This window comes from Thermosynechococcus sp. GLH187 (assembly GCF_031583395.1).
In the GTDB taxonomy this organism is placed as follows: Bacteria; Cyanobacteriota; Cyanobacteriia; order Thermosynechococcales; family Thermosynechococcaceae; genus Thermosynechococcus.
On record NZ_CP134175.1, the window covers coordinates 1 to 56,041 of the forward strand.

Annotated in this window: 57 protein-coding genes and 1 pseudogene (1 of these 58 cut by a window edge); 30 read left to right on the top strand and 28 right to left on the bottom strand. The window is 51.4% G+C overall.

All coding sequences use genetic code 11. The features are described from left to right. Both dnaA and ispD read left to right on the top strand, forming a co-directional pair. Positions 1-1,362, top strand: coding sequence for a chromosomal replication initiator protein DnaA (gene dnaA / locus RHI63_RS00005; RefSeq protein ID WP_206200529.1), 1,362 nt, complete (start codon positions 1-3; stop codon positions 1,360-1,362). 51 nt (positions 1,363-1,413) lie between these two features. Next, the gene (gene ispD, locus RHI63_RS00010; protein WP_310744653.1) at positions 1,414-2,121 is read left to right on the top strand and encodes a 2-C-methyl-D-erythritol 4-phosphate cytidylyltransferase; all 708 of its coding nucleotides are present in this window, start codon (positions 1,414-1,416) and stop codon (positions 2,119-2,121) included. Here ispD and RHI63_RS00015 read toward each other — a convergent pair. Further along, the gene (locus RHI63_RS00015) at positions 2,118-2,507 is read right to left on the bottom strand and encodes a hypothetical protein (protein ID WP_302678510.1); all 390 of its coding nucleotides are present in this window, start codon (positions 2,505-2,507) and stop codon (positions 2,118-2,120) included. The two genes, ispD and RHI63_RS00015, sit on opposite strands and share 4 nt — an antisense overlap. A gap of 99 nt (positions 2,508-2,606) precedes the next feature. Then, positions 2,607-3,788 carry an aldo/keto reductase gene (locus RHI63_RS00020; protein WP_315863433.1) on the bottom strand — a complete coding sequence of 394 codons (1,182 nt, stop codon included), beginning with the start codon at positions 3,786-3,788 and terminating at the stop codon, positions 2,607-2,609. Positions 3,789-3,943: 155 nt separating this feature from the next. Between RHI63_RS00020 and RHI63_RS00025 the strand changes: the two genes are divergently transcribed. From RHI63_RS00025 to lipA, 5 genes are all read left to right on the top strand, one after another. Further along, positions 3,944-4,978, top strand: a complete 1,035-nt coding sequence (locus tag RHI63_RS00025) for a PstS family phosphate ABC transporter substrate-binding protein (RefSeq protein ID WP_310437769.1) — start codon at positions 3,944-3,946, stop codon at positions 4,976-4,978. 95 nt (positions 4,979-5,073) lie between these two features. After that, positions 5,074-5,778 carry a helix-turn-helix domain-containing protein gene (locus RHI63_RS00030; protein ID WP_206200533.1) on the top strand — a complete coding sequence of 235 codons (705 nt, stop codon included), beginning with the start codon at positions 5,074-5,076 and terminating at the stop codon, positions 5,776-5,778. A gap of 167 nt (positions 5,779-5,945) precedes the next feature. Continuing rightward, positions 5,946-7,091 carry a sugar phosphate nucleotidyltransferase gene (locus RHI63_RS00035; RefSeq protein WP_206200534.1) on the top strand — a complete coding sequence of 382 codons (1,146 nt, stop codon included), beginning with the start codon at positions 5,946-5,948 and terminating at the stop codon, positions 7,089-7,091. A 16-nt stretch (positions 7,092-7,107) separates the two neighbouring features. Continuing rightward, complete coding sequence (locus tag RHI63_RS00040) at positions 7,108-8,112, top strand: permease (RefSeq protein WP_310743166.1); 1,005 nt, start codon at positions 7,108-7,110, stop codon at positions 8,110-8,112. Between the two features lie 2 nt (positions 8,113-8,114). Further along, positions 8,115-9,011, top strand: coding sequence for a lipoyl synthase (lipA, locus tag RHI63_RS00045; RefSeq protein ID WP_206201546.1), 897 nt, complete (start codon positions 8,115-8,117; stop codon positions 9,009-9,011). 136 nt (positions 9,012-9,147) lie between these two features. Here the strand turns inward: lipA and RHI63_RS00050 are convergent, their stop codons facing one another. Further along, positions 9,148-9,678, bottom strand: coding sequence for a Dps family protein (locus RHI63_RS00050; protein ID WP_206200536.1), 531 nt, complete (start codon positions 9,676-9,678; stop codon positions 9,148-9,150). A 105-nt stretch (positions 9,679-9,783) separates the two neighbouring features. Between RHI63_RS00050 and RHI63_RS00055 the strand changes: the two genes are divergently transcribed. Next, positions 9,784-10,050: an Asr1405/Asl0597 family protein gene (locus RHI63_RS00055; protein WP_206200537.1), complete on the top strand. Its 267-nt coding sequence runs from the start codon at positions 9,784-9,786 to the stop codon at positions 10,048-10,050. On the opposite strand, the gene RHI63_RS00060 is transcribed toward RHI63_RS00055, so the two are convergent. The 7 genes from RHI63_RS00060 to RHI63_RS00090 all read right to left on the bottom strand — a co-directional run bounded on the left by RHI63_RS00060 (position 10,047) and on the right by RHI63_RS00090 (position 17,849). After that, positions 10,047-12,314 (bottom strand): right-handed parallel beta-helix repeat-containing protein, encoded by a 2,268-nt coding sequence (locus tag RHI63_RS00060; protein WP_310821679.1) that lies wholly within the window; start codon positions 12,312-12,314, stop codon positions 10,047-10,049. The genes RHI63_RS00055 and RHI63_RS00060 overlap by 4 nt on opposite strands. A 98-nt stretch (positions 12,315-12,412) precedes the next feature. Further along, entirely contained in the window at positions 12,413-12,706 is a 294-nt protein-coding gene (locus RHI63_RS00065) for a hypothetical protein (protein WP_310821680.1), read from the bottom strand. 116 nt (positions 12,707-12,822) lie between these two features. Then, entirely contained in the window at positions 12,823-13,983 is a 1,161-nt protein-coding gene (locus RHI63_RS00070; RefSeq protein WP_206201547.1) for a PQQ-dependent sugar dehydrogenase, read from the bottom strand. A gap of 28 nt (positions 13,984-14,011) precedes the next feature. Further along, positions 14,012-14,347, bottom strand: coding sequence for a hypothetical protein (locus RHI63_RS00075; RefSeq protein WP_206200539.1), 336 nt, complete (start codon positions 14,345-14,347; stop codon positions 14,012-14,014). 10 nt (positions 14,348-14,357) lie between these two features. Continuing rightward, entirely contained in the window at positions 14,358-15,527 is a 1,170-nt protein-coding gene (rpoD, locus tag RHI63_RS00080) for an RNA polymerase sigma factor RpoD (protein WP_310821681.1), read from the bottom strand. 486 nt (positions 15,528-16,013) lie between these two features. Beyond that, entirely contained in the window at positions 16,014-16,787 is a 774-nt protein-coding gene (locus RHI63_RS00085; protein WP_310437773.1) for a PH domain-containing protein, read from the bottom strand. A gap of 9 nt (positions 16,788-16,796) precedes the next feature. Then, positions 16,797-17,849 carry a PstS family phosphate ABC transporter substrate-binding protein gene (locus RHI63_RS00090; protein ID WP_399373003.1) on the bottom strand — a complete coding sequence of 351 codons (1,053 nt, stop codon included), beginning with the start codon at positions 17,847-17,849 and terminating at the stop codon, positions 16,797-16,799. A gap of 749 nt (positions 17,850-18,598) precedes the next feature. On the opposite strand from RHI63_RS00090, the gene pstS reads away from it, so the two are divergent. The 4 genes from pstS to pstB all read left to right on the top strand — a co-directional run bounded on the left by pstS (position 18,599) and on the right by pstB (position 22,438). After that, on the top strand, positions 18,599-19,645 hold the full coding sequence (gene pstS, locus RHI63_RS00095) for a phosphate ABC transporter substrate-binding protein PstS (RefSeq protein WP_225901600.1): 1,047 nt from the start codon (positions 18,599-18,601) through the stop codon (positions 19,643-19,645). A 105-nt stretch (positions 19,646-19,750) separates the two neighbouring features. Beyond that, the gene (pstC, locus tag RHI63_RS00100) at positions 19,751-20,719 is read left to right on the top strand and encodes a phosphate ABC transporter permease subunit PstC (protein WP_206200544.1); all 969 of its coding nucleotides are present in this window, start codon (positions 19,751-19,753) and stop codon (positions 20,717-20,719) included. 8 nt (positions 20,720-20,727) lie between these two features. After that, the gene (pstA, locus tag RHI63_RS00105; RefSeq protein WP_302678519.1) at positions 20,728-21,615 is read left to right on the top strand and encodes a phosphate ABC transporter permease PstA; all 888 of its coding nucleotides are present in this window, start codon (positions 20,728-20,730) and stop codon (positions 21,613-21,615) included. Positions 21,616-21,637: 22 nt separating this feature from the next. Next, entirely contained in the window at positions 21,638-22,438 is an 801-nt protein-coding gene (pstB, locus tag RHI63_RS00110; RefSeq protein ID WP_206200546.1) for a phosphate ABC transporter ATP-binding protein PstB, read from the top strand. Between the two features lie 3 nt (positions 22,439-22,441). On the opposite strand, the gene gatA is transcribed toward pstB, so the two are convergent. Then, a complete protein-coding gene (gene gatA, locus RHI63_RS00115) occupies positions 22,442-23,890 on the bottom strand; it encodes an Asp-tRNA(Asn)/Glu-tRNA(Gln) amidotransferase subunit GatA (protein WP_310821682.1) in 1,449 nt (482 codons plus the stop codon). 203 nt (positions 23,891-24,093) lie between these two features. Between gatA and RHI63_RS00120 the strand changes: the two genes are divergently transcribed. The 4 genes from RHI63_RS00120 to RHI63_RS00135 all read left to right on the top strand — a co-directional run bounded on the left by RHI63_RS00120 (position 24,094) and on the right by RHI63_RS00135 (position 28,364). Further along, positions 24,094-24,477, top strand: coding sequence for a hypothetical protein (locus tag RHI63_RS00120; RefSeq protein ID WP_206200548.1), 384 nt, complete (start codon positions 24,094-24,096; stop codon positions 24,475-24,477). Continuing rightward, entirely contained in the window at positions 24,474-26,024 is a 1,551-nt protein-coding gene (locus RHI63_RS00125; protein ID WP_206200549.1) for a DUF697 domain-containing protein, read from the top strand. The genes RHI63_RS00120 and RHI63_RS00125 overlap by 4 nt, the downstream gene beginning before the upstream one ends. 79 nt (positions 26,025-26,103) lie before the next feature. Next, on the top strand, positions 26,104-27,579 hold the full coding sequence (locus RHI63_RS00130) for a hypothetical protein (RefSeq protein WP_206200550.1): 1,476 nt from the start codon (positions 26,104-26,106) through the stop codon (positions 27,577-27,579). A gap of 41 nt (positions 27,580-27,620) precedes the next feature. After that, a complete protein-coding gene (locus RHI63_RS00135; RefSeq protein ID WP_310743172.1) occupies positions 27,621-28,364 on the top strand; it encodes a hypothetical protein in 744 nt (247 codons plus the stop codon). Here RHI63_RS00135 and RHI63_RS00140 read toward each other — a convergent pair. From RHI63_RS00140 to RHI63_RS00155, 4 genes are all read right to left on the bottom strand, one after another. Then, entirely contained in the window at positions 28,361-29,503 is a 1,143-nt protein-coding gene (locus tag RHI63_RS00140) for a GNAT family N-acetyltransferase (protein WP_206200552.1), read from the bottom strand. The genes RHI63_RS00135 and RHI63_RS00140 overlap by 4 nt on opposite strands. Positions 29,504-29,608: 105 nt before the next feature. Then, the gene (gene petF1 / locus RHI63_RS00145; RefSeq protein ID WP_011056851.1) at positions 29,609-29,905 is read right to left on the bottom strand and encodes a ferredoxin PetF1; all 297 of its coding nucleotides are present in this window, start codon (positions 29,903-29,905) and stop codon (positions 29,609-29,611) included. A 198-nt stretch (positions 29,906-30,103) separates the two neighbouring features. Further along, positions 30,104-33,487, bottom strand: a complete 3,384-nt coding sequence (locus tag RHI63_RS00150; RefSeq protein WP_206200553.1) for a glycosyltransferase — start codon at positions 33,485-33,487, stop codon at positions 30,104-30,106. A 101-nt stretch (positions 33,488-33,588) separates the two neighbouring features. Next, positions 33,589-34,050, bottom strand: a complete 462-nt coding sequence (locus RHI63_RS00155) for a type IV pilin-like G/H family protein (RefSeq protein ID WP_310821683.1) — start codon at positions 34,048-34,050, stop codon at positions 33,589-33,591. Positions 34,051-34,285: 235 nt separating this feature from the next. Here RHI63_RS00155 and RHI63_RS00160 point away from each other — a divergent pair, with 235 nt between their 5' ends. Continuing rightward, positions 34,286-34,564, top strand: a complete 279-nt coding sequence (locus tag RHI63_RS00160) for a hypothetical protein (protein ID WP_310743175.1) — start codon at positions 34,286-34,288, stop codon at positions 34,562-34,564. 106 nt (positions 34,565-34,670) lie between these two features. Here RHI63_RS00160 and psaC read toward each other — a convergent pair whose 3' ends face one another. Then, entirely contained in the window at positions 34,671-34,916 is a 246-nt protein-coding gene (psaC, locus tag RHI63_RS00165) for a photosystem I iron-sulfur center protein PsaC (protein WP_011056855.1), read from the bottom strand. A 314-nt stretch (positions 34,917-35,230) separates the two neighbouring features. On the opposite strand from psaC, the gene RHI63_RS00170 reads away from it, so the two are divergent. The 3 genes from RHI63_RS00170 to RHI63_RS00180 are packed head-to-tail and all read left to right on the top strand — an operon-like array spanning position 35,231 to position 37,369. Further along, positions 35,231-35,650, top strand: coding sequence for a DUF4168 domain-containing protein (locus tag RHI63_RS00170; RefSeq protein ID WP_206200556.1), 420 nt, complete (start codon positions 35,231-35,233; stop codon positions 35,648-35,650). 4 nt (positions 35,651-35,654) lie between these two features. After that, complete coding sequence (locus RHI63_RS00175; RefSeq protein WP_310821684.1) at positions 35,655-36,422, top strand: glycosyltransferase; 768 nt, start codon at positions 35,655-35,657, stop codon at positions 36,420-36,422. Then, the gene (locus RHI63_RS00180; protein ID WP_310821685.1) at positions 36,377-37,369 is read left to right on the top strand and encodes a glycosyltransferase family A protein; all 993 of its coding nucleotides are present in this window, start codon (positions 36,377-36,379) and stop codon (positions 37,367-37,369) included. The genes RHI63_RS00175 and RHI63_RS00180 overlap by 46 nt, the downstream gene beginning before the upstream one ends. Here RHI63_RS00180 and RHI63_RS00185 read toward each other — a convergent pair. The 3 genes from RHI63_RS00185 to RHI63_RS00195 all read right to left on the bottom strand — a co-directional run bounded on the left by RHI63_RS00185 (position 37,361) and on the right by RHI63_RS00195 (position 39,045). Beyond that, on the bottom strand, positions 37,361-38,362 hold the full coding sequence (locus RHI63_RS00185; protein WP_310801216.1) for a permease: 1,002 nt from the start codon (positions 38,360-38,362) through the stop codon (positions 37,361-37,363). The genes RHI63_RS00180 and RHI63_RS00185 overlap by 9 nt on opposite strands. Positions 38,363-38,463: 101 nt before the next feature. After that, a complete protein-coding gene (locus RHI63_RS00190) occupies positions 38,464-38,703 on the bottom strand; it encodes a thioredoxin family protein (protein ID WP_190278283.1) in 240 nt (79 codons plus the stop codon). A gap of 174 nt (positions 38,704-38,877) precedes the next feature. Next, a complete protein-coding gene (locus RHI63_RS00195) occupies positions 38,878-39,045 on the bottom strand; it encodes a metallothionein (RefSeq protein WP_206200560.1) in 168 nt (55 codons plus the stop codon). Positions 39,046-39,163: 118 nt separating this feature from the next. Here RHI63_RS00195 and RHI63_RS00200 point away from each other — a divergent pair, with 118 nt between their 5' ends. Then, a complete protein-coding gene (locus tag RHI63_RS00200; protein ID WP_286626074.1) occupies positions 39,164-39,556 on the top strand; it encodes a helix-turn-helix transcriptional regulator in 393 nt (130 codons plus the stop codon). On the opposite strand, the gene RHI63_RS00205 is transcribed toward RHI63_RS00200, so the two are convergent. Both RHI63_RS00205 and RHI63_RS00210 read right to left on the bottom strand, forming a co-directional pair. After that, positions 39,530-40,003, bottom strand: a complete 474-nt coding sequence (locus tag RHI63_RS00205) for a type IV pilin-like G/H family protein (RefSeq protein ID WP_302678533.1) — start codon at positions 40,001-40,003, stop codon at positions 39,530-39,532. The genes RHI63_RS00200 and RHI63_RS00205 overlap by 27 nt on opposite strands. 76 nt (positions 40,004-40,079) lie before the next feature. Next, a complete protein-coding gene (locus RHI63_RS00210) occupies positions 40,080-43,409 on the bottom strand; it encodes a tubulin-like doman-containing protein (protein ID WP_310821686.1) in 3,330 nt (1,109 codons plus the stop codon). Positions 43,410-43,683: 274 nt separating this feature from the next. Here RHI63_RS00210 and RHI63_RS00215 point away from each other — a divergent pair, with 274 nt between their 5' ends. Next, complete coding sequence (locus RHI63_RS00215; RefSeq protein WP_310743179.1) at positions 43,684-45,027, top strand: MotA/TolQ/ExbB proton channel family protein; 1,344 nt, start codon at positions 43,684-43,686, stop codon at positions 45,025-45,027. 4 nt (positions 45,028-45,031) lie between these two features. On the opposite strand, the gene RHI63_RS00220 is transcribed toward RHI63_RS00215, so the two are convergent. From RHI63_RS00220 to RHI63_RS13125, 4 genes and pseudogenes are all read right to left on the bottom strand, one after another. Continuing rightward, positions 45,032-45,376: a histidine triad nucleotide-binding protein gene (locus RHI63_RS00220; RefSeq protein ID WP_149817064.1), complete on the bottom strand. Its 345-nt coding sequence runs from the start codon at positions 45,374-45,376 to the stop codon at positions 45,032-45,034. Between the two features lie 29 nt (positions 45,377-45,405). Further along, positions 45,406-46,614, bottom strand: a complete 1,209-nt coding sequence (gene ispG / locus RHI63_RS00225) for a (E)-4-hydroxy-3-methylbut-2-enyl-diphosphate synthase (RefSeq protein ID WP_206200565.1) — start codon at positions 46,612-46,614, stop codon at positions 45,406-45,408. A gap of 121 nt (positions 46,615-46,735) precedes the next feature. Next, complete coding sequence (locus RHI63_RS13120) at positions 46,736-46,975, bottom strand: hypothetical protein (protein WP_310801219.1); 240 nt, start codon at positions 46,973-46,975, stop codon at positions 46,736-46,738. Between the two features lie 6 nt (positions 46,976-46,981). Further along, positions 46,982-47,167, bottom strand: a pseudogene (locus RHI63_RS13125) (hypothetical protein); the annotation flags it as partial. Positions 47,168-47,265: 98 nt separating this feature from the next. Between RHI63_RS13125 and RHI63_RS13130 the strand changes: the two are divergent. From RHI63_RS13130 to RHI63_RS00250, 5 genes are all read left to right on the top strand, one after another. After that, entirely contained in the window at positions 47,266-47,481 is a 216-nt protein-coding gene (locus RHI63_RS13130; protein ID WP_149817070.1) for a helix-turn-helix domain-containing protein, read from the top strand. Between the two features lie 144 nt (positions 47,482-47,625). Continuing rightward, positions 47,626-48,615, top strand: coding sequence for a GGDEF domain-containing protein (locus RHI63_RS00235; protein WP_310821687.1), 990 nt, complete (start codon positions 47,626-47,628; stop codon positions 48,613-48,615). 79 nt (positions 48,616-48,694) lie between these two features. Next, positions 48,695-48,892: a hypothetical protein gene (locus RHI63_RS00240; protein WP_225901602.1), complete on the top strand. Its 198-nt coding sequence runs from the start codon at positions 48,695-48,697 to the stop codon at positions 48,890-48,892. A 15-nt stretch (positions 48,893-48,907) separates the two neighbouring features. Further along, a complete protein-coding gene (gene argH, locus RHI63_RS00245; RefSeq protein WP_310821688.1) occupies positions 48,908-50,299 on the top strand; it encodes an argininosuccinate lyase in 1,392 nt (463 codons plus the stop codon). A 98-nt stretch (positions 50,300-50,397) separates the two neighbouring features. Further along, positions 50,398-51,114, top strand: a complete 717-nt coding sequence (locus RHI63_RS00250; protein WP_310743905.1) for a heme oxygenase (biliverdin-producing) — start codon at positions 50,398-50,400, stop codon at positions 51,112-51,114. 1 nt (position 51,115) lies between these two features. On the opposite strand, the gene RHI63_RS00255 is transcribed toward RHI63_RS00250, so the two are convergent. Further along, the gene (locus RHI63_RS00255; protein ID WP_399382248.1) at positions 51,116-52,438 is read right to left on the bottom strand and encodes a TldD/PmbA family protein; all 1,323 of its coding nucleotides are present in this window, start codon (positions 52,436-52,438) and stop codon (positions 51,116-51,118) included. A gap of 149 nt (positions 52,439-52,587) precedes the next feature. On the opposite strand from RHI63_RS00255, the gene RHI63_RS00260 reads away from it, so the two are divergent. Next, positions 52,588-53,460 (top strand): SDR family oxidoreductase, encoded by an 873-nt coding sequence (locus RHI63_RS00260; RefSeq protein ID WP_302676930.1) that lies wholly within the window; start codon positions 52,588-52,590, stop codon positions 53,458-53,460. On the opposite strand, the gene RHI63_RS00265 is transcribed toward RHI63_RS00260, so the two are convergent. Continuing rightward, the gene (locus RHI63_RS00265) at positions 53,457-54,323 is read right to left on the bottom strand and encodes a peptidoglycan recognition family protein (protein WP_310743183.1); all 867 of its coding nucleotides are present in this window, start codon (positions 54,321-54,323) and stop codon (positions 53,457-53,459) included. The two genes, RHI63_RS00260 and RHI63_RS00265, sit on opposite strands and share 4 nt — an antisense overlap. Before the next feature lie 69 nt (positions 54,324-54,392). On the opposite strand from RHI63_RS00265, the gene aroF reads away from it, so the two are divergent. After that, positions 54,393-55,424: a 3-deoxy-7-phosphoheptulonate synthase gene (gene aroF / locus RHI63_RS00270; RefSeq protein WP_206200571.1), complete on the top strand. Its 1,032-nt coding sequence runs from the start codon at positions 54,393-54,395 to the stop codon at positions 55,422-55,424. A gap of 9 nt (positions 55,425-55,433) precedes the next feature. Then, entirely contained in the window at positions 55,434-55,934 is a 501-nt protein-coding gene (locus RHI63_RS00275; RefSeq protein ID WP_302676933.1) for a GNAT family N-acetyltransferase, read from the top strand. Here the strand turns inward: RHI63_RS00275 and RHI63_RS00280 are convergent. Continuing rightward, on the bottom strand, positions 55,915-56,041 hold the 3' end of the coding sequence (locus RHI63_RS00280; RefSeq protein WP_206200573.1) for a hypothetical protein. The gene runs 200 nt beyond the window's last position; the window shows 127 of its 327 coding nt (coding positions 201-327); the start codon falls outside the window, past its right edge — the gene reads right to left on this strand; it ends in the stop codon at positions 55,915-55,917. The genes RHI63_RS00275 and RHI63_RS00280 overlap by 20 nt on opposite strands.

Here is a 56,041-nt window from a genome sequence, read left to right on the forward strand (position 1 = left end):
GTGATTAGCTCTGCCGAAGATCTCTGGCACCAAATTTTGGAGCGGTTGCAACTGTTGCTCAGTCGCCCGACGTTTGAAACTTGGATTAAGACAGCAACGGTGCAGTCCTTTGATGGCCAGACCCTGACGATTTGCACCCCCAATCCCTTTGCCCGCAATTGGCTGCAAAAGTACTATTTGAAAACCATTGCCGATGTGGCACGGGAAATTGTCGGTGAGGCGGTGGAGATTGAGCTGGCGATCGCCCAAGGGGCAGAGCATGACACCAGCATTCGCCCCACCAGTCGTGCTGAAGTAGAGGCTACCACCCCGCCCGCTCGTCATCGCGGCAGTGAACTGAATCCCAAGTATGTCTTTTCCCGCTATGTCGTTGGCCCCAATAATCGCATGGCCCATGCGGCCTGCTTGGCAGTGGCGGAATCACCGGGGCGGGAGTTTAATCCTCTCTTTCTCTGTGGCGGCGTTGGCTTGGGCAAGACCCATCTCATGCAGGCGATCGGTCACTATCGCTTGGAAATTGATCCCAATGCCAAGATTTTCTATGTCTCGACCGAGCAGTTTACGAATGATTTGATTGCCGCCATCCGCAAAGACAGTATGCAGAGCTTTCGCGAGCACTATCGGGCGGTGGATGTCATGCTCGTGGATGATATTCAATTTATTGAGGGCAAGGAATACACCCAAGAGGAGTTTTTTCACACCTTCAATACACTGCACGAGGCCGGTAAGCAGGTGGTTTTGGCCAGCGATCGTCCCCCCAGTCAAATTCCCCGCCTGCAAGAGCGCCTCTGCTCCCGCTTTTCCATGGGGCTGATCGCCGATATTCAACCCCCGGACTTGGAAACCCGCATGGCCATTCTCCAGAAAAAAGCGGAGTACGAAAATATCCGCCTGCCCCGCGATGTGATTGAGTATATTGCCGCCAGCTACACTTCCAATATTCGGGAACTAGAGGGGGCACTGATTCGAGCGGTGGCCTACATTTCCATTTCTGGGTTGCCGATGACGGTGGAAAATATTGCCCCCGTTCTGAGTCCAGCCATCCGCAAAATTGAGACCTCCCCAGAGGTGATCCTGAATGTGGTCTCTGAAGCCCTGAATGTGTCTATTAGTGATCTCAAGGGCAACTCCCGCCGTCGCGAAATTAGCATGGCGCGTCAAGTGGGTATGTATCTGATGCGCCAATACACGGGCTTGAGTCTGCCGAAAATTGGTGAAGAGTTTGGCGGCAAGGATCACACCACCGTCATGTATAGCTGTGACAAGGTGGCCGAACTGCAACGTACCGATCCAGAAATGGGCAGCCTGCTGCGACAACTCAGCGATCGCATTAACTTGGCCAGCCGTCCCACAGAGCCATAGTGCGCAGAGCCTTCCTATGCCAAGATAAAAACAGTCTTGAAAGGGGTATGAATGCACATCCTCATTCCCGCCGCCGGCATGGGTAAACGCATGGGGGCAGGCCACAATAAACTGCGCTTGCAACTCTTGGGTAAACCCCTGTTGGCATGGACATTGGCAGCGGTGGCTGCTGCGGAAGCGATTGAATGGATTGGCGTTATTGGCCAGCCAGAGGATTTTCCCACTTGGGAAGCACTCCTTGGGGACTTGAACCTACGGCAGCCCGTCCAGCTCATCGAAGGGGGTGAGACCCGTCAAGCCTCCGTTTTTAATGGGTTACAGGCACTTCCCGAAAGGGCTGAGCAGGTGCTGATCCACGATGGTGCCCGCTGCCTTGCCACCCCCGATCTGATCAACCGCTGTGCCCAAGCCCTAGAGACCTATGCCGGACTCATTGCCGCCGTGCCGGTCAAAGATACGATTAAAATTGTCAACCATGAAGGGGTTGTTGTCCAAACCCCAGAGCGGGACTCCCTGTGGGCCGCTCAAACTCCCCAAGGCTTTCGCGTCGAGCCGTTGCGTATTGCCCATGAAATGGCGGTGGTCAAAGGCTGGGAAGTTACAGATGATGCTGCCCTCTTTGAACGCCTAGGCTATGCCGTGCACATTGTTCTAGGCGAAGAAACCAATCTCAAGATCACCACTCCCAGCGATCTCCCCCTTGCAGAACGAATCTTGCAGCATCGCCAAGAGCAAGGCCAAAGGGACACGATGCCCTAGGCCAAGGTTTCGGGACAGTAGCCCAAGCCTTGAATGAACTGCTTGCGAAACGCTTCAATGTCGTCGTAGTTGGGGTAGCCATGGGAGACAATCGCCACTTGATAACGGCGCATCACCTCCACCATTGACTGTCCGGTTTCCAGTGCCCACAGTGCCATTTTCAGCGAAATCCCCGGTGTGTAGGGGAATCCCAATTCGTTCAAGAAGGCGCGGAAATTCCCTGCTTGTTCGTTGGAGAGGGGCGAATGCATTTTAATGCGAATCACCCACCCATCCACTTGATGAATGACTGTAACAAACTGTATTGGCAGCTTGGCGTATTCATGCAAGAATTGCACAACCCGCAGGGTAAGGCTGGCATTGCTGAGGTGATAGATGAAATCCATGGTGTTGACCTCTTACCCTTGATACTTTTATTGTCGGTGGCACCTAGAGCGATCGCCTAGGGGAATTGTCCGCGATTTGCTGGGGGAACCCCCCTATCCTCAAGATTGAGATAATCGCTGCTGCGGCGTGCCACTGAGCAGATCATGGGCTGCCTGCAAAATCCTTGGAATCTTCTGCCGATGGGGACTCTTTTGCAAACAGGGGTCTAAATCCAAGTGCTTGACTTGGGCTGCATTGGCTCCAGGAAACCAGTGGCCGCCGTTGCCAAGCAAGTTATAGCGCATCCGCGCATAGTCCAGCAAATCGTAGGCCTGCACCAGATTCCACAGCCAGAGAATGGTGGGGATATTCACCTCACCGGGGGTGTGGCGATAGTCGGGCAATCCCTGATGCCAAGTGTGGTACCAGTCTTCCCCCAACCGCTCAATGGCGGCTTGCTCCAGTCGCGCCAAGATCGGCGGCAAAATTTCAGCGGCCTGATCCAACAGATCGAGCACCTTGAGATGCTCATCAAAATCACTGGGGCGAGCAGCACCGACACTCAGGGTATGCACTTGGGGATGGGAGAGGCAAAACAGATCGTTAAAGACCATTGGGCTTAAGGGGGCACACAGTTCCACTAGGCGTTGGGGTGGTTTGTAGAGCATCCCCCCCTTATCCGCAGGGCTAATGATAAAGACGCCCATATCCCGCGCTTGGGCATCGAGGATGGCGGGCCAATTCTGCTGATTGATGTAGTACCAGTGCAGATTGACGTAGTCAAAGGCATCGCTGGCGATCGCCCGGCGGATCACCTCCAGACTGCCGTGGGTAGAAAAGCCAATGAAGCGGATCTTTCCTGCCGCTTGCCAGTCCCGTGCCACCTCTAGGCATCCCCCCGGTCGCAGCACCTGTTCCAGATGCTCTGGCAAATTAAGGCCATGAATTGCCAGCAAATCGATGTAGTCCAGCCGCAGATTACGCAGCGAGGTTTCCAAGGTGGCGCGAAATTCCTTGGCGGTGGGTCGCGGCCCCACTTTGGTTTGCACAATCAGCTTTTCGCGAGGCAGCCGCGGCAGAATTTTGCCCAACTGCACTTCTGAGGTGCCATAGCCACGGGCGGTTTCAATATGATTAATGCCTAGCTCGACGGCTCGGCAAATCGTCGCCTCTAAATTGCGTTGATTTTCTTCTGGAATCGTACTCGGGCTGACATCCTGCCATGAAAACTGATAGCGCATGCCGCCACAGGAAAAGACAGGCATTGGTAATTGGGTACGACCAAAGCGACGGTAGCGCATGTTGAACTCAATGAACGTTTCTTCATCATTGTCGCGGAATTCCCGATCCTTCGCTAACGGGGGCATGAGGGGCTGAGGCAGCGGCACTGAAGAGAGTATCCCCAACATCCCTTGGTTTGGGCTAGGCTGGAAAAAAATGACAGCAATTATTTTGTATGTTCCAAGGGAAAAGCAATTCTCTCCTGCCTCTACTCCTTTCCTTGCTGGCCACCCTCGGCCTTTTGGGCATTGGTGCAGGGCTGGTGCTTCGCCTCATCAATAACGGCGAAATCATTGGCAATGGTGGTCTCAATCTCGGAACCAAGGGTCAATCCACGTTTACCCAAGTCAAGAATGTCCCCAGTGGTCTTTTTAATTATGGCGGTAGCACCACTTGGGCACCCATTCGCCGCGATGTGGATCCGCTGCTGCAAGCGGCTTGGCCCAATTTTCAACTGCGCTATGTGGATCCGCCCACAGGAACGCCGGGGTCGGGCAGTGGGATCCGCATGTTACTGAATCATCAATTGTCTTTCTCCCAATCTTCCCGTTCCCTCAAGGACGAAGAGCTAGCCAAGGCAGCGGCTCAGGGTATTAAATTAACTGCCATTCCTGTTGCTATTGATGGGCTGGCGATCGCTGTCAATCCGAGGCTAGAAATTCCCGGACTGACGGTGCAACAAGTGGTGGATATTTACACCGGCAAAGTAACCAATTGGCAGCAGGTGGGCGGCCCCAACCAAAAGATTACCCCCTTCTCTCGCCGTCCGGAAGATGGTGGTACCGTTGAATACTTTATTCAGGAAGTGCTAGGGAAGCAGCCTTTTGGTCGCAATGTGGTCATGGTTCGCGATACCACCGATGGCCTACGGCGCGTCGCCGCGACACTGGGGGGTATTTATTATGCCTCTGCGCCCGAGGTCGTGGGTCAGTGCAGCATCCACCCGCTTCCCCTCGGCCGCCAAGCCAATGAGTACGTGCCTCCCTATCAAGACCCCTATGTTCCCCCTGAGCAGTGTCCCCAACAGCGCAACCAACTGAATCAGCGTGCATTTCAAGAGGGGACGTATCCCATCACCCGCCGCCTATTTGTCATTACCAAGGAGGACAATAGCCTCGATGCCCAAGCAGGACGTGCCTACGCTGCACTCTTGCTCACGGATCAAGGGCAAGCCGCCATTGAAAAGGCAGGATTTGTGCGCCTGCGCTAGCGATCGCCCACTGAACAGGGTTTTGGCTGAAATCAATATTCTGGCACCGCCACCCCAGATAATAGATCTGGCCACCTGCTTCTTAATCTGAATCCATGACCTACAAGCGACTCAGTGACAGCGAACGCCAGCGTGTCTTTCAACAGTACACCGCCGGACAAACGATCAAAGCTCTAGCAGCGGAATTTGGTGTGAGTGAAAACACCATTCGGCGTGTGATCAAACAAATGGAAGAAGAAGCGGCTGCCCCTGAAGCTCCCCTATTGGCGGTGGCTGCAACGGATGACATGCCAGAGGAAGAGGATTTAGAAGATGTAGAGACGGCAGAGGCCGTTGTCCTCGATGAGGATGACTACAGTGATGCAGAGGATGACGATCTCGAAGATGACGATGACGAGGAACTTGAGGGGGATATTCCCTTACCGGATCTCGCCGATGTAGAAGTGGTGCAGTCGGTGGAGGTCATTCCCCTTGCAGAAGCAGTGCTGCCCCGTCCTTGTTATGTTGTTGTGGATCGGCGGGCGGAACTGCTCACCCGTCCCCTAGAAGCCTTTCGCGGTTTAGGTGCCCTCTCCAGTGAAGAAGCGCAACAAAGTACCCTACCCATTTTCGATAGCCGCCCCGTGGCTCTACGCTATTCCCAGCAAAATCAACGCCTCTATAAGGCCAGTGATGTCCAGTGGCGCAAGACCGTTGTTAAGGTACCCGACGGCGAAATGCTGCGGAAAGTGCGCAGCTATCTTCAGTCCAAAGGGATTACCCGCTTGCTCTACCATGGACGAGTGTATGCCCTGGATTGAGGTAAGCTAGGGGGGGACAGCCCTTTTCTAAAACGTGGGGTTCCTCAAGGAGTAGTGATCAACCATAGCTTTGGCTCTTTCCAGAGTCTTGCGTACCTTGTGAAAAGGGCTGTTATCACGAGTGGGGGTGTCTCCCTTTCAGTGTTGGTAGATTAGGTAAAACCGATATGAAAGCAATGATCTTGGCGGCTGGAAAAGGCACGCGGGTACGCCCGATTACATACACCATTCCGAAGCCAATGATCCCAATTTTGCAAAAACCGGTGATGGAGTTTTTGGTAGAACTTTTGCGGCAGCATGGGTTTACTGAAATTATGGTGAACGTTAGTCACCTAGCCCACGAAATTGAAAGCTATTTTCAGGATGGCCAACGCTTTGGTGTAGAGATTGCCTACTCCTTTGAGGGCTATATCAAGGATGGCGAACTCGTGGGCAAAGCCCTAGGCTCTGCGGGGGGAATCAAGCGAATTCAAGATTTTCACCCCTTTTTTGATGACACCTTTGTGGTGCTGTGTGGGGATGCCCTCATTGACTTGGATTTGACGGCAGCGGTGGCTTGGCATCGCCAAAAGGGGGCGATCGCTACCGTGATTATGAAAACAGTCCCCAAAGAGGATGTCTCGAGCTATGGCGTCGTCGTCACCGATAAGAGCGATCGCATTATCGCTTTTCAAGAAAAACCTAGCGTTGAAGAAGCCCTGAGCAACAATATCAACACGGGAATTTATATTTTTGAGCCAGAAATTCTCGACTACATTCCCTCCAACCAGGAATACGACATTGGCAGCCAGCTGTTCCCTAAATTGGTGGAAATGGGTGCCCCCTTCTATGGCCTAGCAATGGACTTTGAATGGATTGATATTGGTAAAGTCCCCGATTACTGGCAAGCGGTGCGCGGCGTTCTTGAGGGCACAATTAAAAATGTCTCGATTCCCGGCCATGAGCAGTTCCCCGGCATTTATACCGGGCTGAATGTGGCGGTCAACTGGGATAAAGTCACAATTCAAGGCCCTGTATACATTGGCGGCATGACCAAGATTGAAGATGGGGCAACGATTATTGGGCCGACGATGATTGGCCCCAATTGCCACATTTGCAGTGGTGCTGTCGTCGATAACTGTGTGATTTTTGAGTATTCCCGCCTTGGTTCGGATGTGCGTCTTGTGGATAAGCTGGTCTTTGGCCGCTACTGTGTTGACAAAACAGGGACAACGATTGATCTCAAGGCTGCTGCCCTCGATTGGCTAATTACCGATTCACGGCAAACGGATATTCAGCCGAGTCCCCTCGAGTTGAAGGAGATTGTGTCCTAGACCCCGCTATACACCCATGACATTTGCGAATCAGTTGCAAAGCGGTTTTACCCTTTTTCTGAGCCTACTGGTGGAGGCAGTGCCGTTTCTGCTGCTGGGCATTTTGCTCTCTAGCGTGCTGCTGCTATTTGTAGATGAGCAGGCGCTCATTCGTCGCTTGCCGCGATCGCCCCTGCTGGGAGCCTTGATCGGCAGTTGCATTGGCTTTCTTTTTCCAGTGTGTGAGTGTGGCAATGTGCCGGTGGCGCGGCGATTATTGGTGCAAGGACTGCCTACATCCGTGGCCATTGGTTTTTTGTTGGCAGCACCGACAATCAACCCGATTGTGATTTGGGCAACGTGGACGGCCTTTCGTGATCAACCGGAAATTGTCGTCTTTCGTGTCCTCTTCTCACTGGCGATCGCCACCATTATTGGCTGGGTTTTTAGTTTCCAAAAGGATCTAACCCCCTTTTTGCAGCCCACCGTCACCAGTCTCATGCGTCGTCCCCAGCCTCAAGCAGCCACTATACCGGCCTTGCTCCAGTCAGGCACCTACCTGTTGGGAACCCCCGGCCAACCCCTTGCCATGGAAACTCTCACGCTTGCGCCACCGACTGCAACGATGCCTTGGCAGCAGCGTCTGCCCCAAGTCCTGGAGAATGTGGTGCAGGAATTTCGCGAATTGGGGGGAATTTTAGTCCTCGGTAGCCTAGTGGCGACTCTTATTCAGGTGGCGGCTCCCCGCGAACTCATTCTCAGCCTTGGCCAAGGGCCGGTGATCTCGATTGTGGCAATGATGATCTTGGGCACAGTGATTTCCATTTGCTCGACGGTTGATGCCTTTTTTGCCCTTGCCTTTGCTGCCACGTTTACGCCGGGGTCAATTCTCGCTTTTCTTGTCCTCGGACCGATGGTAGATCTCAAGGGGCTGGGATTACTGCTGACGATTTTTCGCCCCCGTGCTCTAATTTACCTCTTTCTGTTGGTGGCACAATTGACGTTTTCCCTTTGTTTGTTTTTGAATTTGCAGTGGAGTTAGCCGTGGTTGTTAAGCCAGAGTGGTTACGGGTCAAAGCACCCCAGTGGCAGCGGGTCGGTTCCGTCAAGGAACTGTTGCGGGACTTAAACCTCAATACCGTTTGCGAAGAGGCCTCTTGCCCCAATATTGGTGAATGTTTCCATGAGGGAACGGCGACATTTTTAATGATGGGGCCAGCTTGCACCCGCGCTTGTCCTTACTGCGATATTGATTTTGCGAAAAAGCCACTGCCCTTGGATGCCACTGAACCCCAGCGACTGGCGGAAGCAGTGGTGCGAATGCGGCTCAATCATGTTGTCATTACCTCGGTAAATCGGGATGACTTGGCTGATGGTGGTGCCTCTCAGTTTGTGGCCACGATTCAGGCTGTGCGGGCGCGATCGCCCCAAACAACCATTGAAGTGCTCATTCCCGATCTCTGTGGCAATTGGCAGGCCTTAGATCAAATTCTCGCCGCCAGTCCCGAAGTGCTGAACCACAACACCGAAACCGTGCCCCGTCTCTATCGGCGGGTGCGTCCCCAAGGCAACTATCAGCGCAGTCTGGAACTGCTGCAACGGGTGCGCGATCGCGCCCCTTGGATCTACTCAAAGTCAGGCATGATGGTGGGTTTGGGAGAAACCCCTGAGGAAGTGGCGGCAGTGATGGCGGATCTGCGTCAAGTGGGCTGCGACATTCTCACGATTGGCCAGTATCTGCAGCCGAGTCCGAAACACTTACCCGTGCAGGCTTTTATTCCACCAGAGCAATTTGAAGCATGGCGGCAGCTTGGCGAATCCATGGGCTTTTTGCAGGTGGTCTCCTCTCCCCTCACCCGTAGTTCCTACCACGCCGAGCAGGTGCGTGCCCTGATGCAACAGTATCCCCGCCAGCGTCCTGCAACAAACCTCCTCGGATAAATTTATTGCAATTTAATCGCAACTAAGCTAGGCTAAGCAATAGGAAAAATCTGCATTAAAAAACCCCCTTGGGTGGGGGCGTTTTATGGACAACCGTGATCTTGCATTAAGGTTCGTTAACCTAAATTGCGAAAGACTACGCCTTCAGGCTGTCGTTGGCCAAGAAATGACCAATGTGGTAAGCACGCTCCTCCGTTTGCAGCAGGATTTGGTCATAGAGGTAGGCAGTGGCGCGATCGCCCAAACTCTCTGCTTGGGTAGCCTGTTGCCGCAGAACACCAATGATTGCCTGTTCGGCCTGCAAATCATTAGTGAGCATTTGGCGGCAATTAAAAGCCCCCTCCGGTTCAGGGGTAAAGCAGCAGAGCGTGGCCAACTGTTGAAAACCGGCCACAGGCACGCCCCCCAGACCATTCAGACGTTCACCCAAGTCATGGACGTGACCTTGCACCTGTTCATAGCAGTCTTGGAAAAACTGATGCAGTGGATAAAATTCTGCCCCCTCAACCACAAAATGATGCTTTTGGTACTGCAAATACAGGGCTTGAAAACTGGCCAAGAGGCGATTCATCCCCTCACAGATGGGCGTAGTGGTGGCTTTCTCCAGCAGTACAACGGTATCTTTCATCTCGCCAAACGCTTGGCGCGGCAATGCACTGGTCGTCATAGCACGATGCTCCTTTGCGGACACTAGTGAGCTAACTAACTTAGCTCTGACAGCCCGATCCTAAACTACCTTTCTGTACATTTTCAATAGTGGAGTGCTTATTGAATGTCTATAAACCCCCACCTTATTGCAGTTCAGTGGCAATTACGCTGGCCGATCTACCAACGGTTGATTGATCTAGAGGTGCCCTGTGACTATGCTCCCTATCAACCCCTGAGGGTCGAGGTCAACTCCCCCTTAGCTGCCTTACAGGTGTGGTCAGTGGTGCGACAAGTCTCTGCCCCTCGCGAGACCTTGATAGACTGGCTCGAACACTGTTGGCAGTACTCTTTGACCACCTTGAGTGAGTATCACAATCCTGCTGAGTCCTAGGGGAATGTACAACCAGCGGGTGGTGCAGCACTAAATATGGCAGGCGTGATATTGGTAACTGTTCCTGCGCCAGTTGTGCTAATAGTAACTCCACCGTTGTTAAGGCTAAGATTCGGCCTATCAACAACACGGAAGATGACAGGAGCATTCTGGGGTCGTAAGCGGAAACCTGCACCACTTGTTTCGACGTTACTAAATACGTTTGCACACAGTGTTGCATTATTATCAGCCCGCAGCTCTAAACTTCGCGTGGCAGGATTCCCTTGAGTGAGGGTGTTATTGTTGACTGTGGCATTGAGGCGAGAAGTATTCTGAGCACGCAGTCGCACTGCTTCACCACCAGCTGTTGCTTGGATACTGTTATTGCTAACCTCAAGTTGCAAGCTAGCATTGTTAGTGGTATCGATTTCTATCCCGCGATCGCTGACACCAGAAAGCTGATTGCCAACAATTCTGACCCGTGCCGGTGTTGGATTGGCAGCATTCGTGGTGAACTCAATGTCAATGCCGTCATTACCATTGCCAATATTTTGGATTACATTATTTTCAATGTTTAGTACCACTTGTCCTGCACTGTTGGACTCTAGCGTGATGGCATCATCATTGAGGATGTTGCGTATCTCATTGTTGCGAATTATGATGTTTGCGCTGGGAGGTGCAATTGGAGCCGCACTGCTGACAATATCAAACGTCATCCCCGCATCAGAAATATTGTTAACCACGTTATTTTCTAGAACGGCTGTGAGGTTGGCACCATCGCCAATATTGAAGTCAATGCCATCACTGCCGTCGGTACCTGTACCAATGTTGCGAATCTGATTGTTCCGAACGATAACAGTTGCACTCGCGGGAGCCGCACAGTTCGCAAACTGATTGTCACTGAAACGGTCAGCCACAGCAAAGCTATCGCCACGGCAGAGGTTAAATTCAATTCCATCCACACGATTACCTGGCGTCAAGTTGTTTTCAGTCACGTTATCTTCGATGGTAATGTTGGCGTTGCCACGATTGTTGCGAATGAAGATGCTAGCTTCGAGGTTAGTATCTGTTGCTGTTTGGCCAACATTACGGACAGTGTTGCCGCGAATAGTTACATTTCCAAGGGCATTATCTAGGCCAATTCCCTCACCAACACCGCCATCAATAGTGTTATTTTCAATCGTTGCGTTGGTGCTTTCAGTAATACTGATGCCACGGCGGTTAAAGGCAGGGGCAGTTGTGCTCGTAATTGTAACGGTATTATTGCGAACCACAGGGGATTCAGCATTGACTAAAATGATGCCACTGCCATTGGTACTCGTAATTTGGTTATTGGTAATTTGTACACCAGTACTATTCGTTATACTGATGCCGTTGGCATTGATGGTTGTAATTTGATTGTTGAGAATACGCGGTGGATTGACGTTATTACCAATAATTGCAGGTTGGCCGGAAGGCGGTGTAATATTGAACCCCTCAATTGTATTATTCTTAGCTAAAATAATAGTGGCAGCGATAATCGGCTTTTGGCTACTGGGTGTCAGAGCAGGAATCGTAATGGTTCCTACTGTACTTGGTAGTTGCCGATTGACAGTTGTCGAGAGGAGTTGGACGCCATCTCGGAGATTAATTGTGCCCTGACCTGCGGTATTGCCATCGGTGTCAGCAACGCCAACTAAGACAATATCGTTTTGAGCAAGGGGTAAATCATTAATACGAGCCGCGCTGCCAGCGCCAGTATCAACTGTGAAAACGCGATAAGGCTGACCTGTAGCAGGGTTAATTGCCGCAATTTGATCCTCAACAAGTTCGTTATCAACGGTAATAAAGCTGAGACGCTCTGGAGATTCACCTAGACGGGCTGCTACATTTTGACCCTGTTCTGGAGCACGGCGGCGACTACCTGCGACACCGGGAAAAGAAACCCCAATTCCAAACCAAGCTTTCGTGCCAAAGCGATCATCATTTTGCACTGTTGCACTGAGGCTGAGGTACTCAATAGGGCGGGTAGCTAAACGGGCACGGACGCCAACAAAATCAGCAATACTCTCACCGCTGTAGTAGTATAAACCTGCGTAACCCCGCAGATAGTCTTTACCTAATGGAACCAATCGGGTTCCTACTTCAAAGTCAAAACCCGTCAGCGCTTCTTGGAAAAGGCGATCGCGATCAAGAAGAATCTGGTTGTTTTGAATGGTGCCGATTGAACCCACTGCTTGATTGAGAAGGACTTGCCGAGTCCCTAGGGGGATATAGCCGTTTATACGGACATCAACATCTCCCAAGAGTTCCAGACCAAGCCCAAGCTGGTTAAAACCTGCATCTCCCGTGTTGCGAAAATCGTAGGATAGGTAGCCACCAAGGGCAAATTTCTGATTGCCTGTCAGGGCACGGTAGCCAAGTACCCCAAGGCTGTATTGGGCGTGGCCATGAGGAGTTTGCCTTCAAAGAAGCCGACGCTAGCACCCTGCTGTTGAAAGAACGGAATAAATGTTTCTGCACTGAGGTAGTGATCAAAACCAGCGCCTTCACTATTGAAGCGAATCGTTCCACGGGGCTGGATTCGAGGCCCTAACATTTCCTCTGCTGATGACTGGCCAACGGCTGCATTGTTCAATCCCAAAATGATGCCCAAGCCAACTAGGCAGCTTCCTAGAAGCTTCCCCCAAGAACGCATATACACTCCTCAACACACAATTCGGCAGTCACACCTCACCTGCGACTGCTTTTTGTTCCTCGACTCAAGATATTGGCTTGTATTTAAGTGGCGATAAAGATTTGTTTAGCTGAACGTTAAGGAATTAAACGCAACAATCGGCCATTTTGGGCATCGTCGGTGAGAACGTACAGGTAACCATCGGGGCCTTGGCGCACATCCCGTACCCGCTGACCTATCGGAATGCGTCCTTGGCTTGCAACAGCATTGTTGGTATTGACTCGAATTTTGCGCACATCTTGGGAGACGAGACCGCCGGCAAAAAGGGCACCTTGCCACTGGGGAGCGCGATCGCCCCGATAAACTGCTAGCCCTGAAGGCGCAATGGCCGGTGTCCACACCACCAAAGGATCCACCATCCCCGGCCGTCGCCGCTCTGGGGTAATTTCTGCCCCCCAATACTCACGGCTATAGGTGACCACTGGCCAACCATAGTTGGCACCACGCTCAATGCGATTGAGTTCATCACCACCAAGGGAGCCGTGCTCCGTTGACCACACTGTTTCTGTGACTGGATCAACCACCAGTCCTTGGATATTGCGGTGGCCGTAGCTCCAGAGTTCGGGGGTGGCCGTGGCATCGCCCACAAAGGGATTGTCCTCCGGCACAGTGCCATCGTCCCGCAGGCGAATAATTTTGCCCAAATGACTGCGGCGGTTTTGGGCTTGCTCGCGAATTAATTTGCCTTCCAGTTCAATTGGGGGATTGCCGCCATCGCCAATGGCCATGAGCAATGTGCCGTCGGGGAGCCAAGCCAAGCGGGAGCCAAAATGCTGTGCCCCAGTTTTCGCTTGCGAGACTTCAAAGAGAACTGTCACCTCTTCAAGGCGATCGCCCACCAGACGCCCCCGTGCTAGGCGAGTACGATTCGCGGATGCTGTGCCATGGGCATAGGTAAGATAAACCCAATTGTTTTCAGCAAAGCGGGGGTGAAGGGCGACATCCAATAAGCCCCCTTGGCCTTGGCCAAAGACCGGCGGCACGCCACGAATAGGTGAACCCAAACGCCCTTGGTGAAATCGCCGCAACCGTCCGGGGCGCTCAGTAATCAACGCACTGCCATCCGGCAGCCAAGTTACTGCCCAAGGATGCTCTAACTCTTCAACAACGGTTTCAATGCGTACCGCCAGTGTTGGTGGTGGCTGCGATTCTAACAGGGGTTCAGCGGTTGATAAGGGTAACGGGGTATCCGACTGCGCAATGGGACTACAGCCTAGGAATACCCCGATCGCCCCCATGAGGGGGAGTAATTTGACAAATCGATAACTAGGCAATGGGTGTCACATCTTCAGAACGCTCTGCACCTTCAGACTCTGGCAAGACCACCGGCAGTTCCAAAGAGGCAGCATCAGAAGCAGGGGTCGGGGCATCCGTTTGCTGCCGCCGTTGCCAGAGGGTCACCCCCACTGCCGCTGCTGTAATTGCACCTGCACCCAGTCCAAGGGCGATCGGCAGCTTGCTGCTATCGAAGAATGAGGAATTACTCAGACTTTGATGACTTAGCCCTTTGGCATAGGCACAGGCTTGGGCAGAACTGGGTTGCGGCATTGCCACCAAAGTGGCAGACAGGCCAACGGTCAGGGCAATGAGGGGACGCAACATAAACGACTCCTTAACGAATGTATTCTTTGAGGACACTGTTGCGGTTGGGATGGCGCAGTTTCCGCAGGGCCTTGGCCTCAATTTGGCGAATGCGCTCACGGGTGACGTTAAAGAGTTGACCAATTTCCTCCAACGTTTTCATGCGACCATCGTCCAAGCCATACCGCAGTTTTAACACATCTCGCTCGCGGGGGCTAAGGGTGCACAATACTGTTTCTAAATCTTCGCGCAGCAGGTGCTTGGACACTTGATCTTCAGGGGTTTCACCCTCAGATTCAATGAAGTCCCCCAGACGGGAATCCTCTTCTTTACCGATAGGGGTTTCTAGGGAGATGGGCAGTTGTGCCGATTTGGCAATGAAGCGCAGTTTTTCAATGGTCATTTCCATGCGATCGGCAATTTCTTCCTCAGTGGGTTTGCGCCCCATTTCCTGTGAGAGGAGTTTAGTGGTTTTCTTAATCCGCGAAATGGTTTCGTACAGGTGCACAGGCAGACGAATGGTGCGGGATTGATCGGCAATGGCACGGGTAATGGCTTGGCGAATCCACCAGGTGGCGTAGGTGGAAAATTTATAGCCCTTTTCGTGGTCAAATTTCTCGGCAGCGCGGATGAGCCCTAGGCTGCCCTCTTGAATCAAGTCCTGAAAGGATAGCCCCCGGTTCATGTATTTTTTGGCGATCGACACCACCAGTCGCAGGTTCGACTGCACCATTTTTTCCTTGGCTTTGCGACCCACAAATAAGCGATGGCGAAAGGCTTGCACGGTCATACCCAGCTCTGTAGCCCAAGGCTCAGGATTGCGCTCTAGCTCTTCAGGGGTACAGCCGAGTTGTTGACACAGGCGATCGCGCACTCGCTCCATTTCTAAGAGATCGGCAATTTTGCGCGCCAATTCAATTTCTTCGTCGGCACGTAATAGACGAATGCGGCCAATTTCTTGCAAATAGAGGCGTATCGAGTCCTCGGTGTAGTGTTTCTTCTTGACCTGTGTCCGCCGTCGGCTGGCACGACCTTTTGTGGGCTTGCCGTCAAGATCGTCGCTGACCTCCTCAAAGTCTTCGCTCTCCTCCTCTTCTTCGGCCTCTACAGCATCAAGGCCATAGTCACTGAGTAGAGCCACCTCATCCTCAAGGGGGGCTGTTGCGGGGTCGTAAACGTCAAGTACATTCGCTTGGGTCATGCCGTTGTCCTCGTAAAATCTCCCTAAATGTGTATTGTCAGTGTGTTGTCGGCAACCGTTGCCTTTGGTGACGCTAGAATCGTCAGCCACATTTCAATCATGGAATGTAGCTAAGGAAAGCGGTTGGACGGGGGCATAGGCTCTAGATTCCACATCCTCAGGATCTCTGCCGCTGGATCATCTTGAAAAATTTCCTGTGTGACCCACGGGGTCAGGGAGCAGGCAGTAGCGAGCGGTTGAGACTGTGCAGGAATCTTTTGACTAATTTTAACTAAAACCTCATTGATTGTAGCCTTTCTAACAGAAATCGCCCACAGCAAAGGGATAAATTTTTCGGGAATTCAGGGCTAGCGATCGCTCGCGTCAACAACCGCTAACAAATTCTAATTTGCTATTCTCAGATAAAATTTCTATCCCTGCTGAGGGAAATTTCTTGCTTCTAGCCTAGCTAATTTATTGCCGTTCCGCCGTACCCGTTACGTTTGATCACGAACGATCACGAAACGCCCGAATCGTGGCTTGCAGTGCCTGAGTGCCCCTGACATCACTGCTGTAATAAAACCGCAGGGGAATTACCTGCCCATTCTGTAACTCCAAGGCCAAACGAGCTGATACTCTGCCCTTCTTACCACGGGAGAGCTGTACGACGACATCCTTGAGGTCATGCCAAGGGAAGGTTTTCTTTTCTGTCCTGAGAAGACTGCTATATTGCAGCGATACCACGCCTGCACTTTTATCAAAAACCAGCACCAGCACCTTGGCTTCGATAAAGATTAGGGGTAAGCCTAGACCCCAGCCAATAGCTAAGATCAAAAATCCCCACCAGTGGTTGTCTTCCACTAATGTTAAAGGGGGATGTTGCGGCTGCTGCAAAAAGCGACGGATGCGTTCGGCAACGGCTTCCCGATTCTGGCGATCGCGGGTAAATTCACCAAAGGCAATAGAACCCGCGGCGGTTTGTAGGTGCACCTGATAGACACGGTAGCGTCGTCCGCGACTAGAGCGCCACTGCTCGATAATGCCCACCCCTTGGAGCCGATTCAGGGGAATTTGGGTGATCTGTACCCCCGTTGCCCCAGAGCGCACCCAGCGACAGCGACTATCAATAACGCGAACCTCATGGCGGCACACCAGCTCATAGCGGGCTGCAAACCAAATCGGTACAGCAGCACCAACACAGAATATCAGACCTGCCAGCCACACCCCCCAAGGGCGACTGCGCAAAATCAGCCGCTGCTGAGACTTCTCGATAATTTCCATGCCCCTATTCTAGGGGGTCGGATTATTGGCATGGGCCTCTTGGAAGATCACCTGACGTCGCAGCACCTCTTCAATCGTCACATCAGGTTCAGGCACCCCCTTGAAGGCAGTCCCCACCTCTAGGCGAATAAACTGAATGCCTGCCAAGCGATAGCCTTCGGGCGTAAGGGGAACATACCCGACCTTGGGAACGACCGTCGGTGCCTGCTGGATGTAATACTCAACAAACTGTCGCAGCAGGGGCTTGTCTTGGGCATATTTGGCATTGACATAGAGGAAGAGGGGGCGCGAGAGGGGCTGGTATGTACTGTTTTGCACCGTTTCCACTGAAGGCGGAATTGCCCCTCGGCCATCATTGACGGGCACAGCTCGTAGCCGATTCTGGTTGGCCATGTAGTAAGCATAGGGAAGGTAACCAAGGGCATTCACATCCCCGGCAATACCCGCTACGATTTCGTTATCGTCTTCGCTGGCTTTGTAGTCGGTGCGAGAGCCGCGCTGATTGCCAAGAATCGCCTCGTTGAAATAATCAAAGGTGCCTGAATCTTGACCTGGTCCCCAGAGCACAATGGGTGCATTGGGAAAGTCGGGACGTAATTGGTTCCAGCGAGTGAGCTTTTGCTCCGCCGCTTTTTCCCAGAGTTTTTTCAGCTCAGCCACAGAAATTTCCTTGAGCCAAGTATTTTGGGGATGGACAGCGATCGTCAGCGCGTCAAAGGCAATGGGCAATTCAATAAAGGGGACACCATTGGCAATGCACTCGTTCATTTCAGTAATGAGGATCGGGCGAGAGGCGTCACTAATATCCGTTTTGCCGCTACAAAAGGCGCGAAAGCCAGCAGATGTCCCTGAAAAAGCAACGGCAATATCGGCCTCTTGACCATTGGGCGTGGTCTTAAACCCTTCGGCGATCGCCCTGGAAATGGGATAAACCGTGCTCGATCCATCCACCCGAATCACCTTGAGCATTGGGTCATTAGATGCCGCCTCCATTGTGCAGCCCACAAAGATGATGGCCAAAAGGGGTAAAACGCCGCGCCTCAATTGCTGAAACTGCATCACTCAAGCCTCACTCTAAAAATGACGGATATTGCATCAATTAGAAAATTGGTGAATTCAACTATTTCCCCACTAAAACAAAATCACTAAAAACGATGAATAACTTGCCAAAACTATTTATAAATAAAACTTCAAAGATGAGTTATTAATATAAATCCTTCTAAAGTTAGTAACTTGAATTCAAAGAATTGAGACTTAAAAAGTCTTATCTTAAGGTATTTCGTTAGCCCTTCTCCCTAGAGAAAGTATTGTTGAGAACACCCTAGCGATAATCTTAGGCTGCCTTTGGTCTCAGGAACCTAGAGATTAAGAAAATTTTTATAAATTGCTTCCTTGAAAGTATTCCTCACTACACCCAGCGGAAAACTAAGTTTAGACTGCCCTACCCAAGCTTTGGTTCAGATCGACAGAGACTGCACAATAATAAAAAAACTTAATTAACAGATGGAGTCGTTCTTAACCTAACCTTTACATCGTTCCCGTATTATCGCCCTAGCTTGTCTTTGAGTCGCGATAGATTTGTCGTTGCTATCGAGCAAGCTGTCATACAGCCCTTGTTCTAAAAACTATGGAGCACATGAACGGGGATGAGAGCCTCGTGCCTGCTGTCAGCGCACAATCGTTCTAACTGTTTGGAGCAGTCTCAATCCTCACGAGAGGGGCTGTAACTACTGATGCATCAATGCATTCGTTCATTGTCCTTACTTGCGATCGCGCTTATGATCTTCAAACTCAGAAAATCTCGAATTCTCATGATCCTCTCCGCTATTATTACCGCTGGCATCGTTGTTGCTTGCGGTCCTCAAGGAGGGGGTGGCCCAAATCAAGCGGGCGAGCCGATAAATATTAATGGTGCCGGCGCCAGTTTTCCTGCCCCCCTTTACCAAAACTGGTTCAAAACCTACGCCCAGCAGGTTGATCCCAACGTCCAAATCAGTTATCAATCCGTTGGCAGTGGTGCTGGTTTGGAGCAGTATATTAACGGCACAGTGGATTTTGCTGGTTCCGATGCACCGATAGCCGGCGATCGCCTGAAGTCCTTTCAGGAAAGATACAAGGCTGACCCCATCCAAGTTCCCATGGTCGGTGGTGCCGTTGTCTTTGCCTATAACCTGCCCGGTGTGGATGAACTGAAATTACCGCGGGCGGTCTATTGCGACATCGTCATGGGCAAAATTACCCGCTGGAATGATCCCAAGCTGGTTGCTGCAAATGAGGGTAAAACGCTTCCCGATAAACCAATTACCTTTGCCCACCGCTCTGACGGCAGTGGCACCACATTTATTTTCACAAACCACATCAACACCGTGTGTCCTGGCTGGCCGGCAGGGGTTGGCACCTCCGTCAATTGGCCTGTGGGTGTTGGTGGCCAAGGCAATGAAGGCGTGGCTGCCCAAATTCAGCAAAACGAAGGCACCATTGGCTACGTCGAGTATGCCTATGCCAAACTCAACAACTTGCCCCGCGCCCTACTGGAAAACAAGGCAGGTAACTTCGTCTATCCTTCCCCGGAAGCTGCCTCCAAAGCCTTTGAGGGCGCTGACGTTCCCGAAGATTTTGCATTGCTAGTGCCGGATCCCGAAAATCCCGAAGCCTTTCCCATCGCTGGCTTGACATGGATCTTGGTGTACCCTGAGTACCAAGATGGCAGAAAATGGCAAGCCCTTGAAAATGTGCTGCTTTGGGCACTGGGCAATGAGGGCAAAAGCATTGCCGAACAACTGGACTATGTTCCCATGCCTGACGACATCGTCGCGCGAGTCAAGGCAACCCTCGATAAGGTGAAAGTCACAGGCTAAATCATGCAACCGCAGGGGGAGTGTTTCCCCCTCGCAATCCCCTAGGATGAAAAAGAGCCAGTTATGGCAATTGAGGCAACTGATCAATATTACCCGTGAAACCCTATGGCTGTTACCAGCACTCCCCCTGAATCACCGGATTTGGCTGCGATTGAGGCACGGAAAAACCTCCGCTACTACCTCGATCAATCCTTCTACTATCTGACAATGGTCTTTGCCTTGGCGGTGGCTGTTGCCCTGCTCTGGATTGTGATTCAAATTGGCCTTGCGGCTATACCTGCAATTACACGATTTGGTCTGCGCTTTCTGGCTAGCACCACATGGGATCCGGTGCAAAATATCTACGGCATCCTACCCCAAATCTACGGTACCCTTGTTAGTGCCCTCATTGCCCTACTGGTGGCAGTTCCCCTAGGACTGGGTATTGCCGTCTTTCTCAGTGAGGACTTTCTACCTACGTACATTCGTACCCCAATTGCATTTGCGATTGAGCTATTAGCTGCCATTCCTAGTGTGGTCATTGGCCTGTGGGGCATCTTTGTGCTGATTCCCTTTTTGCGGCCATTTTACAATTTCCTGCACGAGTACCTCGGCTGGATTCCTCTCTTTGGTACCAGTCCTCGCGGTAACAGCATCCTCACCTTAGGTCTAGTGCTGGCGTTCATGATTTTGCCCCTGATCACCTCCATTTCACGGGAAACGCTGGTTTCTTTGCCTCCTTACTTACGCCAAGGAGCAATGGCTCTAGGCGCCACCCGCTGGGAGACGATTTTGCGGGTGCTCATTCCTGCTGGCTTCTCTGGAATTGTGGGTTCGATTATGTTGGCTCTCGGTCGGGCGATGGGGGAAACGATGGCCGCAGCTATGCTCGTGGGCAATACCAACCGCATCAGCCTCTCAATCCTTGAGCCGGGTTCGACGATCGCGTCATTGATTGCCTCCCAGTTTGGGGAAGCAGGGCGAGAGCAAGTGGCTGCACTGCTGTATGCCGGTTTAGTGCTCATGATCCTGACACTGCTGGTCAATATCTTGGCAGAAATCATTATTAAGAAGTTTCAAAACGTTGAGCGATAGGTTGCACCATGACAGAGATCAGTAACCGCCTTTCTACCGCAGAGATTCAACTAGGCAAGGTCTGGACTTCGGCACGAAACCTCTTTGGTCTGTTGATGACAGGTGTGACGGGACTGTTTGCTGTCATTGCGGTGATTCCCTTGGCAGCCATTGTCATCAATGTGGCGTCCCAAGGACTGCCTCGGATTAACTTAGATCTGTTTACAAAACTGCCACCGCCGCCGGGTTTGAGTGGGGGGGGCTTGGGAAATGCGATCGTTGGTACGTTAATCGTGCTCGCTGTTGCCATGGCGATTAGTGTTCCCATTGGCGTTTTGGGCGCTGTGTGGCTGTCCGAATTTGGGCGGGGGAGCAAAATCGCCTATTGGGTGCGGTTTTCGGCAAACGTTCTCAGTGGGGTGCCCGCTATCATTGCGGGTTTGTTTTCCTATACGATTGTGGTCATGACGATGGGCACCTTTAGTGCCTTTGCCGGTGGGGTGGCTCTGGCAGTGGTCATGCTGCCCATTGTGATGCGAACCACCGAGGAAGGCTTGGTGCTGGTACCTGAGGAGGTTCGTCTGGCAGCATTGGGATTGGGTGCCACTCGTTTTGAGACGGTAACGCGAGTTGTTCTCCCTGCGGCGTTGCCCTCTATTGCTACTGCGGTAACTCTAGCGGTGGCGCGGGCAGGGGGTGAAGCGGCACCTCTCCTCTTTACGGCTCTGAATAATAATTTCTGGTCAACGGATTTGTTTCGCCCCATTTCCACGCTTTCGGTACAGGTTTATTTCTTTGCCATCATTCCCTACAAACCCCAGCAGGAACTGGCATGGGCAGGCGCGTTGGTGTTGCTGAGCATCATTTTGATCGTCAGTATTGGCTCCCGCTTACTCACTCGTAAGAAACGCTACTAAAGACTTAAAAGGTAACTGTTCTATGACAACTTACCCTAAACCTACTCCTAAAGTGGTTTTCCAAGTGCAGAACGCCTCGATTTTTTATGGCTCATTTCGGGCAGTACGGGATGTGACGATGGACATCTATGCCAATGAAGTAACGGCTCTCATTGGCCCATCGGGTTGTGGCAAGAGCACGCTGCTGCGCTGTTTTAACCGCATGAATGATCTGGTGCCGGGTGCTCGGGTAGAGGGCAAGATTACCTACCACGGCAAGGATCTGTACGCCAAGGAGGTGGATCCCGTGGAGGTGCGGCGGCGTATTGGCATGGTGTTCCAAAAGCCTAATCCCTTTCCCAAGTCAATTTATGACAATGTGGCCTTTGGAGCGCGGGTCAATAAGTATAAGGGGGATTTGGGTGAGCTAGTGGAAACTGCCCTACGGCAGGCGGCTCTTTGGGATGAGGTGAAGGACAAGCTCAAAGAAAATGGTCTGTCGCTCTCTGGCGGACAACAGCAACGGCTATGTATTGCGCGGGCGATCGCCACCAAGCCCGAGGTCATCCTCATGGATGAACCCTGTTCTGCCCTTGACCCCATTTCTACCCTCAAGGTGGAAGAACTGATCCATGAATTGAAGCAGAACTACACGATTGTGATCGTGACCCACAATATGCAACAGGCGACTCGGGTGAGCGATCGCACTGCCTTCTTTAATGCCGAGGCCACAGAACGGGGCAACCGGGTAGGCTACCTCGTTGAGTATGACTATACTAGCATTGTCTTCAATAACCCCAAAGAGCAAGCCACGATGGATTATGTCAGTGGCCGTTTCGGCTAAGGTCTAAAGCGGCGGCTGCTGCTGGTGCCAAGGGGTCGCCTGTTCATAGGCATAGGCAACGTGAAATAGGGTCTCTTCCCCTAGGACGTTGCCAATCAATTGCAGACCAATGGGCAGCCCTTCGTGATCAAAGCCACAGGGGAGGCTCAATGCGGGTAAGCCAGCAAGGTTCACGGGAATGGTCATCAGATCTGACAGGTACATACTCAGGGGGTCGGCGGTTTTCTCCCCAGCTTTGAAGGCAGTGGTGGGAGCTGTGGGGCAGACCAAAACATCCACCTGTGCAAAGGCTTGGGCAAAGTCTTCTTTGATCAGGGTGCGTACCTTTTGTGCCCGTAGGTAGTAAGCATCATAGTAGCCAGCGGAAAGGGCGTAGGTGCCAATCATGATCCGTCGCTTCACCTCAGCCCCAAAGCCTTGGGCGCGGGTTTTCATGTACATTTCAAGGAGATCGCTGGCTCCTTCAGCGCGAAAACCAAAGTTCACGCCATCATAGCGGGCTAGGTTTGCCGAGGCTTCCGAAGGGGCAATAATGTAGTAGGTGGGCAGGCCGTAGGCAAAGCGGGGACAGGAGAGTTCAACAATCGCGGCCCCCAATTCCTCTAGGGTTTTTAGGGCGGCCTCAAGGGCAGATTTCACTTCTGGTTGGATGCCTTCACTCACTGTTTCTTGAATAACGCCAATGCGCATTCCCTTGAGATCGGGTTTGAGGGCTTGGGTGTAGTCGGGAATCGACACGCTGAGACTGGTGGCATCCTTGGGATCATGCCCCGCGATCGCCCCCAAAAGAATCGCAGCATCAGTAACTGTCGGTGCCAAAGGCCCAATTTGATCCAATGACGACGCATAGGCAACAAGGCCATAGCGCGACACCAAACCATAGGTCGGTTTGAGGCCGACCACCCCACAAAAGGCGGCGGGTTGACGAATGGAACCGCCGGTATCGGAACCAAGGGCAGCCGCACATTCCCCGGCGGCAACGGCGGCAGCAGATCCCCCAGAAGACCCCCCAGAGACCCGCTCTGGATGCCAAGGATTGGCGGTGAAACCAAAGGCAGAATTTTCGGTGGAGCTGCCCATGGCAAATTCATCGAGATTGGTTTTGCCCACCATAATCGCGCCAGCGGCCTGCAATTTTTGGGTCACGGTGGATTCGTAGGGGGGGACAAAGTGCTCCAGCATCTTAGAGGCACAGGTGGTGCGCACACCGTAGGTGCAAAGGTTATCCTTGATGGCCAAGGGAATCCCTGTGAGCACACCAATCTCTTCACCGGCAGCAATGCGCTCATCTACAGCGGCCGCTTGGGCAAGGGCGCGATCGCCCGTCACGGTTAAGAAGCTATGGAGCGTTGGCTCCACTTGGGCAATGCGATCTAAGTAAGCTTGGGTAATTTCAGTGGCGGAGCGTTCTTTGCGAACGAGTTGACGGTGGAGCTCCTGAATCACTGACATAAATGCAGATTCCCTAGTGACAATGCAACACTGGCGATCGCGGGCATGGCCGCAAACAGGCCAATCTTAAGTTTAGCAATGTGGCTGATCATTTATTGCTCCAGATGCAGCGCTTTGGCACAGGGCTGTCTCTGAATCAATCAGCGATATATTAGGAATCAAGAAGCCCTGACGACGGTGCTCATGCCCTTGGGGAGTATTCGATGGAACCGCTCGACCCCGTGGATCGGGAAGCCTTTACCAACCCGACATTGCAGCGATTGTTGTTCTTTGTCTATTTGCTGCCCATTTTTGGCATGATTCCAGCACTGTGGCAGTTGAGTCGCCGGGGGAGCGATCGCCAGACCCGACAAGTGAGCCGCCTCGCTGTTCTCATTGGTCTCATTTGGCTGTTGGGCTATGGCCTGCTGAATGGGGCGGTCAGTGTGAGTGAAGCCCAGTCTCTGCATCATGGCCTATTACTCTTTCTCAATAGTCTCTGGGGATCCGCCTATTTTCTGGTGAACTTGGGGCTGATGGTACAGTTGTGGCGGGGGCGATCGCTGCAATTGCCCTTCCTACAACGTCTGATGAAATACCTGCCATGACCCCTAGGCGTTGGTTTTGGCCCCTATTGGGATTCAGCGCCATTCTGGTGCTCATCCTCTGGTTGATATCGGCACTCACGTGGCTCTATGTACAGGTGGCCTTTACTGCCCCCTTTTTGGCCAATCTCTTGGTGCTGATTTTCATTGGTCTATTGGGGGGGTTGCTCTATACCTTCTTTCGTTACCTGTACTTACTTGAGCGCAAGGGCAAGCCCGCCACCGCTACGCCCCAAGCCCCCCTCGATAAAACGGAGGCCGCCGCTGAAAACCTCAAAGCCCTACGGCAGCAACTGAGTCAAATTGAAGATGAGGTGGCACGGCAAGCACTGTTGGCACGGGCACGGGAGCTGGCGGAGGATTTTTACCGCCAAGAATTGCGCATTGTGGTCTTTGGCACCGGTTCGGCGGGTAAAACCTCTCTTGTCAATGCCCTCATGGGGGAGATGGTGGGGGAAGTGGCACCAACAATGGGCACGACGGCGGTGGGGCAAACCTATCGTTTTTGGCTACCTAATACAGAGCGGGAAATTCTGATTACCGATACCCCCGGCATTTTGGAGGCGGGTGTGGCTGGAACCTACCGGGAACAATTAGCGCGACAACTGGCCGCCGAAGCAGACTTACTCCTTTTTGTGCTCGATGATGACCTGCGCCAGTCGGAATATACCCCCTTGGTCAACTTGGTGGAAATGGGCAAGCGATCGCTCTTGGTGCTCAATAAAATTGACTTGCGCTCCGAGGCCGATCAACTGGCTCTTTTGCGCCATCTACGGCAGCGGGTTAAGGGGTTGATTCCACCCCAAGATGTGGTGGGTATTGCCGCCCGTCCCCAACCGATTCGCCTCGACACAGGAGAGTGGTTAGAACCCGAACCCCATATTTGGCCATTGATTCGGCGGCTGAGTGCTATTCTCCGCGAGGAAGGGGATGACCTCGTGGCAGATAATATCCTCTTGCAGTCGCAACGCCTAGGGGAGCAGGCTCGCAAAATCATTGATCAGCAACGGCGCCGCCAAGCCGATAAGGTAGTGGAGCGCTACCAGTGGATCAGTGCGGGTGTGGTCTGTGTCACGCCGATTCCCGGCGTAGATCTACTGGCTGCCGCCGCCGTGAATGCGCAAATGGTGATGGAAATTGGCAAGGTCTATGGCTGTGACCTGAATCGCGATCGCGCCCGCGAGCTAGCTCTTTCCCTAGGCAAAACCCTGGCCAGCTTGGGCATTGTTAAGGGAGCCATGAATCTCGTCGGTACGGCCTTGCAATTGAGCATGGGGGGGCTGGTGGTGGGCAAAGCCGTCCAAGGAATTACAGCCGCCTATCTCACTCGGATTGCGGGCAAAAGTTTTATGGAATATTTTCGCCACAACCAAGACTGGGGCGATGGTGGCATCAGTGAAGTAGTTCAACAGCAATTTGAACTCAATCGCCGCGATGAATTTATTCGCTCCTTTGTGCAGCAGGCGATCGCCCGCTTACCGTCGCAACTTGGCACCATGATGCCTGAAGCAATGAAAACACCCTTATCCCATGAGGAAGAGCTGCCTTAAGGTATTCTTAGGATTCCCCCAAGGGTCTTAGCAAAAACCGCTACTATGTTCAGTAACTATTTTATGTTACCGATTTCGGATGAGTCTCTCGACCCGCAGTCCCGATCTTGAGGTGGAACAACTGCCGCAGTTATTGCAGGCAGCTCGGTCTCGTTATTTGGCCGGGGAGCGATCGCCCGCCGTCATCAAGCCCCTCTCTCAAGTCCTGCAAGCGGTTCTAGAGCGCAACATTGATAGCCATCTCAGCCAACGAGGGGGGTATCTCCAACGCTTAGTGGAAGCCTATTTTCGCCTTTTTCCCCGCTGCTTAGAACATCTCAGTCGCGAACAACTGCAGCAGCAGGCTGTTCACAAAACTGTGCTGCGCATAGTGCAAATTCCTGCCACCATCATTCAGGATGAGTACGATCGCCTCAATCGTGGCCAGTACAATCAACCCCTAAAGCAACTGGTGCTTGCCTTTAGTCGCCCAGCCCTAGCCAACCGTAATCCCTCTCCCGAATTGACAGAGGCCGAGTGTTTCCTTGCCTTCTTTATCCAGTGCCTACGTCAAGAACTCGGCGCAACGGTTCTCCTATCCCCCCAGTTTCGCCAAGAGTACCGCGATCTCCTGCGCACGGTGTGTCTGGGGAGTTCTGATCCCGAGCAATGCCAAAGTAACCTCACGGGCTGGCTCTGGGAAGCAATGAAGTCCTTTGACCCCCTCAAGCCTTTTGGTGCCACTGGTCATGGTCGTCCCACCTTTGAAGCATGGGTGCGCACGGTCATCAACAATAAACTGGCGGATGAAAAACGCAAACTCCTCAAGCGCGAGGCCGATGAACTACTCTTTTATGACAACCGTGCCCTGCAAGTCTTTCAAGATCGTTATCAAGCAGCGCCCCCTGAGGTACAACGGGAGATTGATCCCAAAGCCTGCGCTCAGTTGATTACGATTGTCCAAACGGAAATTACCGATCCCCGTATCCGTGCTTCGACGGCTCGCTTGCGCCAGCACATTGCCCAACTCTTGGGCTGGACGATCGAGTACACCCGCGACATTCATCAACAGGTGCGGCGTATTCTTGGACGTTATGTGCAGTCCACTCGCTCTCTGAACATTTGCTCCACCGACAGCAACCAAGAATGGATTGACAACTATCCCGATACCCGCACACTGCCAACCAGCAATGGCCAAGGGGTGGAGTGCATAGTGGAGTTTCTCAATGATCCGCAGACGCCGACATGGGTCAGGGATTGGTGTGAGCGTCGCCGTACCCAAGCCGAAATTGCCCGCGAACTCTTTGTCAGCCAACCCACGATTTCTCGCTGCCTCGGTCGTGAATACCGCCTGTGGCTCTACCGTAAATTCTTTCAAGATCCCCAGATTCCGCAATGGATGAGGCGATGGTATGAAACCCAATCAATCCCCAGCCCCCACCAACGACGGCAAACCCGCCGCGAAATTCATCCTGACTATGCCCGTGGTCTGTGCACAGCAAAACAAATTGATGAGCAAATAGAGGCCAAACTTGCGCAGTGGTGTGAGCATAACGATATTTACTACCTTCCCTAGGCAGCCTCGCTTTTTCGTACTTGGTTTGGATGACGACGGCTATGACTTCCTTTTTGGCACCGACTGTTCCCATTCGTTCCCTGATATTGGATGCCGCCCATGCGGTGCTTCAGGGATGTCGTCCCAGTCGGCAACGGCAGGTTCTGCCCTATTTGGTTGCCCTCTACGCCTTCATTGACTGGTGGGAAAATGAGGGTGTTCCCAGTAAGCAGGATGATCTGGACGATCTGCCCGATGATCTGACCTTGAGTACCACTTGGTGTGAGCGGCCAGAGGTTCTTGACCTTGTGGACATTGCGGATCTCAACTTGGAAGGGGTGCAGTTATCTATCTATCCTGTCGAGGCGGGAGAGTCTCTGCGGATCCATTGCCCGACATTTTTGGGGGTGATCAACGCCGATTTGGCAGTTGCTGTTGGTTTGGATCGCGATCGCCGTCAGGCACAGATGCTGGGTTTTTGCGATCGCCAGACCCTTCTTGACTACTGGCAACACCATCCAGCGGATGCCCAAGGCTATGGCACCTTTCCCCTAGAGCACCTGCAACCCATCTTCTACTTGCCTGAGCAAATTAGCTTCCTCAACCCGCTGCCCCGAAGCACACCGCTGGCCACCAAGGGCAATACCTACGGTCAACCCCTCGAAACTCTACCGCAACTCACCCAGCGCACGGCTGTTGCTGAACCTGAAGGGTTGCCCCTCGACAATGAAACCGCAATCCAACGCCTTTTACAAGCCCTCCAAGGCTACACTGAAACCTCGGAAATTTCCCTCTCCCAAGATTAAGATTGGGCTTCTGGGGGCGATGTGTTTTCGGGTGAGTGCTCGCGGTAGTAGGCCTGTGCTCCCTCTTTGGTATGAATCTGACCGGGTTGAGGACGGCGATGGGTTTGCAGGCCTTGCAGCACTTCTGATAAGGTCAAGCCTTCCGGCAGGGGCGATCGCACTTCCCGCACCTTGTGCCACACCGAGCGCGACATCATTAAACTGCGGCGAACCGGTTCCGCCCAGCTTTCAAGGTAGGCTTCTCGCTCCCCTTGGTAATCCGTCGAAGACAGCAGTAGAGGTACGGGCGGATAGGCCTGCACCAAGCGAGCAATGTGGGTCAGTACCCCTGGATACAGATTTGTATAGGCAGGATGTACTGTTAAGTCTAGCCAGTGGGGCGTGTGTCCATCTTGGCTGGTATGGAGTGTATAGGAGGCGATCGCCACCTTCCGCTGTGGTTCAAACACATAAGCACGATGCACTTGTACCTGTTGCGACCAACTGGCCAAACCGTGGTGTAGCCAATCCAAAAGACTCGTTTGAAAGTCCCGATAGTGGCGATTAAAGACTTGGCGCACCAGTGCCGGCATCGACATCGTATCCAACTCATGCAGCAACCGTGCATCAGCATTCGTGACCTTCAGCAAATTAGGCAAGCAAGGTGTGCCCTGTGCCAGTTCTGCCAACTGATCCGCTGAAATTTGCCAGTAGGTGAGATGCGCCAAGGGTTGAAAGCCATTTTGGCGGTAGAGGTCTAGTGCTTCACGGTGGTCAATATTGATTTCAACCATCCAAGTACGGGCTTCCACAAGGGTACTAAAACAGTGGCGCAGGAGTTGTGTCCCCACCTCCGTAAACTCTTGGGCGGCCAATTGCTGCACCTGCCATGTGGTGCGACTTTCATTAAAGGGAGCCACCTGCACAACGCCCAACACTTGGTTGTCCCGCTCCGCAACATAAATCCGCAGCTTGCTCATCCCCGTTAGCCACTGCAATAGATGCAGCGGTGAGGTCATCAGGCCACCCGCCAAGGACGGCAGACCAAAGGGTTGATCATGTACCCCTTCATGGCACAGCCGCTGTTCCACCACCTCCACATCCCGATAGGCCAAGGGACGGATAATCAAATCACCAGTGGAGGGCAAGTCGGAAACCATCAGCCGGCACCAATCACTACTTCCATCTTAAGGACTCCAGTCCCAAAATAAAGGGGCGATGCCCAACGACAACCGCCCCAGCAACATAAATTGTGCAAAATCGCCTTAGTAAAGTTCTTCCTCTTGGTTGGTGAGGATTTTGCAGTCAGAACGGGGATAGGCGACACAGGTGAGCACAAAGCCCTTCTCGATTTGGTCATCATCCAAGAAGGATTGATCCGACTGATCCACTTCCCCTTCCAGCAGCTTGCCGGCACAGGTCGAGCAAGCACCAGCACGGCAGGAGAAGGGCAGGTCTAAGCCTTGCTCTTCAGCCACATCCAGAATGTACTCATCTTCGGGCACGTCAATTGTTGTTTCGCTTCCATCAGGACGCACTAGCGTTACTTTGTAGGTTGCCATGAATCTTGTCCTCTCATGTATGGAAAAGGCAGGGAGCCATCACGCTCCAATTTAGATACTAGGGGAAAACCCTAACCTTGATGGTTGGATTCAAGTCCCTCTTTGTATCGTTTTCGTAATTTGAGGCTCCCAAGGTATCTGAAATACTTATAGACATTGAACCCTATGGAGAAAATTAAGCAAACTCGATGACTGGCTCTATTCTCCGACTCGATGGCGCGGGGGCACAACCAACTCCCCTGTCCGATACCGATTCACCATGGCCGTTAGGGCTTGCTCCATCTCACGGCTAAAGCGTTGGGGATTCCACAGGGGGGCATAGCGTTTAGCTTGGCGCAGTTTCCAGCTGACCTGCTGCCGCAGCGCTGGCTCCGTCCCGAAACGAATTCCCCAATTCACATACTCCTCATCATTGAAGGCAATCCCCTCCTCAACGCCGACATTTTTCAGGAAAGTATAGGTGTGCCGTGCCACAAACTGCTGGCCTACCTTTGTAACAATTGGCACCTCCAACCAGAGGGCTTCAAGACTCATTGCTCCCCCAGCATAGGGATAGGTATCCAGCACCACATCCACATCATAGAGATTGGCACGGTGGATCTCTGGCAGATTTGATGTCAAGAAATAGAGTTTGCTTAAATCAAATCCGGCAGCTTCCGCCACACTGCGGCACCACTCCTCAAAAATCGAGCTACTAGCGTGGTACTTGACAATGAGTACAGCATTTGGCACCGCTTCAACAATGGCAAATAGCAGCTTGAGCATTTCGGGTTGAATTTTACTGGCTCGCTGGGCACACAGAAAGATCACCGTATCGGCACTCAGCCCCAATTGATCGCGAATCCCAGTTTTGTTGGCCACCTCATAGCCATCAAGGGAGAGATAACAATCCGGCAGGCGCCACAGGGTTTCTGTGTACCATGCCTGCGCTCCCTCGGGAAGAATATACGGATCAACAATAAAGTAATCCACCGTAGGTATGCCACTCGCATCAAACCCAACCCATGTCGCTTGTACAGGCGCTGGCTTTAGATGGAGAGCCATCCAAGACATATCAATAGTGCAGCTATCAAGGTCAATCAAGATATCCAGATCATCATCATGTATGATAGCGGCAATTTTTTCTGCGTCGGGTTCCGTCAGAGGGCGAAAATAATCGAAAGAGGCCTTGAACCATTCACGCAGGCTATCCGATGATTCTTTTCTGTAATCAATGCTATAGGCATATAATGTGAAGTTCTCTCTGTTGCGCAAGCGGATAAAAGATCGAATCTGATTGCCAGCAGGATGGATTTTGAAACAAACACCAATAAAGCCGACTTTTATTTTTTCAGTTTTAGAAATGTTGCTTGAAAAATTTTTCTTTATGGGTCGATACTTGTCAAGTTGGCAAAAGAGAGGAACTTTTCCTTGAGCTAGCTGGTTTCTATGGTTAAAAATTGGCTTTAGGAAAGCTGGCTGATCCGTATAATGTGTTAATGCAAAATAAGAAGAAACCGTATAAAATAAAGTAGCAAGATTAACATCCTCTCTATTTAAGTTTTCATAATAGCTATTAAAATCATCAATACTATCTAGCCATTGCTTCCACAAATGATCGATTTGCTCTGACAAATGTAAATTATATCTGTAAGTTTGTAAAACCTCAATTTTACGGCTCAAAGCTAAATCTTTACCAATCGCAGTTAAAGCTAGTGCATCTTCTAGAAGTGAGTTAACACACGCTAAGGCTAGCTCTGGTGATTTTGATCTAATGAGGGCTAAAACCAGAAAATGATAGGCAGCAAAGTCAACCTCTGAGATTCTCATATAGGTTTTTGCTATATTTTTTGCCATTTTTTCTGGATCATTTAAGATCAATTCAAACAGCAAATGACTCACCTCTTTTTGTAGGTTGAGCTGCCCTGCCCAGTTTTCAATCAATTTATTAGTTTCTTCATCAATTTCATAATCAACTAATAGTTTTCTTAATATTTCTAAAATGAATGTTTTATCATCTTCTGTTATTTCAATATTTTCAAAGTGAACACTGTTCAAACTGGTAATCAGAGATTTAATATCATCAGCTGGTAAAGATAGTTTAATAGATAAATCTAAAAGAGTAGTGGATGTTTCAAGAGTAGTTTGAAACTCATAAGCATAGCTTGCAAAAGCAAATCTGTTTTCCAATGAAAACTTTTCATACTTTGCTAAATCAATTAAGATTTTAGACCAAGCATGACTAGCCTTAAGATGCTTCTCCTCAGGATATTCAGCAATACAGAAAGACCATAACAATTGTGCTTCTGTTTCTTTTCCTTGTAGGATGTATGCAGCACCTTGATAAGCAAACCAAGCAAAATCTTCAGGAAATTTCTCAATCAACTGAATACAAGTATCAATAACTAGTTGATAATTCTCATTTTTAAGGTAAAATTCAAGACGGCTTTTCCAACTCTCAGCAGTTAAAATAACAAGTTGACTATTTATTAAGGACTCTAGGAAATTGATCCACTCATCTGCACGACGTTGCCAAGTATAGTGATCATGGATATATTCAACCTGACTTCGTAAATGACTTTCTAACTTGATACGATTCTCTGGGCAGTAGAATTGGTCTAAAATTCGTGCTAGAGCTTGACCATACCTTGCTTGGTAAGTTGGCCAGTCAGTTGTAAATTCCACTAATTCTGCAAAGCCTGCTGTTGTTTCTGGAAGTGCACCTAGTGCAGATGTAACAATAAAGCAACCACTAGCCATTGCTTCAAGGGCAGCAATACAGGAAGTTTCAGGAAAAGTATTGGGATAACTTAAAATAGCAATCCTCTTTAAGGCTTCCGCTAATGTTCTTTGGGAACACGAGGCATAGTAGTTGACTCCCGGAAGATTTTTGAATTTTTCATAGAGTGCCTGCCACCCATCTTCAGTAGGGCTGACTTGATAAACATTCATACTAGAGTAAACTTCTAACTCTAGATTTGGATAGCTCTGGTACAGCCTTGGATAAATCTCTAATAACTGCTCTAGTCCGCGAAAAGGAGTACTTGTGTAAGCAAGCCTTACATTAGGTAGCTTTTGTTCTAAGATGGACTCTTCTGGAGAAAATAGATGTTCAAAATACGGGCTAACTGCATTACGCAAGACAACGAGCAAGTCAGGCTCAAGCTTAAACTTAGTTAGATATTGCTGCCGCTGCCATTTGCTGACAACAACAATACGATCTATTAAAGATAGAACTCTAGGATCGCTTAAGTTTTGAACTCCTGGTTGATCAGTGTGATGCTGCGTCCATAAAACCAAGCTAGTACTTGTGGGTAATACTGTTCGTAAATCTTGAATTGAAGAAGCGCTGTTGAGTACAATACAAACATCAGGTTGAATAAAACTTAAACTTACCTTAGAAAGAGCAGATAGCGGTAGGTGAAGGACTCCAGCAACAATAGTTATCTTTTGACAGTTATTAGCTAGAAAGACCTCATGCCCTTTCTCATGGAGGTTCAACAGCAAGTAGCACAGTGCTGATTGTGATCCTCCCAAAGGATATTCTTTCGGTGTCTCAACTGTATAGGAGAGTGGTGACGGATCAACGAACAGTAGGCGCATGGATATTACTAAGTAGTGGTAGACATATGATAGACAAAAAAGCTAGGAGTATTTTTCCTAGCTAAGTTCAAGGGTTATTGTATTTTTGACTGGCTTAACAACTAGGAGGTGGGACAATCGGGTGCATTATTGTTAGTACCTGTTCTCACAGTTGCACTTGTCGTGCCCGCGTCAGCAGTGACGCAGCCTCGAACACCTGTACCAGCAGTGTCAGTGGCAGTGAGACCAATCTGAGCTGTTGTCGCAGTGCCACCACTCATTGCTACAGTATATCCCTCAACAGCAGTAATGGAGCTACCTACACCCAACTGAGTCACATTCTCAGCAAAGCTGGTTTTCTCCAGACGATAGGCTTGCTGAGCACGGTTAATGGCACCAGCAGCGTTTTTAGCAGCCGACAAGCGAGCTTTGTTGGCTTGGTTGAGCATGGAGGGCAGGGCAATGGCGGCCAAGATACCGATGATGATCACCACCACCAGCAGTTCAATCAGGGTGAAGCCTTCGTTGGCTTTTTTCTTGGCCAGCAGGTGCTGGAGGAATTTTGCTTTCAGTTCGGTTTTCATATTTTTGAGACTCCTTAAGTCAAGACATATTCGCCTCTAGGCATAACATACCCACCCCCTGCCGCAAAATTAACACCCCTGCTAAAAAGTTTCCGATTTTTTCCCCGCTGCTACTGGAGTGCCCTCGGTAGGCGTCATTCCCAATCTGCTAAATTTGCGGTAGCTGGCTCGCGTGGTATCTTCGCCTCATGTGCAGTAGGCTAGTCTATAGTTATCAAGCCTGATCAGTCTCTTTATGAATAACCGTGGCAATGGCTTTGGCTGGGGATTTCTTGCAGGTGCCCTTTTTGGGGGCATTACGGGTTCCCTTGTCACGCTTTTAGTCAAGGACAGACTGCGGCAAGCAGCTACGGGTGAATCTAGGCGACTGCGGGGGGATAAAGCCACTCCTCTCAACGGCAGTGATGACAACTTAATGGAGTCGATGCGCCTAGAGCTAGAGGCCAAAATTGCCCAAATTAATGAAGCGGTGGATGACCTGCAAAACCGCCTCAGCAACGAGGATCAGCCTTGAGCGCTAGGTAGAGTACGGCCGCTAAAACAAATAAAAGACTTGAGACGTAGGGATATTGCCTCAAGCCCAATCAAGGATTTACCGAAGGTTTCACGAAAATAGGGGACTAGTAGGCTAGACCCATGCTGCGGGTGGTTTCGGCACCCAAATAGACACGAATGCTCAAAAAGTCCGTCGGACAGGCCGTTTCGCAGCGTTTGCAGCCAACGCAATCTTCTGTGCGAGGGGAGGAGGCAATTTGACCCGCTTTGCAACCATCCCAAGGCACCATTTCCAGCACATCGGTGGGGCAGGCCCGCACACACTGGGTGCAGCCAATGCAGGTATCGTAGATTTTGACAGTGTGAGCCATGTGGTAACCGCTCCTAAAACGATCAGGATGACAGGTGGATGCCCTGCCGCCAACTCAGGAAGCCCCTAAGCTACGACAATAAGGGCAGTCTGGAGATAAATACCGAGATTTAGGATACCGCAGTGGTTGGTTGCTGGGTGGGGTGGATGAGCAAACTTCAAAGAATGTAACTTTTTTGTAAAGTCTGGTAAATTTACCTACTGTGGGGTCAATCTTAGTCATTTAATCCGTGGCGCTTGCCTAGGTTGCGGAACTTGAAAGGGTTCTAGGGATTCCAAGTACAGTGTAGTCGGATGCGTTGTGTGTGGTGGTCAATGTCTTGGAAGTGGTTGCCCCTTGCTGTGTGTAGTGCAGGCCTACTGCTGGTGCCTGTGCCTTCACCTCATTCCTTGGCTCAAACTTCCCCGCGCACAGATGCGATCGCTCCGTGGGAGATCATGAACTATGCCCGCGTGGTTCTGGAAATTGAACCCATTCGTCAAAAATACTATCGTCAAGCTCAGGTGGCTTTCCAAGGTCAAGTGCCCCGCAACTCTTGCTTTGGCATGAATCCCCAAAATATCCCCAGTGGCTTGGAGACCATCTGTGCTAACTATGTGCGTGAGGCAATGCAGGTGCTGAGGAAATATAATATGTCTTTAGAGCAATTCAATGCGATTACACTGCGAGCACAGCAGGACAGCGCCTTGAGTCAGCGTATTCAGGCCGAGATGGTGCGATTGCAGCGACCTTGAACCCATGAAACCCACTCAACCAACTCTAAGTATTATTACTGCGACCTATAATGCTGAGGAACACCTGCCACGGTTGATTGCGTCGTTGATTGCTCAAACCGATCCAGACTTTGAGTGGGTCGTTGCCGATGGTGGTTCTACAGATCGCACTTTAGAGCTAATAGAAGCAGCAACAGCTAAACTCAAGGCAGTCGTTGTCGACTCGCGACCTGACTTTGGGATCTATGATGCCCTCAACCGTGCTATTCGCCTAGCCTCAGGAGACTATTATCTGGTGATGGGTGCAGATGACGAGCTCTTTCCTGAGGCAGTTGCCCAATACAAGATCGCTTGCGAGGAAACAGGGGCGGATTTTGTTACTGCTAACTATTACATAGGAGAGCGTGACATAGCGCCTGTTTGGCAGCCAGCATGGGAATGGTGGAAGGGAATGCAGGCTCACGTAACTGGTCATGCCGTTGGCTTGGCAATTCGACGCACATTACACCAAAGGGTTGGTCAATACTCCCGCCATTTTCCTATCGCAGCGGATCAGCTTTTTGTTATGCAAGCAATTCGTGCAGGCGCAAGGGTTGCTAGGAGAGATTTTATTGCTGGGCGTTTCCATCCCCATGGAACCAGTGGTAGCGATCGTTTGGGATCGATTGTTGAGACGTATCGGATTCAAGTTCGTTTAGGACACTCCCTCCTTGTCCAAACCTTGCTACTCTTTTATCGGATTATCAGATGTTGGCCCCGTATTCAACAACAGAGATCAAAATTTCTGTTGTAATTCCTTTGTATAACAAAGCTAGGCATATTGCTCATACGCTGAGGAGCGTTTTGCAGCAAGCCAGCCCAGCAGCTGAGATTCTTGTGGTTGATGATGGGTCAACTGATGCTGGAGCTGAAATTGTTCGCGGCTTTTTGGATCAGGGTGTGCGTTTGATTCAACAGCCAAACCAAGGGGTGAGCGCCGCCCGTAATCGCGGATTACAGGAAGCCAGTTATCCCTACGTCGCATTTTTGGATGCTGATGATGAGTGGTTGCCCGAGCACTTGAGTACTCTTCAAACATTAATCACGGAGTTTCCGCAAGCCGCTTTGTGGAGTACATTTTGTTTAATTCGGCAACATGGGAACTACTATTTGCCACCAAGCGGGTTGCCATATGGCTGGCGAGGCATGGTGGAGCGGTTCTTTGAAGCCCATGCCCAAGGACTAAGCATTGTTAATTCCTCAACTGCTTGTGTTTGCAAGGAGGCGCTACTTTCTGTTGGGGGCTTCCCTGTGGGTGTCAAACTAAATGAGGACTACATCGCTTGGTGGCACTTGGGGTACCAATACCCTGTGGCTCATGCAGCAATAGTTACTGTTATCTATAACCAAGATGCAGAGAATCGCTGCAGTAAACTCCCTCAAGCTGCACTCCCTGCTTCATTACCTTTTTTAGTAGAGTTGTTACACTCTCAGCAAACTCCTTACCACCACCGCCGAGGGATTAAGGCCTGTTTTCGCCGAATTGCCATAGCCACATTGATAAACACCAAAATTAATGCAGAGACATTGGATACGAAAACTCTTCTTCGCCTCACATGGCGCAGTGGGTGCTATGAGTTGCTCCTAATCCTTGTTGTCCTTTATTTGTGCCCCAGAAGTTTTCTTGGGTTCCTTAAGCATAGACGCCATCGGCAACAGCGACAGCAGGCTAAGGAGCGGGCTAAGGATCTGTTAGGCTGAGATAGCATTAAATAAATAACCAACCCCCACAATTCCTAAGGTAGTTAAACTAATAAAAGTACCTAATAATTTTGGTTTTAAAACCTTTCGCAAAATGATCATTTCTGGCAAAGAAAGAGCAGTCACTGCCATGGTAAAAGATAAGACTGTACCGATAGGCATTCCCTTGGAAAATAGAGCTGAGGCAATGGGTAAAACCCCTGCAATATTAGTATAAAGGGGTACTCCAATTAAAACAGCAACTAAGACGGCAAAGGGGTTATCTTTTCCTATCCATTCGCTAATAAGTTGACCGGGCATATAACCGTGAATTCCAGCACCAATACCAATCCCAATTATCACATAAATCCAAACCGATTTAAGAATTTCACTCGATTGAAACCAACCAACTTTGAATCTATCTTCCCAGCTCATCTGAGAGGATCTTGTTAGTTCAATATCCTCATCTTGGGATTGTTTATGCTGTTTATTTTTTAATTCCCAAATAAAAGGTTCTACCCATTTTTCTAGCTTCAACAAGCCAATAATATAACCGGTAATAACAGCTAATGTAATCCCAAAAAAGATGTAAAATAAAGTTATTTTTAGACCAAATAAAGCGAATAATAAAAATACAGCAACTGCATCCACCATCGGAGCGGAAATAAGGTAGGAGAAGGTAATACCTAAAGGTATGCCAGCTTTAACAAAACCGATGAATAAAGGCACGGCAGAACAAGAACAAAATGGTGTTACTGCTCCTAAACTTGCTGCTAAAATATGCCCGCTTAATTTGCGTTTTCCTTCTAAATAAACTCTAACTTTTTCAGGTTCTAAGAAAGTTTGCAGTGTTCCAACTACAAAGCTAATTACAGCTAATAAGGTTAATATTTTTGGCACATCGTAAAAGAAGAAGTGCAAACTTTTGCCTAGGTGTGAATCTAGGGATAAGCCAAATAACTTCGTAACTATTTGAGCAGATAACCAATCAAAGGGGTAAAACAAATCCAGCATGTCTTTTTCCAGTTAAGTTTGTAGCGAACACTTAGGCTTTTTTCAAATTGAGAAAACCTCAAGCAATTGAAACGCTACCAATAGCAATACTCTACGGAATGTTATTTTAAGAAGGATGCAATTTCTTCAGGCGTTAAGACTTTTCCTTTGCTGACCACCTTGCCATTAATGGCCAAAGCAGGTGTTGACATTACTCCTCGGTTGGCTATTTCTAGGCTATCGGTTACGTGAGTAATTTCGGCCGCCAAGTTGAGATTTTTAACAGCAGTTTGAGTATTCACTTCTAGTTGTTGACATTTTTTGCAATTTGTGCCTAAAATTTCTATTTTTAATGTCATAATCTTTCCCTCTACTTTTAGGCGACATGCACCTAGGTCTGAGCGCTTTTCGTGTTTTATCCTGAGGCGATGCTTAACTCCGCTTGCACAAGTGTAGCACCCCTTCAGCTTTCCTGCTAAGGCTTGCTAGTGGTAAAGGGCGGAGTTCCCCGCCCATTCAGCTAAAAATTGCGAGCTTTAGCTACAGCCACAGCCTGTATGGCCACAGCCACCGCTTTCTTTGCAGGTGCCGTTGGCACAGGCTTCGGAGCAGTAGGGTTTGCCTTCAACCATGATGGCCTCGCTGAGGGAGACAATGCAGAGACAGTGGGGGCAGGCGCATTTCATTTGGGTAACGGTTGTCATGGCTTTTTTCTCCAAATGGGTGACACAAGGGAGGTATGCTTCACCTCTCCTTTAATATATCTGAACAGTTGTTCAAATGTCAATTAGTTAGCACCTGATCAACGCCTATGATGGAAGTATGAATACTAAAATTTTTGCTCCTTCTCATCCTCATCATCCAGAGGCTTTGGCACGAGCGAGCGATCGCCTGCTCTCTACAGAAAAAGCCCAACGGATGGCGCAATTTTTTGGCCTGCTAGCCGATGCCAACCGACTGCGGATTGTAGCCTTGCTCGCCCAAGGGGAGTTTTGTGTTGGCGATATTGCCGTGGCACTGGAAATGAGCGAGTCTGCCGTCTCCCACCAATTGCGGATGCTTAAGGCCATGCGACTGGTCAAGTTTCGTCGCCAAGGGCGGCATATCTTTTATCAATTGCTAGATCACCATGTCCTCGCTCTTTATGAGGCGGTCGCAGAACACTTAGATGAAGACGCATCAGACACTTCAGGGAGTGGGAACGGGGCAAGATGAGGGTGAGGCAATTCCTGAACCAGCGGGGGCAGCTTCTAAAATTTGGGTTGTGGTTAGTGTTGTAAACGTAGCATAGGTGCAGCCCGTAAATGCTTTCAATTCTGAACGCTCAGGGGTGGCTTGGAATTCAGCATAGTTACTATTCGCAGCGGTGATTGCGTAATCATAGTCGGGCGTATCACTAAAGCCGATTTGTAAACTTGCGATGTCAGTGGTGAATGTGGGATTGGCCAAACGGTAGGCCTGTTGCGCACGGTTGACCGCACCAACGTTTGTTTTGGCTTGGGATTCGCGGGCTTTGGTGGCTTGATTTAACATGGAGGGCAGGGCGATCGCGGCCAAAATCGCAATAATGATGACGACGACGAGCAGTTCAATCAGGGTAAAGCCTTTCGAGAGGATGAGCGATCGGTAGAACCAAGGCAAATTAAGACGATAAGGAGACATAGGGCGGCTCTCAGGTTAGACTCGTCTTCACTCTCAAGTGTTCCCACAGATCTCCGTAAAATTACAGGCAGCTCCCCTATAGCCCCAGTAGTTTTTTCTTGGCCGCTTGGAACTCCGCTTCTGAGAGTAGCCCCTGCTGGTACATGGCCATGAGTTGTTGCAGTTGCTCTAAGCCAGAGAAACTCGCCGAAGCACTGGTTTCAGGTGTTGGTTCGGGTTGGGATGGAGGTGGTTCAGGAGCAGGGGACGTTGGTGTGGGGCTAGGGGCTGGTGTGCCTTGAGCCAATTGATAGGTTTGGATCACCTCTTGGAGAATGGCGGCTTCTCGCTTATATTCAAGGCTGTCGCGTCCTCCAGCTTTGTGGAGTTCTTCCTCGCGTCGCTTCAAGTAGTTCAGTAGATGCTCATAGAGGACTTGCTTTTGTTCTGGGGTTTCGGCTGCTTTGAGAATAACGGTCACTTGGCGCTGAATTTCCTCTAAGTCGGGACGGCAGGCCAACACCTCTAGGACTTGGGTCACTTCCTCCCAGTTGGCGGCAATATCCACATCTTCAAGACCAACGGCGGTATGGCGGGTGTAGCGGATGGTGGCTTCGCGGGTGGCGCGGTTTTCTGCTTGTTTAAGGACATCAAGGGCGCGAGCAATCACCACCAGTTTTAGAATTTGGGGGTTTTCTGGAAAGACATCCCAGAAGGGGGGATCCTTTTGCAGATGTACGGGGATGGGCAAATCGCGGTTTTCTCCCCGCAGGCGGGCGCGTTTGGCGGTAATCATTTGGCCTCGCCAATCTTGGTAGGACTGCCGCAGTTCGGGCATGCCCTCAATACAGCGTAGGGAAAAGCCCCCCATCTCTTGGACAAAGACAATGCGGTGGCGTTCGCGATCGCCCAAGGGCTTAATGTCATCACTGGTAATGCTCTGGCCATTCGGTTTGACGAGGTTCTTGAGCAGGGGAATCAGTTTTTTGGCAGCCAAATCGGTAGTATTTTCACCGCCGACAATGGCGATATTGGTATTCACTGAAGGAGTAAAGCCAGCATCACGACCACTCATGACCGCTTGGGAGAGCAATAGCAGTGGCTTTGATTTCTGATAGGCCATGCGCAGGACACTGAGGATTTCCCCTTCATCGTTGCGATAAACCTGCAACAGGCGATCGCAGGCAGTGAGATCCCGCACAAGGCGGCTCTCTTCTGGGGCATTTTGCACGGTGCGCCGTACGGTTTCTTGGATAATCTCCCGCAGGTCACTTTCTTGGACATCCGCTAGTTGTGCCAAATCCAAGAGACGCATCACCTCATTGGCGGCGCGGGTTTCCTTCCAGAGGGGACTGGCCTCCTGCAACACCGTTGCTGCCGTTGTGGTACAGAGTTGGTTCAGACCAATGGCAAATGTGGACTGCACCCCGGTATTGGCACCCGCATAGCGTTCCACCAAGTCTTGATAGAGGCCATTGAGTTCTTGGCGATCGTAGAGCTTCACCCCATTGATTCGCAGGGCATCGGCACTATCCGCTTGACTATCGGCCATTGCCTTGAAACCATCACGTAAATTGAGGAGCCGCTGGTTGAGCTTGGCAAGACGTGCCTCCATCCCTTGCAGCCATTCCTCTAGTTTGTCCATCACCTCCTTGGCCAGAAAGCGGGCTTTAGCTTGAATGATGGCATTGAAACTGCCCTCAATCCCCTCTAGGGCCTGCTGGCAGAATTCCTCCATTTTCGCTTGCTTGGAGATGCCAAAGAGAGTGCTAAAGTGCTGGATATCCTGCAGGGCATTTTCGTATTGTCGCTGACGATTGGTGATATTGGGTTGCCAAGTTTGCTGAATTTCGCGGTCGTACTTTTCTGCTTGGCTCATAAAAATTTGGCGAATTTGCAGCAGAAAGGCATTGGCAAACTTGGGTCCGCGATTGCGATCTTCAACAATGCGGTAGAACTCCTCCTCAAGACTTTGGCGAGCCTGCTGGATAATTTGATTGCGGTTGTCGTACATGCGCTGCAAAAAGTCACCGTGGAGACGCTCATCGGGGCTGAGTTCGCGCAAGTGGGCAGCACGGTAATTGTCCACCTGTTCACTCAGCCAAGGCACAAATTGCAAAATTTTGCCTCTTTCCGCACCAATCATGCCCGCCACCCCCTGTTGGGTACATTCAAGGCGGTTTTCACGGCTAATTTGATTGCGTAGATCGTTAACCCAGCGGGAAATTTCCTGCATGTAGGGGCGATCGCCCGCTGCTGCTAAGGCCAATACCAAATCCACATCCAGCAAGTTCATGGGTTTCAGGAGACTCTGGGTCACCTCTAAAAGCTGGGGTGGCAATTGCACCGATTCGTTCAGCCACCAGTGAATAAAGTCTTGGCAAAGGCGATAGGTCAAGGAGGCACGAATTTGGGCAATGGGAATTTCGACACTGGAGAGGCCAAAGGCCATAAAGCTCTTGGGATAGCCCCGCCCCCCGGCATCCTGAGAGGCCCAAGCTGCCTTAATGTTGTCGCGAATCGAGCGTTTGTGGGGCGCAAAGTCAGAAGTGAGATCCAAAAAGATATTTTGGGCAATCATCTCGCGGATCTCATCGAGCTTGAATTCATTCTCGCCGTTTTTGGTGCCCACGAGGTAGGTAAAGTCAAAGGGAGGACAGTTGTAGCGCACTTCGTCGCTGAGGCTGCTGCTAAATTGCGCCACGTACTCGGTGCGGTAGTCGGCAAAGTAACTGAGTTCCATGAGGGCGGCATAGCCATTGGCCAGCACGCGATCGCCGACACTAATGGCGGCAAAGGCATTGGGCATGGGCACAATTGCCGTGACGAGGGGACTCGACTGCCCCTTGAGCCAATGGCGCACACAATAGCCCAAGTCAATGAGCATACCGCTACCGGTGCCCCCAGAGAGGGAGCCCGTAATAAAGACATTTAAGCTGCTGTTGTTGACCTTGACCCCATAGCGGCTTTGCATATAACTTTCGTGGCCTTTAACGCGATCGCTGGCCGCTTGGAACTTTTGTTGAATCGCATGGTAGTTGCAAAAGAAGGCAAACCGACCACAGGCACGGATTTGACCTGCCCCAGCCTCTAGGGCGGTAATGTTGCGCTCCAGTTCCTTGGGAAACCAAGAGGCAATCCACGGGTAGTTGTCGAGGTTTTGAATAATTTGCTGCACATTTTTGCCACTGACACTGGCCCAGTGCTTTTCGTTGTCCTTGAGGGGAGAGCCAGCGGCGAGGGGATTGGTCACTTTGTAGTCGCGATCGGTGTCAATGGCAAGGAAGCTAATCACGGGAAACTGTTTCAGACTGCCGTAGGTTTCTTCCACCAGTCGCCGCACCCGCGATAGCACCTCAATGCCTGTACCTCCCACGCCAACAATTACTGTCGGAACAATGGACTTTTCCTCCACCTGTGCAGGCATGATTCCCGTCTCCGTGACCAGTCATCCCCATCCTAGCAAGGATGTCTACCAAGTCTGGAGTGGCCTGTCCATGAATACCATCCCTCAGGAGAGCAGAGAACCGTGGTAGTAGGAGACTCATTGACTGGGAACTGGTACGAATCCTCTCACGGCAGTACCCTGTGGATTTCGGGGCTGGTTCATTCCCTGATCGGCAGCAGGGAGCAGCCGCAGTTGCCAAAATTTGAGGCGCCTTCACGATAGATTGAAAGATGTTTGCGCCCTGAGTATCGTCATGACAGCTTCTTCTCCGGTTTCGACAACAACTGCCCCTTCCCTAACACCGGTGGCGGTACCCCGCCAGGATCTGACTGTGCCGCTGTGGTTAGCGCTGGCGATCGCTGCCGTTGCTACGGTGATCCTTTACATTTTCTTTTTGCCCCTTCAGGGCACCTACCTTGGCCAACTGCTCCTCAATCGTGGCTGGACGCAACCCGTGGCTGTCTTTTTTGCGTGGACAGTTTTGGTGTTTACGATTTTGAAGGCGATCGCCCTCTTTCAACAAGCACCCAGCCTGCGGCAAATCTGGATTCCCGCCAACTACCCCTTCACCTCAATGCGGGATATTTTGCAATTACAGCAAACCCTTGCCCAACGGCGGACACTGCTGCCCAATCGCTGTGCCCGTGTTTTAGGCGCGTTTCTCAGTAGTGGCCAGCGAGAGATTGCCGTTGAAGCCGCCGCAGAAGAGAGTGGCAGTGCCGCAGCCGCCACTGATGCCTCCTATACGATTCCCCGTGTTCTCGTCTGGGCGATTCCCCTGCTGGGCTTTATTGGCACCGTGGTTGGGATTAGCCAAGCGGTCAGTGGCTTTTCCAGCTTTTTGGAGACGGCTCAGGACGTGAACCAAATCAAGGAGGGGATTGGCGGTGTGACGACGGGGCTAGCAGTGGCCTTTGATACGACCCTCGTGGCCTTGGTGCTGAGTGTGCTGGTGATGATTCCGATGGTGATCGTTGAACGCTGGGAGAATAAGCTGCTGCTGCAAATTGACACCTACATTAACGATCAACTGCTGCCCCGCCTCCCCGTTACGAATACGTCCGCAGGGGTGGATCGCGACACCCTCCAAGACATGATTCAGGAAACGATTCGCACGGAGCTGCCCACGGAGGAACGGCTGCAACAACTCTTGGACAACTTAAATCAACTGGCCCGTGCCGTGGTCAGGGATCGGCAGCAATTTGTGGCCACACTGGAGGAGCGCCAGCAACAGTCCATTGAGCAGTTTGAGCGCCTCGTGACCCAGATTCAGCACAGCCAAGGGGAACTACTGGCGCACGTCAATCAGGAACAGACCGCCATTGCCCAAGAACTGCGGCAACAAAGTCAGTACATTGCTCAACTCTTGGCCGAGAGCGATCGCACCCTGCAACAGCGGTTACAACTGTTAGAAACCCTCAACCAAGCCCTGCAAGCACTAGCGGATACTGGCAATTTGCAACTGCTGCTTGATCGCCTCAACCACACCTTGGCCAGTTTGCAACCGGTACTGCGGCAATTGGCTCAGCCGCGGCGACTGATGCTCGTGGAACAGCCTAGGCTCTACGAATACGAAGAAGATCGACCGCAAAAATAATCTCTCAACCCGGTGGCCATTGCATGGCTCGCCCGCCCAACAGGTGCAGGTGCAGATGATAGACGGTTTGACCGCCATCGGGGCCATTGTTAATGACAATCCGATAGCCATTGGTTAAACCCTCTGCCTCAGCAATGCGTTTGGCCGTCAGCAGCAGGTGCCCCAGCACACGGTGATCTTCCGGTTCTGCCAAGCTGAGTTGGGGAATCGGCTTTTTGGGGATCACCAGAATATGCACGGGGGCTTGGGGGTTGATATCACGAAAGGCCAGACACAGCTCATCCTCGTGGACAATATCCGCTGGGATCTCGCGGCGAATGATGCGGCTAAAAATGGTTTCCGTGGTCATGGTTTCACTCCTCACAGAGGTCTAATGGTTTAGGGATCCACCCAGCGGCCATCGGCTTTGATTAATTCCACAAGGGCAGCCACCCCTTCAGATTCCGGCACCTTTTTCACTTCCTCACGACCGCGATAGAGCGAGATGTAGCCAGGTTGTTTGCCCACATAGCCATAGTCGGCGTCGGCCATTTCCCCTGGCCCATTGACAATGCAGCCCATGACAGCAATATTCAGACCCGTGAGGTGTTTGGTGGCTTCGCGGACTTTGTGCAGGACTTCCTCAAGGTTAAAGAGGGTACGGCCACAGGAGGGACAGGCCACATACTCCACCATGGTGCGCCGCAGACCCAAGGCTTGCAAAATGCCGTAGCAGACGGGAATTTCTTTTTCGGGGGCTTCGGTGAGGGAGACACGAATCGTATCGCCAATACCTTCGGCAAGGAGGGTGGCAATGCCAGCAGTGGATTTGATGCGGCCATACTCGCCATCGCCGGCTTCAGTGACTCCCAAGTGGAGGGGGTAGTCCATGCCCAGTTCATCCATGCGCTTGACCATAAGGCGGTTGGCGGCAATCATCACGGGTACCCGTGAGGCCTTGAGGGAAATTTCAAGGTTGTAGAAATTCAAAGACTCGCAGATGCGGATAAATTCTAGAGCCGATTCCACCATGCCTTCTGGGGTGTCCCCATACGTAAAGAGCATCCGCTCAGCAAGAGAACCGTGATTGACGCCAATGCGCATGGATTTGCCCTGATCCCGCAGCGAGATCACCAGTGGCTCAAGGGTTTCGCGAATTTTGGCACCAATTTCCTCAAACTCGGCTTGGGTGTATTCAGTGCGATCGGGCTTGGGTTTCTCAAAGACGTATAGCCCCGGATTGATGCGTACATTGTCCACATATTTGGCAACTTCGAGGGCAATTTTCATGCCGTTGTGGTGGACATCGGCAACCAAGGGCACAGGTTTGTAGGTTTGGTAGAGGCGATCGCGAATCTCTTCCATGGCTTTAGCATGGGCAAGGCTAGGCACTGTCACCCGCACAATTTCACAGCCAATTTCATGGAGACGACGAATGGCGGCTACTGAGCCTTCAATATCTAGCGTGTCTTCATTGATCATCGATTGCACCGCCACAGGATGACCGCCCCCAATGATGACAGAGCCAACGGGCACAGGACGGGTTTTGCGACGGACAATGGCGGTTTCTGTCGGAGTAGCTTGAACAGGACTCGGCAGCGTTTGCATAGGATGTAAGTGGCCAAATTGCGCAACTTCTCCCTTTCAGGATGCCATAGAAGCGGCAAGCTGCGGCAGGCGATCGCCCCCCAAGAGATTTGCTATAATTTTTTCGGAACCTAAAAAATACTCAAACGTCCCCTTCATTGTTAGCAGCAGCCTTTAACAACCCTAACGCTGTTTCTAGCACCCGAACTGCTGTTGCTGGAGGTAAGTGACACAATTTGCCAAGAATCTCAGTCACCAGTTGTTCTTCTTCGCGGTTGGTGACATCCGTTTGGTTGAGGTAGGCGATAAAACTTTCTAAATCCTCAAAGCCAAAAACACGACATAACTTTAATAGATTTTCAGTATTTGGAAATGAAGCCATATTCTCCCATTTTTGCAAGCAGGTATAGGAGATTCCCAGCTCGGCGGCAAAGGCACGTTGACTGCGTATCCCCCGTTTTTGGCGTAGCAGCCTAGAGAGTTGTTTTCGAGAGCGTGGACTAACCATGCGGAACCTAAATAGACCCTTGGAAAGGGCACTGCGTCTTTCAATAACTTTACATGTCAAGCTCATCAATGAATACCGCCACTACCTTGTCAAAAGTTGTCGCTTGACAACCTTATTGCCCGCAATTAACATTGAATTGTTGGGCACAGATTTATAACAGCATTATGCATCCTGAGGACATTAAGGCAGAATTGCGGAAACGGGGCTGGAATGGCGCTAAAATTGGCCAAAAGCTAGGGGTTTCGCGTCATTGTGTATCGGCAGTGATTCGTGGCCGCTCCCGCTCGGCAATGATTGAGAAAGAAATAGCAACGATTCTTGAAAAGCCCCTTTACGTTGTTTTCCCCGATTACTATAGTTGTCAATCCCCCTCGGATTAACTTTTCGCTCTAATTATCTATTTTTTAGTATAGCCTAACAATTAGAAAAATTTTACTTTGACAACTAACCTTTAATTTTTTGGTGTGTTCCTGAAATATTTCTTATTAGTATAACCATTCCTTTGATAGGCTCAAACGAAACAAATGAGGGGGACACTTGCTGAATATATTTGCCTTTTCCCTGAGCCGATCGCGATCGTGAACAGTAGCGGTGAAATTCTAGCAATCAACGATGGTGCCTCGCTCTTTTGGCAACAGGATACAGAAGCCTTAATTGGTAAATCCCTCGCAGCGCTGCTGCAACAATCGCCGGAGCAGGTACAGGCATGGTTAAAGCTCTGTCAAAGCAATGCCCAGATGTTGGCTGCCCATTTTCCGATTCCCAACCCTGAGACGGATCAGTGGGTTATTGAAGGCATTGGCGTCAATCTGGATGATGAACCTGCGATTTTGACGCGGATTGTTCCTAGCTTTTGCCACAATCAGCAGTTACTCGCTGCCCAGTTGCAACAACTACAGGCCGAACTGGCTCGGCAAATTGCCCTTGTGACGGAATTGCAACAATGCCAACAAGCCCTAGAGCAGGAAAAACAGCATTTACAGATCCTTGCAGAACGGGATCCCTTAACGGGGTTAGGTAATCGTCGTTTTCTGGATGCAGCGTTGAATCGTCTTTGGCAGGAGGCACAAGTCCAAGGCCATGCCTTGACACTAGCGTTAATTGATATTGATGACTTCAAGGCCTATAACGACTGCTGTGGTCACTTAGCGGGCGATCGCGCCCTGCAACAGGTGGCTCAAACCCTTAAGACCCATCTGCGCTCCAACGATATCATTGCTCGCTACGGCGGTGAGGAGTTTGCCCTTGTGCTCTCCCATGTTTCTGCTGATACGGCTCTACACATTGTTGAACGAATGCTCCATCATGTCCGAGAGATGAAAATCCCCCAAGGGGAGAGGGCGCACCATCCCTACATAACAGTCAGTGCTGGGTTATGCTTTGTTCCTGCCAAGGCAAGTGAGGGCACCTTAACGGAGATTTTTGCCATTGCTGATGCCGCCCTTTATCAGGCCAAGCAACAGGGGCGCGATCGCTGTGTTCTGCTGGAGTGGTCACACAATGGGTCTTCATAATCTTGGGGCTTGTGATACTGGTTGGCGATCGCCCCCGCCTCCGCTAGGATAAACTTGAGTTGCGTTTCCGCCAATGGCTATGAATACTGCACCGAACTACTTTATTGCCAGCCAAATGACGATTGAGCCGCAGATTATTGTGGCGCAGAAATTCAAAGATACCTTGGGGGAAGACGTTTCTAAGGCGTGGGCAAACTTTGTCGATTCTGGCCAACTGTGGGCACTGATTATTGGTCTGGCCATTGGCTGGATCTTTGGCAAGCTCCTGAATTTTTAGCCCTGAGAATCGCCCGTGACTGCCCAACCTCAGCCTTGGAGCCAGCGCTTTGAACAAGCCCTCCATCCGGCGATCGCCCGCTTTAATGCCAGTATTGGCTTTGACATTCGCCTCATTGAATACGACCTCAGCGGCTCCCAAGCCCATGCCCGCATGCTGGCAAAAACGGGGATTATTTCCCCTGAGGAAGCCGAAACGCTGATTCAAGGCCTAGAGCAAATTCGCCAAGAATACCGGGATGGCCAGTTTACCCCTGGTATTGATGCCGAGGATGTGCACTTTGCCGTCGAACGCCGCCTCACAGAACTGGTTGGCGATGTGGGCAAGAAACTCCACACAGCGCGATCGCGCAACGATCAGGTGGGCACCGATATTCGCCTTTACCTGCGCTCAGAAATTGACCATATTCTTCGACAACTGCGACAGTGGCAGCGCACGCTTCTGGATCTTGCAGAGTCCCACATTGAAACCTTGATTCCCGGCTACACTCACCTGCAACGGGCACAACCCCTGAGCTTGGCTCACCATCTACTGGCCTACGTGGAAATGGCCGAGCGGGACAGCGAGCGACTACAGCAAATTCGTGAGCGGGTGAATGTCTCTCCCTTGGGAGCCGGGGCACTGGCGGGCACAACGTTTCCCATCGATCGCCACTACACAGCAGAGTTGTTGGGTTTTCGTGAACCCTATCGCAATAGCCTCGATGCCGTCAGCGATCGCGATTTTGCCATTGAATTTCTCTGTGCCGCTAGCTTGATCATGGTGCATCTATCGCGGCTCTCGGAGGAGATTATTCTGTGGGCCTCTGAGGAATTTGCCTTTGTCAAGCTCACCGACACCTGTGCCACGGGTTCTAGCATCATGCCCCAAAAGAAAAATCCCGATGTGCCGGAGTTGGTGCGGGGCAAAACAGGACGGGTGTTTGGCCATTTGCAAGCTCTCTTGGTGATTATGAAGGGGCTGCCCTTGGCCTACAACAAAGACTTGCAAGAGGATAAAGAGGCGCTTTTTGATGCTGTGGATACCGTCCGTGCCTGCCTAGAGGCAATGACGATCTTGATGGCCGAGGGGGTGGTGTTTCAACCGCAACGCTTGGCGGCGGCTGTGGAGAGCGATTTTGCCAATGCCACCGATGTGGCGGATTACTTGGCCAGTAAGGGGGTGCCCTTCCGTGAGGCTTATAACTTGGTGGGGCAGGTGGTGAAAACCTGTCTTGCTGAAGGGAAATTCCTCAAAGACCTCACCCTTGAAGAATGGCAAGCCCTGCACCCCGCCTTTGCAGCGGATATTTACGAACGCATTGCACCGCGACAGGTGGTGGCTGCCCGCAATAGCTACGGGGGCACAGGGTTTGATCAGGTGCGCCAAGCCCTCGCAGCGGCTCGCGATCGCCTTAATGATTTTTAATGAAAAATGGTGTCATTTACCCTTAGCCTGAAAAATAGACTGTACTGACGGTCGCTTTTAGAAACAAAACGTTGCAAATTTTTAAGAAGGATCTCGTGATGACGACGTCTCTAGCGACGAAATTGCGTGAAGGCACCAAAAAAGCCCACACCATGGCCGAGAACGTTGGCTTTGTGCGCTGCTTCCTCAAAGGCACCGTGGAAAAAAGCTCCTACCGCAAACTCGTTGCCAGCCTCTATCACGTTTACAGTGCCATGGAGCAGGAAATGGAACAGCTCAAAGACCATCCCATTGTTGGCAAAATTTACTTTCCGGAGCTGAACCGCAAAAATAGCCTTGAGCGAGATCTGACCTACTACTTTGGTTCCAATTGGCGGGAAGAAATTACGCCCTCGCCAGCCACACAGGCCTATGTAGCCCGCATTCATGAAGTGGCCAATACCGCACCCGAACTGTTGGTGGCGCACTCCTACACCCGTTACCTTGGCGATCTTTCGGGCGGCCAAATCCTCAAGGGGATTGCTGAGCGGGCGATGAACCTACAAAATGGCGAAGGTACGGCGTTTTATCGCTTTGAGGCCATTAGTGACGAAAAGGCCTTTAAGCAACTCTATCGCCAACGCTTGGATGAATTGGCCGTAGATGAAGCAACAGCGGAGCGGATTGTGGATGAGGCCAATGCCGCCTTTGGTATGAATATGAAGATCTTCCAAGAACTGGAGGGCAACCTCATCAGAGCCATTGGCCAGTTGCTCTTTAATACGCTGACTCGTCGTAAACAGCGCGGCAGCACCGAATTGGCGACTGCTGAGTAGCCTAGAGGGTAAACTGAAAGGCCTTGACGAGCATCCCCGGCACCGTAATACCCCCAAGGGAACGACGTTCATAGGTGTCGGTGTGGGCAAACCAAAGCGGGGTGTCTGTCAAGGCTTCGAGGTTGTCTCCCCAAAACTCATAGAGACTGTCATCAAAGCGCAGGTCTGTAATGGGTGCAACAATTTTGCCCTGCTCTACCCAAAAGCAGGCGTAGCGGGTCATGCCGGTCATTCGTCCATTGGGGCGATCGCTCCAGTTGAGGTAGTGTAAATTGCCCACATAGAGACCCGTATCGAGGGCAGCCAGCACCTCCTGCTCTGGTAGCGTGCCCGGCAAGAGGAGGGGCGATCGCAGGGTTTCTTGGCGGTTGGCACCATTGGCCACAAGGTGGTATTCCTGAGCGGTGCGCCGACTAATGAGTAACGTTTGCAATTTGCCGCGATCAATCAATGACAAGCAAGGGGGCGCAATATCGCCATCGGCATTAAAGCGGGGCACCGTTCCGGTGGTAAAGTCCTCCTGCAAACTAAAGAGGGGAGAGAGGGTTGCCCCTTCCCGTAATTTGGCGAGGGCACTGCCGCCTTGACGATAGGCCGCTTCACTCACGGCTCCCCAAGAGAGCATCCCCACTAGCTCGGCCACCGCTGCCGGGGCAAAGTAGGTGCGATAGCATCCCGCTGCTAACTGACGGGGAGGCTGTTCCAATTGTGCTAACTGCTGGCGATCGCCCTCAATTTGAGCTTGATAGATGGCAGTGTCCCAATGGGTACTGGCATAGCTATTTTTCACCGCCTTGCCCGCCGCTGTAAAGAGAGAATAATCCAAGCAAAACGTTTCCGTAGCAAACCAGTGCTCCTGCCCAGCGGAGTTAAAGCTCCCACGAGCGATCGTCCCCCCACTGTAAATGCCCACAAAATCAAGGCCTTGAACGGGTGTCAGAATTGTCTCTACCACTGAGTCAGGATCAGGTAAGCGGCCAAGGTAAGTGTCTTGAATCGAACCGGTATCCGTTGGCGGTACAAGGTAAGGATCCACAGGGAGTTGCACCGTTTCTGAACGCAATGCGGCCAAGTGCTCTAGGGCAGCCGCTAGATCCGCCGTTCCCGTATAGGGAAACGAGGTGCTTGCCGTCCGTTGCTGCGATTGCAACCGCAGGGTCACCACCGTATCTTCTACGGTGCCAATTTGCCGCACCCGCGCCCGATTGAAGCGAATAAACTGGCTGGATTCACTGGCAATTTCAACGAAAAGCGCCTCTGTCGGTTTCAGGGCAGCAAACAGCTCATGGCTCAGGTGCTGAGCAGCAGAAAAGTCAAGGGTCATGCGGCGCAGAGTTTTTGTGAAGATTCTCAAAGGTATTCCTTGGTATTCCTTAGGTTAGCGCATTCCCCCCCTGCATATTCTTCAAGCGTCTTGCATTGTGGCTCTGCCTAGGGCACGCTGAGACAAGAATCCCTTAATAGTTCCGCTGCATGTACTTGGTCACGGGTGCCACAGGACAATTGGGTTTGCGGGTGGTGCGCCGCTGTATCACGTTGGGGCTGCCGGTACGAGCCTTTGTGCGCCTGACGAGCCAATACGATCTCCTCAAGGAATGGGGTGCCGAGATTTTCATTGGCGATCTGCAACAGCCCCGCGATATTCAGGCTGCCATGGCGGGCGTGGAGGCGGTGATTTGCTGCCATGGTAGTCAGTTACTCAGCCGTGCTATTCAGGCGATTGATTACCGTGCCACGTTGGATGTGATTCAGGCGGCTCAGGAACAGGGGGTACGCCATATAACCTTGATTTCTCCTTTGGCGGTGACGGGCGATCGCCAGCAGTCCCCCTTTCTCAAGGCCAAGTACGAAGTCGAGCAGGTGCTCATCAGCAGTGGCCTCAACTATGCCATTTTCCGCTGCCCCACCCTTATGTCTAGTTTGCTGCCCCTTGCGGAGCGCTTTCAGCAGACGGGGGTTTACATTGTCCTTGGAGATCCCCAGCACCGCCTGCAACTGCTCAGTCCCGAGGATTTAGCCCGCTGTATTCTCGTGGCTAGTCAAGCCAGCCAACCGGCCATTTTTAGCTTGGCACATCCAGAGGTCTTAACCCGCCAAGAGATTGCCGATCGCCTTGGTCGCTTTTTCAATAAACGCCCCTTTGTCATGACGGTTCCCCTAGCCGTGATTGACGGCGCTCGTCAGTTTTTGGGAGTGATGAATCGGGATCTTGAGGCCAGCCTAGGAACGCTGCGAACCCTATTGGCCTATGAAAGTCTCTGCCCTGCCAGTGAAATTGAACGTGCCCAAACCTATTTTCAACTCTCCTTTGAGTCCTTAGAGACATTCTTGGATCGCTACTTCTAGCCGCGAATATCCCCACAGGGGCGATCGCGATAGGCCTGCCAATAGCGATTAAACGTGACCCAGTCAAAACTACGCGGATCCATGCGCTCGCCAGAGCGATCCACCGCCGCATGGGTGGTTACCCGTTGGAGATCAATGCCCGTTTGCGCCACCAGCCATGCCAAGGTACGGTACTGAGCATCGGTATAGCCCGCATGGGTAGAACCATTATGGCGACCTTCAGGAGGGGTTTCTAGGGAAAAGTGGAGGGCAAAATTGTTCACCGAAGGGGCAAGGCGGAGGTTGGTCTGCACCGTTTCCCTGCCAAAGACAGAGTTGCCCGCACCATAGGCACGCTTGGACCAAGGCACTAAGTGCAGCAGCCAACCCCTGAGGGTAATCAGTTCATGGTAGCTGGCTTGATCTTCATCGCGGGGATGCGGTGTTTGGAAAAAATCCAGCGTAGATTGGGCAGAGGCCACAGTTTCATGCAAAACAATCAGCGGTGCATTGTCCACCACTTGACCCCGAATATCGGTACGGTAGCGATCGCCAAAATTGGTGCGGTCGATGGGGACACTGTACCAAGGGGGCGTAAATAAACACTGTTGATGAACTTGGCGGACTTGAGCAAAAAGGCGTTCATAGGGGGCGCCATCACTGCGTTGTAGAGGCAGCAGGGTATTCTCTGGCAGCGGGGGTGAGGGCGATGAGTCCGTTGGCGGATCAAATTGGGGATCATCAATGGAGACCGCTTGACTCAAATCAAGGGGGCGATCGCCACTGGGGATAGAGCCAATCATCACACTCCACAGGGACAGCACAACCACGGTAGCGATCGCCAGCGAAATCATCAACCGCAGGCCTCGGAAACGACGCAGCATAGGCAGAACGGAACCAATTTGGCACAATACAATCAAACCCTAAGCCAAAAATTTGGGATCAGCAAGCGGATGATTATTGTTCTAAAAAGTGGCACCCCCGGTGAAGAGATTGAGCGGGTCAGTAGTGAGATGCGCACTTGGGGACTCACCCCCGAAAAAATTGTGGGCAAGCACAAAGTCGTTATTGGTCTTGTCGGCGAAACTGCGGAACTCGATCCCCTGCGAATTCAGGAAATTAGCCCTTGGATTGAACACGTTCTGCGAGTTGAGCAGCCCTTCAAGCGAGCCAGTCGCGAGTATCGCCACGGTGAACCCAGTGAAGTGGTGGTGCCAACGCCCAACGGCGAAGTTATTTTCGGCGAAGGCCATGAGGTAGTGGTGGTGGCAGGGCCTTGCTCCGTTGAAAATGAAGCGATGATCCTTGAAACGGCGCAGCGGGTGAAAGCGGCGGGTGCCAAGTTTCTCCGCGGTGGTGCCTATAAACCCCGTACCTCCCCCTATGCCTTCCAAGGCCATGGTGAAAGTGCCCTTGATCTGTTGGCAGCAGCAAAAGAAAAAACGGGCTTGGGCATCATTACCGAAGTCATGGACGCAGCGGATCTAGACAAAATTGCTGAAGTGGCCGATGTGCTGCAAATTGGTGCCCGTAACATGCAAAACTTTTCGCTTCTCAAGCGGGTGGGTGCCCAACCCAAACCCGTGCTTTTGAAACGGGGGATGTCTGCCACCATCGAGGAATGGCTGATGGCTGCTGAGTACATTTTGGCGGCAGGGAACCCCAATGTGATTCTCTGTGAACGGGGCATTCGCACCTTTGACCGTGAATATACCCGCAATACCTTGGATTTAGCAGCGATTCCGGTGCTGCGCAAGCTCACCCATCTGCCGATTATGATTGACCCCAGTCATGGCACCGGCTGGGCAGAATTTGTTCCGCCGATGGCCAAAGCCGCCGTGGCCGCAGGCGCCGATGCCCTGATGATTGAAGTGCACCCCAACCCAGCAAAAGCCCTCTCCGATGGTGCCCAATCCCTCACGCCGGATCAGTTTGATGAGTTGATGCAAGCCCTGCAACGTCCCCTTGTGAGTCTCAGTCGATAGGCTGCCCAAATGACCGATATGCTGGTCAAGCTCTACGAGCTAGCGGTGGATTGGCCCGCCGTCATGGCGCATCAGCAGCAGGGGATTCACTACCGCCAGCCTTTGGGGTCAGAAGTGGATGGCATTGTCCAGTGGGTGGGCGATCGCTTTAGTGCCGGTTGGCGCAGTGAAGTGGCTCTTGCCTTGAGTCAGCGTCCGCCACGGGGACTGATTGCCGTTGAAAATGGCGAACTTCTAGGCTTTGCCTGCTACGATGCAGCCGCCCTGGGACTGTTTGGGCCAATGGCTGTGGCCGAACCCTATCGCGGGCGGGGGATTGGTCGCCTGCTGTTGCAGTTAACCTTGGCTCAGATGCAGGCAGCGGGCTATGCCTATGCCGTGATTGGCTGGGTTTCCTCAGAGGACTTTTATGCAAAGACCGTTGGTGCCATGCCGATTCCCAATTCGCGGCCCGGACTCTGGCAAACGGCCTTAAACCTTGGGCAGTTGACTAACCCGTCAGGCTCTTAACGAGGAGGCCAAGGACAAATCCCAAACCAGCAAAGCGGACAAAGTGCCAAAAGTTTTCTTGAGCCAGAATGTCCTGCCAGCATTCCCGCGCTGCTTCCCCTAAATGG

Excerpts from the sequence above, each read along its gene's own strand:
- RHI63_RS00085 (WP_310437773.1), bottom strand. The coding sequence starts at position 16,787 with ATGGAAATTATCGAGAAGTCTCAGCAGCGGCTGATTTTGCGCAGTCGC.
- RHI63_RS00125 (WP_206200549.1), top strand. The coding sequence starts at position 24,474 with ATGACCCCTAGGCGTTGGTTTTGGCCCCTATTGGGATTCAGCGCCATT.
- RHI63_RS00260 (WP_302676930.1), top strand. The coding sequence starts at position 52,588 with ATGTACTTGGTCACGGGTGCCACAGGACAATTGGGTTTGCGGGTGGTG.
- ispD (WP_310744653.1), top strand. The coding sequence starts at position 1,414 with ATGCACATCCTCATTCCCGCCGCCGGCATGGGTAAACGCATGGGGGCA.
- RHI63_RS00240 (WP_225901602.1), top strand. The coding sequence starts at position 48,695 with ATGAATACTGCACCGAACTACTTTATTGCCAGCCAAATGACGATTGAG.
- RHI63_RS00255 (WP_399382248.1), bottom strand. The coding sequence starts at position 52,438 with ATGACCCTTGACTTTTCTGCTGCTCAGCACCTGAGCCATGAGCTGTTT.
- RHI63_RS00215 (WP_310743179.1), top strand. The coding sequence starts at position 43,684 with ATGACAGCTTCTTCTCCGGTTTCGACAACAACTGCCCCTTCCCTAACA.
- RHI63_RS00185 (WP_310801216.1), bottom strand. The coding sequence starts at position 38,362 with ATGCTGGATTTGTTTTACCCCTTTGATTGGTTATCTGCTCAAATAGTT.
- RHI63_RS00025 (WP_310437769.1), top strand. The coding sequence starts at position 3,944 with ATGTTCCAAGGGAAAAGCAATTCTCTCCTGCCTCTACTCCTTTCCTTG.
- RHI63_RS00030 (WP_206200533.1), top strand. The coding sequence starts at position 5,074 with ATGACCTACAAGCGACTCAGTGACAGCGAACGCCAGCGTGTCTTTCAA.
- RHI63_RS00200 (WP_286626074.1), top strand. The coding sequence starts at position 39,164 with ATGAATACTAAAATTTTTGCTCCTTCTCATCCTCATCATCCAGAGGCT.
- RHI63_RS00055 (WP_206200537.1), top strand. The coding sequence starts at position 9,784 with ATGTCTATAAACCCCCACCTTATTGCAGTTCAGTGGCAATTACGCTGG.
- RHI63_RS00130 (WP_206200550.1), top strand. The coding sequence starts at position 26,104 with ATGAGTCTCTCGACCCGCAGTCCCGATCTTGAGGTGGAACAACTGCCG.
- pstA (WP_302678519.1), top strand. The coding sequence starts at position 20,728 with ATGACAGAGATCAGTAACCGCCTTTCTACCGCAGAGATTCAACTAGGC.
- pstB (WP_206200546.1), top strand. The coding sequence starts at position 21,638 with ATGACAACTTACCCTAAACCTACTCCTAAAGTGGTTTTCCAAGTGCAG.
- RHI63_RS00050 (WP_206200536.1), bottom strand. The coding sequence starts at position 9,678 with ATGACGACCAGTGCATTGCCGCGCCAAGCGTTTGGCGAGATGAAAGAT.
- RHI63_RS00015 (WP_302678510.1), bottom strand. The coding sequence starts at position 2,507 with ATGGATTTCATCTATCACCTCAGCAATGCCAGCCTTACCCTGCGGGTT.
- RHI63_RS00040 (WP_310743166.1), top strand. The coding sequence starts at position 7,108 with ATGACATTTGCGAATCAGTTGCAAAGCGGTTTTACCCTTTTTCTGAGC.
- RHI63_RS00250 (WP_310743905.1), top strand. The coding sequence starts at position 50,398 with ATGACGACGTCTCTAGCGACGAAATTGCGTGAAGGCACCAAAAAAGCC.
- RHI63_RS00135 (WP_310743172.1), top strand. The coding sequence starts at position 27,621 with ATGACTTCCTTTTTGGCACCGACTGTTCCCATTCGTTCCCTGATATTG.
- RHI63_RS00175 (WP_310821684.1), top strand. The coding sequence starts at position 35,655 with ATGAAACCCACTCAACCAACTCTAAGTATTATTACTGCGACCTATAAT.
- psaC (WP_011056855.1), bottom strand. The coding sequence starts at position 34,916 with ATGGCTCACACTGTCAAAATCTACGATACCTGCATTGGCTGCACCCAG.
- RHI63_RS00150 (WP_206200553.1), bottom strand. The coding sequence starts at position 33,487 with ATGCGCCTACTGTTCGTTGATCCGTCACCACTCTCCTATACAGTTGAG.
- RHI63_RS00065 (WP_310821680.1), bottom strand. The coding sequence starts at position 12,706 with ATGCGTTCTTGGGGGAAGCTTCTAGGAAGCTGCCTAGTTGGCTTGGGC.
- RHI63_RS00035 (WP_206200534.1), top strand. The coding sequence starts at position 5,946 with ATGAAAGCAATGATCTTGGCGGCTGGAAAAGGCACGCGGGTACGCCCG.
- RHI63_RS13130 (WP_149817070.1), top strand. The coding sequence starts at position 47,266 with ATGCATCCTGAGGACATTAAGGCAGAATTGCGGAAACGGGGCTGGAAT.
- RHI63_RS00205 (WP_302678533.1), bottom strand. The coding sequence starts at position 40,003 with ATGTCTCCTTATCGTCTTAATTTGCCTTGGTTCTACCGATCGCTCATC.
- gatA (WP_310821682.1), bottom strand. The coding sequence starts at position 23,890 with ATGTCAGTGATTCAGGAGCTCCACCGTCAACTCGTTCGCAAAGAACGC.
- pstS (WP_225901600.1), top strand. The coding sequence starts at position 18,599 with ATGATCCTCTCCGCTATTATTACCGCTGGCATCGTTGTTGCTTGCGGT.
- aroF (WP_206200571.1), top strand. The coding sequence starts at position 54,393 with ATGATTATTGTTCTAAAAAGTGGCACCCCCGGTGAAGAGATTGAGCGG.
- RHI63_RS13120 (WP_310801219.1), bottom strand. The coding sequence starts at position 46,975 with ATGGCTTCATTTCCAAATACTGAAAATCTATTAAAGTTATGTCGTGTT.
- petF1 (WP_011056851.1), bottom strand. The coding sequence starts at position 29,905 with ATGGCAACCTACAAAGTAACGCTAGTGCGTCCTGATGGAAGCGAAACA.
- pstC (WP_206200544.1), top strand. The coding sequence starts at position 19,751 with ATGGCTGTTACCAGCACTCCCCCTGAATCACCGGATTTGGCTGCGATT.
- RHI63_RS00275 (WP_302676933.1), top strand. The coding sequence starts at position 55,434 with ATGACCGATATGCTGGTCAAGCTCTACGAGCTAGCGGTGGATTGGCCC.
- RHI63_RS00070 (WP_206201547.1), bottom strand. The coding sequence starts at position 13,983 with ATGGGGGCGATCGGGGTATTCCTAGGCTGTAGTCCCATTGCGCAGTCG.
- RHI63_RS00220 (WP_149817064.1), bottom strand. The coding sequence starts at position 45,376 with ATGACCACGGAAACCATTTTTAGCCGCATCATTCGCCGCGAGATCCCA.
- RHI63_RS00140 (WP_206200552.1), bottom strand. The coding sequence starts at position 29,503 with ATGGTTTCCGACTTGCCCTCCACTGGTGATTTGATTATCCGTCCCTTG.
- RHI63_RS00160 (WP_310743175.1), top strand. The coding sequence starts at position 34,286 with ATGAATAACCGTGGCAATGGCTTTGGCTGGGGATTTCTTGCAGGTGCC.
- RHI63_RS00120 (WP_206200548.1), top strand. The coding sequence starts at position 24,094 with ATGGAACCGCTCGACCCCGTGGATCGGGAAGCCTTTACCAACCCGACA.
- RHI63_RS00265 (WP_310743183.1), bottom strand. The coding sequence starts at position 54,323 with ATGCTGCGTCGTTTCCGAGGCCTGCGGTTGATGATTTCGCTGGCGATC.
- RHI63_RS00210 (WP_310821686.1), bottom strand. The coding sequence starts at position 43,409 with ATGCCTGCACAGGTGGAGGAAAAGTCCATTGTTCCGACAGTAATTGTT.
- RHI63_RS00195 (WP_206200560.1), bottom strand. The coding sequence starts at position 39,045 with ATGACAACCGTTACCCAAATGAAATGCGCCTGCCCCCACTGTCTCTGC.
- RHI63_RS00155 (WP_310821683.1), bottom strand. The coding sequence starts at position 34,050 with ATGAAAACCGAACTGAAAGCAAAATTCCTCCAGCACCTGCTGGCCAAG.
- RHI63_RS00235 (WP_310821687.1), top strand. The coding sequence starts at position 47,626 with ATGAGGGGGACACTTGCTGAATATATTTGCCTTTTCCCTGAGCCGATC.
- RHI63_RS00020 (WP_315863433.1), bottom strand. The coding sequence starts at position 3,788 with ATGCGCTACCGTCGCTTTGGTCGTACCCAATTACCAATGCCTGTCTTT.
- RHI63_RS00180 (WP_310821685.1), top strand. The coding sequence starts at position 36,377 with ATGTTGGCCCCGTATTCAACAACAGAGATCAAAATTTCTGTTGTAATT.
- ispG (WP_206200565.1), bottom strand. The coding sequence starts at position 46,614 with ATGCAAACGCTGCCGAGTCCTGTTCAAGCTACTCCGACAGAAACCGCC.
- RHI63_RS00075 (WP_206200539.1), bottom strand. The coding sequence starts at position 14,347 with ATGTTGCGTCCCCTCATTGCCCTGACCGTTGGCCTGTCTGCCACTTTG.
- rpoD (WP_310821681.1), bottom strand. The coding sequence starts at position 15,527 with ATGACCCAAGCGAATGTACTTGACGTTTACGACCCCGCAACAGCCCCC.
- RHI63_RS00170 (WP_206200556.1), top strand. The coding sequence starts at position 35,231 with ATGTCTTGGAAGTGGTTGCCCCTTGCTGTGTGTAGTGCAGGCCTACTG.